Source organism: Nonomuraea sp. NPDC049152, assembly GCF_040648355.1.
GTDB lineage: Bacteria > Actinomycetota > Actinomycetes > Streptosporangiales > Streptosporangiaceae > Nonomuraea.
The window spans coordinates 1-55011 of record NZ_JBEZDO010000029.1; the positions used below are offsets into that span (position 1 = coordinate 1).

At 70.2% G+C, this 55011-nt stretch carries 57 protein-coding genes and 4 pseudogenes (1 of these 61 only partly in view); 27 read left to right on the forward strand and 34 right to left on the reverse strand.

Features of this window, described 5'->3' with window-relative positions:
• Positions 1-297: 297 nt before the first annotated feature.
• Positions 298-867 (forward strand): hypothetical protein, encoded by a 570-nt coding sequence (locus tag AB0B45_RS38525; protein WP_358141359.1) that lies wholly within the window; start codon positions 298-300, stop codon positions 865-867.
• 131 nt (positions 868-998) lie between these two features.
• Here AB0B45_RS38525 and AB0B45_RS38530 read toward each other — a convergent pair whose 3' ends face one another.
• A complete protein-coding gene (locus AB0B45_RS38530) occupies positions 999-1238 on the reverse strand; it encodes a prolyl oligopeptidase family serine peptidase (RefSeq protein ID WP_358141362.1) in 240 nt (79 codons plus the stop codon).
• Between the two features lie 169 nt (positions 1239-1407).
• Positions 1408-1539: pseudogene (locus tag AB0B45_RS38535) on the reverse strand (prolyl oligopeptidase family serine peptidase); the annotation flags it as partial.
• A gap of 170 nt (positions 1540-1709) precedes the next feature.
• On the opposite strand from AB0B45_RS38535, the gene AB0B45_RS38540 reads away from it, so the two are divergent.
• From AB0B45_RS38540 to AB0B45_RS38555, 4 genes are all read left to right on the forward strand, one after another.
• Entirely contained in the window at positions 1710-2147 is a 438-nt protein-coding gene (locus tag AB0B45_RS38540; protein ID WP_358141365.1) for a transcriptional regulator, read from the forward strand.
• 57 nt (positions 2148-2204) lie between these two features.
• Positions 2205-3095 carry an ABC transporter ATP-binding protein gene (locus AB0B45_RS38545; RefSeq protein ID WP_358141368.1) on the forward strand — a complete coding sequence of 297 codons (891 nt, stop codon included), beginning with the start codon at positions 2205-2207 and terminating at the stop codon, positions 3093-3095.
• Complete coding sequence (locus AB0B45_RS38550) at positions 3092-4678, forward strand: polyketide antibiotic transporter (RefSeq protein WP_358141370.1); 1587 nt, start codon at positions 3092-3094, stop codon at positions 4676-4678. The genes AB0B45_RS38545 and AB0B45_RS38550 overlap by 4 nt, the downstream gene beginning before the upstream one ends.
• Positions 4679-4874: 196 nt before the next feature.
• Positions 4875-6404, forward strand: a complete 1530-nt coding sequence (locus AB0B45_RS38555; protein WP_358141373.1) for an alpha/beta fold hydrolase — start codon at positions 4875-4877, stop codon at positions 6402-6404.
• 398 nt (positions 6405-6802) lie between these two features.
• Here AB0B45_RS38555 and AB0B45_RS38560 read toward each other — a convergent pair whose 3' ends face one another.
• The 3 genes from AB0B45_RS38560 to AB0B45_RS38570 are packed head-to-tail and all read right to left on the reverse strand — an operon-like array spanning position 6803 to position 9723.
• Positions 6803-9034 carry a helix-turn-helix transcriptional regulator gene (locus AB0B45_RS38560; protein WP_358141375.1) on the reverse strand — a complete coding sequence of 744 codons (2232 nt, stop codon included), beginning with the start codon at positions 9032-9034 and terminating at the stop codon, positions 6803-6805.
• Entirely contained in the window at positions 9021-9305 is a 285-nt protein-coding gene (locus AB0B45_RS38565; RefSeq protein ID WP_358141379.1) for a helix-turn-helix transcriptional regulator, read from the reverse strand. The genes AB0B45_RS38560 and AB0B45_RS38565 overlap by 14 nt, the downstream gene beginning before the upstream one ends.
• A 31-nt stretch (positions 9306-9336) precedes the next feature.
• Positions 9337-9723: a hypothetical protein gene (locus tag AB0B45_RS38570; RefSeq protein WP_358141382.1), complete on the reverse strand. Its 387-nt coding sequence runs from the start codon at positions 9721-9723 to the stop codon at positions 9337-9339.
• A 557-nt stretch (positions 9724-10280) separates the two neighbouring features.
• On the opposite strand from AB0B45_RS38570, the gene AB0B45_RS38575 reads away from it, so the two are divergent.
• Positions 10281-10523 (forward strand): hypothetical protein, encoded by a 243-nt coding sequence (locus tag AB0B45_RS38575; RefSeq protein ID WP_358141385.1) that lies wholly within the window; start codon positions 10281-10283, stop codon positions 10521-10523.
• Here AB0B45_RS38575 and AB0B45_RS38580 read toward each other — a convergent pair.
• The gene (locus AB0B45_RS38580) at positions 10505-10678 is read right to left on the reverse strand and encodes a hypothetical protein (RefSeq protein WP_358141388.1); all 174 of its coding nucleotides are present in this window, start codon (positions 10676-10678) and stop codon (positions 10505-10507) included. The genes AB0B45_RS38575 and AB0B45_RS38580 overlap by 19 nt on opposite strands.
• A gap of 313 nt (positions 10679-10991) precedes the next feature.
• Here AB0B45_RS38580 and rox point away from each other — a divergent pair, with 313 nt between their 5' ends.
• A complete protein-coding gene (gene rox / locus AB0B45_RS38585) occupies positions 10992-12416 on the forward strand; it encodes a rifampin monooxygenase (RefSeq protein WP_358141712.1) in 1425 nt (474 codons plus the stop codon).
• Here the strand turns inward: rox and AB0B45_RS38590 are convergent.
• Both AB0B45_RS38590 and AB0B45_RS38595 read right to left on the reverse strand, forming a co-directional pair.
• Positions 12324-13016 carry a hypothetical protein gene (locus AB0B45_RS38590; RefSeq protein WP_358141390.1) on the reverse strand — a complete coding sequence of 231 codons (693 nt, stop codon included), beginning with the start codon at positions 13014-13016 and terminating at the stop codon, positions 12324-12326. The two genes, rox and AB0B45_RS38590, sit on opposite strands and share 93 nt — an antisense overlap.
• Positions 13017-13084: 68 nt before the next feature.
• On the reverse strand, positions 13085-13345 hold the full coding sequence (locus tag AB0B45_RS38595) for a hypothetical protein (protein WP_358141393.1): 261 nt from the start codon (positions 13343-13345) through the stop codon (positions 13085-13087).
• Between the two features lie 342 nt (positions 13346-13687).
• On the opposite strand from AB0B45_RS38595, the gene AB0B45_RS38600 reads away from it, so the two are divergent.
• On the forward strand, positions 13688-14578 hold the full coding sequence (locus AB0B45_RS38600; protein WP_358141396.1) for a LysR family transcriptional regulator: 891 nt from the start codon (positions 13688-13690) through the stop codon (positions 14576-14578).
• 178 nt (positions 14579-14756) lie between these two features.
• Here AB0B45_RS38600 and AB0B45_RS38605 read toward each other — a convergent pair whose 3' ends face one another.
• On the reverse strand, positions 14757-15179 hold the full coding sequence (locus AB0B45_RS38605; protein ID WP_358141399.1) for a hypothetical protein: 423 nt from the start codon (positions 15177-15179) through the stop codon (positions 14757-14759).
• A 573-nt stretch (positions 15180-15752) separates the two neighbouring features.
• Here AB0B45_RS38605 and AB0B45_RS38610 point away from each other — a divergent pair.
• The 3 genes and pseudogenes from AB0B45_RS38610 to AB0B45_RS38620 form a co-directional block, all read left to right on the forward strand.
• Positions 15753-16706, forward strand: a complete 954-nt coding sequence (locus AB0B45_RS38610; protein WP_358141402.1) for an alpha/beta hydrolase — start codon at positions 15753-15755, stop codon at positions 16704-16706.
• The gene (locus tag AB0B45_RS38615) at positions 16699-17880 is read left to right on the forward strand and encodes an acyltransferase (protein ID WP_358141405.1); all 1182 of its coding nucleotides are present in this window, start codon (positions 16699-16701) and stop codon (positions 17878-17880) included. The genes AB0B45_RS38610 and AB0B45_RS38615 overlap by 8 nt, the downstream gene beginning before the upstream one ends.
• 381 nt (positions 17881-18261) lie before the next feature.
• Positions 18262-18471 (forward strand): annotated as a pseudogene (locus tag AB0B45_RS38620) (transposase); the annotation flags it as partial.
• A 43-nt stretch (positions 18472-18514) separates the two neighbouring features.
• On the opposite strand, the gene AB0B45_RS38625 reads toward AB0B45_RS38620, so the two are convergent.
• Positions 18515-18865, reverse strand: coding sequence for a hypothetical protein (locus tag AB0B45_RS38625; RefSeq protein ID WP_358141408.1), 351 nt, complete (start codon positions 18863-18865; stop codon positions 18515-18517).
• A gap of 91 nt (positions 18866-18956) precedes the next feature.
• On the opposite strand from AB0B45_RS38625, the gene AB0B45_RS38630 reads away from it, so the two are divergent.
• Positions 18957-19607, forward strand: coding sequence for a thymidine kinase (locus AB0B45_RS38630; RefSeq protein WP_358141411.1), 651 nt, complete (start codon positions 18957-18959; stop codon positions 19605-19607).
• 7 nt (positions 19608-19614) lie between these two features.
• On the opposite strand, the gene AB0B45_RS38635 is transcribed toward AB0B45_RS38630, so the two are convergent.
• From AB0B45_RS38635 to AB0B45_RS38650, 4 genes are all read right to left on the reverse strand, one after another.
• The gene (locus AB0B45_RS38635; RefSeq protein ID WP_358141414.1) at positions 19615-19893 is read right to left on the reverse strand and encodes a glycoside hydrolase family 95-like protein; all 279 of its coding nucleotides are present in this window, start codon (positions 19891-19893) and stop codon (positions 19615-19617) included.
• Positions 19894-20033: 140 nt separating this feature from the next.
• On the reverse strand, positions 20034-20204 hold the full coding sequence (locus AB0B45_RS38640; RefSeq protein WP_358141417.1) for a glycoside hydrolase N-terminal domain-containing protein: 171 nt from the start codon (positions 20202-20204) through the stop codon (positions 20034-20036).
• Positions 20205-20248: 44 nt separating this feature from the next.
• A complete protein-coding gene (locus tag AB0B45_RS38645) occupies positions 20249-20557 on the reverse strand; it encodes a glycoside hydrolase N-terminal domain-containing protein (RefSeq protein ID WP_358141420.1) in 309 nt (102 codons plus the stop codon).
• Positions 20558-20977: 420 nt separating this feature from the next.
• Positions 20978-21223, reverse strand: a complete 246-nt coding sequence (locus tag AB0B45_RS38650) for a metalloregulator ArsR/SmtB family transcription factor (RefSeq protein ID WP_358141714.1) — start codon at positions 21221-21223, stop codon at positions 20978-20980.
• Between the two features lie 228 nt (positions 21224-21451).
• On the opposite strand from AB0B45_RS38650, the gene AB0B45_RS38655 reads away from it, so the two are divergent.
• Positions 21452-21685 carry a helix-turn-helix transcriptional regulator gene (locus tag AB0B45_RS38655; RefSeq protein ID WP_358141423.1) on the forward strand — a complete coding sequence of 78 codons (234 nt, stop codon included), beginning with the start codon at positions 21452-21454 and terminating at the stop codon, positions 21683-21685.
• A gap of 64 nt (positions 21686-21749) precedes the next feature.
• On the opposite strand, the gene AB0B45_RS38660 is transcribed toward AB0B45_RS38655, so the two are convergent.
• Genes AB0B45_RS38660 through AB0B45_RS38670 form a run of 3 tightly spaced genes read right to left on the reverse strand, consistent with a single transcriptional unit; the run spans position 21750 to position 25006 of the window.
• Positions 21750-23264, reverse strand: a complete 1515-nt coding sequence (locus AB0B45_RS38660; protein ID WP_358141426.1) for an alpha/beta hydrolase — start codon at positions 23262-23264, stop codon at positions 21750-21752.
• Entirely contained in the window at positions 23261-24052 is a 792-nt protein-coding gene (locus AB0B45_RS38665) for a hypothetical protein (RefSeq protein WP_358141429.1), read from the reverse strand. Before AB0B45_RS38665 ends, AB0B45_RS38660 begins: the two co-directional genes overlap by 4 nt.
• A 27-nt stretch (positions 24053-24079) precedes the next feature.
• A complete protein-coding gene (locus AB0B45_RS38670; protein WP_358141432.1) occupies positions 24080-25006 on the reverse strand; it encodes an ABC transporter ATP-binding protein in 927 nt (308 codons plus the stop codon).
• Positions 25007-25254: 248 nt separating this feature from the next.
• Between AB0B45_RS38670 and AB0B45_RS38675 the strand changes: the two genes are divergently transcribed.
• Positions 25255-25761: an AAA family ATPase gene (locus tag AB0B45_RS38675; RefSeq protein WP_358141435.1), complete on the forward strand. Its 507-nt coding sequence runs from the start codon at positions 25255-25257 to the stop codon at positions 25759-25761.
• Positions 25762-25863: 102 nt separating this feature from the next.
• Here the strand turns inward: AB0B45_RS38675 and AB0B45_RS38680 are convergent, their stop codons facing one another.
• Both AB0B45_RS38680 and AB0B45_RS38685 read right to left on the reverse strand, forming a co-directional pair.
• The gene (locus AB0B45_RS38680) at positions 25864-26463 is read right to left on the reverse strand and encodes a DsbA family oxidoreductase (RefSeq protein ID WP_358141437.1); all 600 of its coding nucleotides are present in this window, start codon (positions 26461-26463) and stop codon (positions 25864-25866) included.
• A gap of 15 nt (positions 26464-26478) precedes the next feature.
• A complete protein-coding gene (locus tag AB0B45_RS38685; RefSeq protein ID WP_358141440.1) occupies positions 26479-27375 on the reverse strand; it encodes a hypothetical protein in 897 nt (298 codons plus the stop codon).
• A gap of 139 nt (positions 27376-27514) precedes the next feature.
• Between AB0B45_RS38685 and ureA the strand changes: the two genes are divergently transcribed.
• The 3 genes from ureA to AB0B45_RS38700 are packed head-to-tail and all read left to right on the forward strand — an operon-like array spanning position 27515 to position 30892.
• Positions 27515-28192, forward strand: coding sequence for an urease subunit gamma (gene ureA / locus AB0B45_RS38690; RefSeq protein ID WP_358141443.1), 678 nt, complete (start codon positions 27515-27517; stop codon positions 28190-28192).
• On the forward strand, positions 28192-29826 hold the full coding sequence (locus tag AB0B45_RS38695; RefSeq protein ID WP_358141446.1) for an urease subunit alpha: 1635 nt from the start codon (positions 28192-28194) through the stop codon (positions 29824-29826). Before ureA ends, AB0B45_RS38695 begins: the two co-directional genes overlap by 1 nt.
• Before the next feature lie 28 nt (positions 29827-29854).
• On the forward strand, positions 29855-30892 hold the full coding sequence (locus AB0B45_RS38700; RefSeq protein ID WP_358141449.1) for an agmatine deiminase family protein: 1038 nt from the start codon (positions 29855-29857) through the stop codon (positions 30890-30892).
• Between the two features lie 52 nt (positions 30893-30944).
• On the opposite strand, the gene AB0B45_RS38705 is transcribed toward AB0B45_RS38700, so the two are convergent.
• Positions 30945-31517 carry a TetR/AcrR family transcriptional regulator gene (locus AB0B45_RS38705; RefSeq protein ID WP_358141451.1) on the reverse strand — a complete coding sequence of 191 codons (573 nt, stop codon included), beginning with the start codon at positions 31515-31517 and terminating at the stop codon, positions 30945-30947.
• 70 nt (positions 31518-31587) lie between these two features.
• On the opposite strand from AB0B45_RS38705, the gene AB0B45_RS38710 reads away from it, so the two are divergent.
• A complete protein-coding gene (locus tag AB0B45_RS38710) occupies positions 31588-32076 on the forward strand; it encodes a GNAT family N-acetyltransferase (RefSeq protein WP_358141454.1) in 489 nt (162 codons plus the stop codon).
• 9 nt (positions 32077-32085) lie between these two features.
• On the opposite strand, the gene AB0B45_RS38715 is transcribed toward AB0B45_RS38710, so the two are convergent.
• Positions 32086-32889, reverse strand: coding sequence for a metalloregulator ArsR/SmtB family transcription factor (locus tag AB0B45_RS38715; RefSeq protein WP_358141456.1), 804 nt, complete (start codon positions 32887-32889; stop codon positions 32086-32088).
• 21 nt (positions 32890-32910) lie between these two features.
• Positions 32911-34398, reverse strand: a complete 1488-nt coding sequence (locus tag AB0B45_RS38720) for a PLP-dependent aminotransferase family protein (RefSeq protein WP_358141458.1) — start codon at positions 34396-34398, stop codon at positions 32911-32913.
• 28 nt (positions 34399-34426) lie between these two features.
• Between AB0B45_RS38720 and AB0B45_RS38725 the strand changes: the two genes are divergently transcribed.
• Both AB0B45_RS38725 and AB0B45_RS38730 read left to right on the forward strand, forming a co-directional pair.
• Positions 34427-35023, forward strand: coding sequence for a LysE family translocator (locus AB0B45_RS38725; protein WP_358141460.1), 597 nt, complete (start codon positions 34427-34429; stop codon positions 35021-35023).
• Between the two features lie 8 nt (positions 35024-35031).
• Positions 35032-35697 (forward strand): phenylalanine--tRNA ligase beta subunit-related protein, encoded by a 666-nt coding sequence (locus tag AB0B45_RS38730; RefSeq protein WP_358141463.1) that lies wholly within the window; start codon positions 35032-35034, stop codon positions 35695-35697.
• A 96-nt stretch (positions 35698-35793) separates the two neighbouring features.
• On the opposite strand, the gene AB0B45_RS38735 is transcribed toward AB0B45_RS38730, so the two are convergent.
• Positions 35794-36531: a carbon monoxide dehydrogenase subunit G gene (locus AB0B45_RS38735; protein ID WP_358141465.1), complete on the reverse strand. Its 738-nt coding sequence runs from the start codon at positions 36529-36531 to the stop codon at positions 35794-35796.
• A gap of 86 nt (positions 36532-36617) precedes the next feature.
• On the opposite strand from AB0B45_RS38735, the gene AB0B45_RS38740 reads away from it, so the two are divergent.
• The 3 genes from AB0B45_RS38740 to cydB all read left to right on the forward strand — a co-directional run bounded on the left by AB0B45_RS38740 (position 36618) and on the right by cydB (position 40018).
• Positions 36618-37487 (forward strand): polysaccharide deacetylase family protein, encoded by an 870-nt coding sequence (locus AB0B45_RS38740; protein ID WP_358141468.1) that lies wholly within the window; start codon positions 36618-36620, stop codon positions 37485-37487.
• A gap of 229 nt (positions 37488-37716) precedes the next feature.
• Complete coding sequence (locus AB0B45_RS38745; RefSeq protein ID WP_358141471.1) at positions 37717-39057, forward strand: cytochrome ubiquinol oxidase subunit I; 1341 nt, start codon at positions 37717-37719, stop codon at positions 39055-39057.
• A gap of 10 nt (positions 39058-39067) precedes the next feature.
• Positions 39068-40018: a cytochrome d ubiquinol oxidase subunit II gene (gene cydB, locus AB0B45_RS38750; RefSeq protein ID WP_358141474.1), complete on the forward strand. Its 951-nt coding sequence runs from the start codon at positions 39068-39070 to the stop codon at positions 40016-40018.
• On the opposite strand, the pseudogene AB0B45_RS38755 reads toward cydB, so the two are convergent.
• Together AB0B45_RS38755 and AB0B45_RS38760 are read right to left on the reverse strand one after the other, a co-directional pair.
• Positions 39962-40270 (reverse strand): annotated as a pseudogene (locus AB0B45_RS38755) (ABC transporter ATP-binding protein); the annotation flags it as partial. The gene cydB and the pseudogene AB0B45_RS38755 overlap by 57 nt on opposite strands.
• Positions 40271-40660: 390 nt before the next feature.
• Positions 40661-42376: a M4 family metallopeptidase gene (locus AB0B45_RS38760; protein WP_358141477.1), complete on the reverse strand. Its 1716-nt coding sequence runs from the start codon at positions 42374-42376 to the stop codon at positions 40661-40663.
• A gap of 103 nt (positions 42377-42479) precedes the next feature.
• Here AB0B45_RS38760 and AB0B45_RS38765 point away from each other — a divergent pair.
• Together AB0B45_RS38765 and AB0B45_RS38770 are read left to right on the forward strand one after the other, a co-directional pair.
• Positions 42480-42887, forward strand: a pseudogene (locus tag AB0B45_RS38765) (MFS transporter); the annotation flags it as partial.
• A 97-nt stretch (positions 42888-42984) separates the two neighbouring features.
• Positions 42985-43713, forward strand: a complete 729-nt coding sequence (locus AB0B45_RS38770; protein WP_358141480.1) for an MFS transporter — start codon at positions 42985-42987, stop codon at positions 43711-43713.
• On the opposite strand, the gene AB0B45_RS38775 is transcribed toward AB0B45_RS38770, so the two are convergent.
• The 9 genes from AB0B45_RS38775 to AB0B45_RS38815 form a co-directional block, all read right to left on the reverse strand.
• Positions 43703-44101 (reverse strand): hypothetical protein, encoded by a 399-nt coding sequence (locus AB0B45_RS38775; RefSeq protein ID WP_358141483.1) that lies wholly within the window; start codon positions 44099-44101, stop codon positions 43703-43705. The two genes, AB0B45_RS38770 and AB0B45_RS38775, sit on opposite strands and share 11 nt — an antisense overlap.
• 35 nt (positions 44102-44136) lie before the next feature.
• Positions 44137-45150 carry a leucine-rich repeat domain-containing protein gene (locus AB0B45_RS38780; RefSeq protein ID WP_358141486.1) on the reverse strand — a complete coding sequence of 338 codons (1014 nt, stop codon included), beginning with the start codon at positions 45148-45150 and terminating at the stop codon, positions 44137-44139.
• Entirely contained in the window at positions 45147-47504 is a 2358-nt protein-coding gene (gene cutA, locus AB0B45_RS38785) for an aerobic carbon-monoxide dehydrogenase large subunit (RefSeq protein WP_358141489.1), read from the reverse strand. Before cutA ends, AB0B45_RS38780 begins: the two co-directional genes overlap by 4 nt.
• Positions 47501-47983, reverse strand: coding sequence for a (2Fe-2S)-binding protein (locus tag AB0B45_RS38790; RefSeq protein WP_358141492.1), 483 nt, complete (start codon positions 47981-47983; stop codon positions 47501-47503). Before AB0B45_RS38790 ends, cutA begins: the two co-directional genes overlap by 4 nt.
• Positions 47973-48836 (reverse strand): xanthine dehydrogenase family protein subunit M, encoded by an 864-nt coding sequence (locus tag AB0B45_RS38795; protein ID WP_358141495.1) that lies wholly within the window; start codon positions 48834-48836, stop codon positions 47973-47975. Before AB0B45_RS38795 ends, AB0B45_RS38790 begins: the two co-directional genes overlap by 11 nt.
• Entirely contained in the window at positions 48833-50191 is a 1359-nt protein-coding gene (locus tag AB0B45_RS38800; protein ID WP_358141498.1) for a solute carrier family 23 protein, read from the reverse strand. Before AB0B45_RS38800 ends, AB0B45_RS38795 begins: the two co-directional genes overlap by 4 nt.
• Positions 50192-50397: 206 nt before the next feature.
• Entirely contained in the window at positions 50398-51708 is a 1311-nt protein-coding gene (locus AB0B45_RS38805; protein WP_358141502.1) for a solute carrier family 23 protein, read from the reverse strand.
• An 81-nt stretch (positions 51709-51789) separates the two neighbouring features.
• Positions 51790-51999 carry an RNA-binding S4 domain-containing protein gene (locus AB0B45_RS38810; protein ID WP_358141505.1) on the reverse strand — a complete coding sequence of 70 codons (210 nt, stop codon included), beginning with the start codon at positions 51997-51999 and terminating at the stop codon, positions 51790-51792.
• Positions 52000-52009: 10 nt separating this feature from the next.
• A complete protein-coding gene (locus AB0B45_RS38815; protein ID WP_358141508.1) occupies positions 52010-53590 on the reverse strand; it encodes a PucR family transcriptional regulator ligand-binding domain-containing protein in 1581 nt (526 codons plus the stop codon).
• A 110-nt stretch (positions 53591-53700) separates the two neighbouring features.
• Here AB0B45_RS38815 and AB0B45_RS38820 point away from each other — a divergent pair, with 110 nt between their 5' ends.
• Positions 53701-54564, forward strand: coding sequence for a DUF2877 domain-containing protein (locus AB0B45_RS38820; RefSeq protein WP_358141511.1), 864 nt, complete (start codon positions 53701-53703; stop codon positions 54562-54564).
• Positions 54561-55011, forward strand: the 5' portion of a protein-coding gene (locus tag AB0B45_RS38825; RefSeq protein ID WP_358141514.1) for an FdrA family protein. The gene runs 902 nt beyond the window's last position; the window shows 451 of its 1353 coding nt (coding positions 1-451); its start codon is at positions 54561-54563; the stop codon falls past the right edge of the window. The genes AB0B45_RS38820 and AB0B45_RS38825 overlap by 4 nt, the downstream gene beginning before the upstream one ends.

Here is a 55011-nt window from a genome sequence, read left to right on the forward strand (position 1 = left end):
ATGACCGTGGTCGGCGTCATCGCCCTCGCCTCCGGCGCCTACTCGATGTAAGACCACCCAAACCAGGGGTGCCGTCCGCTGGCCGAGGGCCGGATGCGTCGCTCCGGAGCGGGCCGCAAGCGCGCCGAGCAGGTCGACCCCGGGCTGCCCGCGGCGCTGGATGCGCTGGTGGAGCCGCCAAATAGCGCCGAAGAAATCGCGCCATATCAGCGAAGGTCACACTCCGGGGGATGCGCGGGCAAGAACTGTTCAGACCGTGGAGCGAACTTCTGCAGCTCCATGATCATCGAACAGAGCATGAAGAAGATCGTGGTTTTCACCGTACTGCCCATGCTGTCCGCCGCTTTCGTAGTCGCGGGAGCCGCAGGCCCCGCAGGCGCCACTGTTGGCAAGGACTCCTGCCCGACGCCCACCAAAGCCGACGTGGCTCGCGCCGCCGCGGACACGCTGGACAAGCCGGCCAGAGGCTCCGACGACGCCCTCAACGGAGTGCGCGTCAAATACATCCCGAAGGGCTTCATCGCCGGCCAGGTCGTAGTGGAGCCCAAAGAGTACGCCTACCAGTGGATGAGCGATGAGGACACCCCCGACAAGTACCGCAACCTGTGGGTGCGGATCATCTGCGACCCCTCGCTGGTGAAGCTCGCCGACCTGCGCAAGCCCTCCTTCGACTCGGGCGAGTTCGTCAAGTCGAAGAAGGGAAAGGTCGGCGGGCGTACGGTGCTCGTGCAGGTCCCGAACAAAGAGTTTCGCGCCTCCCGCGACGTCGCCTGGGTGGAGCGCAGGGGCGTCGTCGTCAGCGTGACGGTCTCCCAGCCGCTCTTCGCCGACCTCGGCAAGGTCGTCAAGGGGATCCAGGTCAAGTAGCCCGTCAGGGGCGGCCGCGCAGGCGCCTGCACGAGTCCACGGGCATGGCCGTGGACTCGTCGGGAGCCTGACGGACGCAACAACAGCGCCGACGAAACCCCAACCGTCAGCCAGAGCACGAGCGCCGGCGGTTATCGCGCTGACGCCGTTCCGTCAGGCGACTCGTGTCTCTTGAGTGGGTCACCTTGCCAGCGGTCGAACCATGCGCGCTCGAGCATGTCGAGCTGGTGGTTGCGCTCCAGAATCGGGTGGCCTTCTCTCGGGTAGGCGACGAACTCGTGCTCGACTCCGAACCGCCGCAGGGCGCGGTGAAAGTATGTCGCCTGGCTGAGCGGCACATTCGTGTCCTCCTCGCCGTGCAGGATCAACACCGGCGTCTGGATCTTCGAGGCGTAGGAGATCGGGCTGAGGCGGTCGTGCGGGTGTGGCCGGGTCCCTCCCAGCCGCAACTGCCGCTGAGGCCCGTTTCCAGGGTCCCCAACTCGCCGCTCGCGAGGAGTCGCTGATGCCGGCGCCCACCAACGCGGCCTTGAACCGGCCGGTCTGCCCGACGGCCCAGGCGGCGATGAACCCACCGTGGTTCCAGCCCCCGATCCCGAGCCGATCCGGATCCGCGATGCCCTCGGCGATCAGCCGGTCGATCCCGCTGAGGACGTCCGTCCATTCTGTCATCGCCTCGATCGCGAGACTTGCGTTGCTAGTTGTTTCAGTCAATACTGAACTGATTGGCAACCGAGGAGTCTGAGCAATGCGCAGCAGATTGGTGGTCGAGGGGTTCGACCGGTATCTTCGCAGGGCCCCGCTCGTCACACCCACCCCAGCACCCACCTTGGACTGATCACATGCCGGAAGATCCGAAGCGCATGCGCGAATGGGTGGAGCGGGTGGCCACCTTCGTGTCCGAGGAGTGGGGGCTCGCCCCGATCACCGGCCGCATCATGGGCTGGCTGATGGCCTGCGACCCACCGGCGCAGACGGCGGGCGAGATCGCCGACGCGATCGGCGCCAGCCGCGCCTCCCTCACCACGAACATGCAGCTTCTGACGTCGATCCGGCTCGTACGGCGCTTCCGCAAACCAGGTGAGCGAACGGTCTACTACCAGATCGAGGACGACGCCTGGGAGAAGGTCATCAGGCAGAAGCTCCAGGCCTTCGCCGCCTTCGACCAGCTCGCCGACGAAGGCCTGGCGCTCGGCTGGGACGACGACGCCAAGACCAGGCGCATCCGTTCGGCCAAGAACTCCATCTCCTGGCTGAACGACCACCTCAAGCAGGGCTGACCTCCCGCGCCACCGCGACGCGGTGATCAAGCATGCCCGCATTCGGGACGGAATGTCATGAATGACGCCATCTCAGCCTCAGGGCTGACCAAATCCTACGGCGCGACCCGCGCCCTCGACGGGCTCGACCTGTCCGTGCGCACCGGAGAGGTGCACGGCTTCCTCGGCCCGAACGGCGCGGGCAAGTCCACCACGATCCGCATCCTGTTAGGCCTGGTCAGAGCCGACTCCGGCAGCATGCGCCTGCTCGGCGGCGACCCGTGGCGGCAGGCCGTCGAGCTGCACAGGCGCCTGGCCTACGTGCCGGGTGACGTAACGCTCTGGCCCACGCTCACGGGAGGCGAGGTGATCGACCTGCTCGGGCAATCCAGGGGCGGGCTCGACCCGCGCCGCCGCGCCGAGCTGCTCGACCGCTTCGAGCTCGACCCGCGCAAGAAGAGCCGCGTCTACTCCAAGGGCAACAGGCAGAAGGTCGCCCTGGTCGCCGCGCTCGCCTCCAGGACCGAGCTGCTCGTGCTCGACGAGCCCAGCTCGGGCCTCGACCCGCTCATGGAGGCCGCCTTCCGCGACAGCGTGCGGGAGGAGCACCGGGCGGGCCGTACGGTGCTGCTGTCGAGCCACATCCTGTCCGAGGTCGAGGCACTGTGCGACCGGGTCAGCATCATCCGCGCGGGCCGCGTCGTCGAGTCGGGCGCCCTGTCCGGCCTGCGGCATCGCACCCGCACGTCCATCGACGCCGAGCTCGCGGGGCCGGCCACCCCGCTGGAGGGGGTGCGTGGGGTGCACGATCTGCGGGTCGAGAACGGCCGCGTCACCTGCCAGGTCGATGCCGGCGCGCTCGACTCGGTGCTCGCGCTCGTCGCGAAGATCGGCGTGCGAGGGCTGACCTGCAGGCCGCCCACACTGGAGGAGCTGTTCCTGCGCCACTACACCGAGGCGGCCCGATGACCGGCACAGGGCTGCTCGTACGGCTGGCCGTACGAGCCGAGCGCGTGATCGTCGCCTCGTGGACGCTGCTGATCGTCGCGCTGTGCGCGGGCACCGTCTCCTACGTGCACCGCTTCTTCCCGACGCCCGAGGCGCTGCGCGCCTACGCGGACGTGATCGACGCCAACCCCGTCTTCCTCGGTCTCGGCGGGCCCGTCTCCCAGCCGAGCGTCGGCGCGATGGCCGCGTGGCGCGCGGGCGGCCTGCCGTACCTGCTGGCCGGCTGGATGGCCGTGTCCCTGGTCATCAGGCGCACCAGGGCGGAGGAGGACACGGGCCGGATGGAGCTGCTGCTCGCGGGAGCGCTCGGCAGGTACGCGCCGGTCACGGCCGCGCTGCTGACCGCCTGCGGCGCCTGCCTGCTTGTGGGCGCCGCCTCCGCGGCCTTTCTGATCGCCGCCGCCGGCCTGGGTGCGCCTGGCTCGCTGGCCTATGGCGCCGCGATCGCCGTCGCGGGCTGCGTGTTCGCCGCCGTCGCGGCGCTGACGGCCCAGCTCGCGCAGAACGCCCGCACCGCCAGGGCTCTCGCGCTCACCGCGCTCGGCCTGTCGTACGTGCTGCGCTACGTCGGCGACGCTTCGGGGCACTCGTGGCTGGTGTGGCTCTCGCCGCTCGGCTGGAGCCACCTGGTCCGGCCGTACGGCGATAGCGCCCCGTGGCCGCTCGCGTTCTCGGCCCTGGCGACCGCGCTGGTGCTGGCCGCCGCCTACCGCCTGGTCGCCCGCCGTGACCTCGGCGAAGGCCTGCTCCCGGTACGGCAGGGCCCCGCCGAAGGCCCCTCCCTGCGCGGCCCTTTCGCTCTGGCCTGGCGCCTGCAGCGCGGGCTGCTGGCCAGGTGGCTGGTGGGCGTGGTCGCCGCGGCCACGTTGTTCGCCGGGCTGAGCGGCGTCGCCCCACGGCTGGCCGAACAGCCGGGGAACGTGCTCTCCGCGTTCATCCAGCGGTACGGCGGGCCGTCGGGTGATCCCGTCGACGCCTACCTGTGGATCATCCTGCTCTTCCTCGGGTACACCACGGCCCTGTATCCCGTGCTGGCCATGCTGCGCCTGCACGCCGAGGAGACGACGGGGCTCGCCGAGGCGCTGCTGGCCACCGCGACGAGCAGGCTGCGCTGGGCGACGGGCCACCTGGCCTTCGCGCTCGGCGGCACGGTCCTGCTCATGGGCGCGGGCGGCCTGGTCACCGGGCTCATCGCCGGCTCACTCCTGGACGCGCCCGTCCTGCCCCGCGTCATGGCCGGAGCGCTGGGACAGGTCGCGGCCGCGTGGGTCGTCGGCGCGGTGGCCGCGGTCGCGGTGTGCGCCCTTCCCCGGATCTCGGTCGCGGTGTCGTGGGCGGCGTGGGCGCTCGTGTTCGTGGTCGGCGACCTGTGCGGGCCGCTGATCGGGCTGTGGGGATGGGGGCGGATGCAGCCGTTCCACTACGTGCCGAACACCGTCGCGGGGGCGAGGTTCGCCGCGGCCCCGCTGCTGACGCTGCTCGCGCTGACGGCTCTGCTCGTGGCGCTCGCCCTCGCCAGGCTCCGCACCAGGGACCTCAACTGACCGCCTGCCTTCCGCCTACCTGGCGGAAGGCGATCGCCACGCCCCACCGGGCTCCTTAACGTCACTGGCCGTTCGGTTGCTGCTCAAGCCCCGAGTAGGACCAGGATCCCAGATCGCCTCTGTAGGAACGGTTCCCAGGTAGGAAGAGAGAGATTGTCCGTGCCGCAACACTGGGATCATGATCACGATTCGCGCAATGAAGCTGAGCAAGCGCCACGGCGGCATACGCGGGAGGAGCAGGCGGCTGGTCATCGCCGTGGTGGTGGCGGCGCTGGCGGTGATGTCGCCGACGGCATCGGCCGCCAGCGACGATGGGGGGCTGACGTGGCGAGCGTGCGAGGGTGAGGGCACGCCCGCGGGCCTGCAATGTGCCGCGATCGAGGTGCCCGTGGACTGGGCGCAACCGGACGGGCGGAAGATCACACTGGACCTGGCCCGGCTGCCGGCCACCGAGCCGGCAGGCCGGATCGGCAGCGTCCTGAGCATTTCGGGCGGTTACGGGATCGAGGACCTGAGCCGGGGCGCGGCGAACCTCACCGAGCTACGACGCAGGTTCGATCTCATCGGCTTCAACATCCGAACCACCGTGTGGATCACGCAGATGCCCGAGGCATGCAAGCAGCCGGGAGCGATTCTGCACGACCCGCGCAGCAAGAAGCAGTACACCGCGCAGGCCGCGGCGATGACCAAGGCGCTCACCACGTGTCAGCAGGCCGACGCGACGGGGCTGTTCACGCACCTGGACGCCCTGTCGATCGCCCGGGACGTGGAGGCGATCCGCCAAGCGCTGGGTGAGCAGCGGCTGAGCTTCACGGCCCACTCCCTCGGCGGGGTCGCTGCAGCCGCGTACGCCCGGCTGTTCCCGCAGCGCATCCGGGCCATGTACGTCGACAGCGTGGGCAATCAGACCAAGGGCTGGCCCGCTCACCATCTGCAACTCCTGCCCGTCTCGCAACGGATGATCACCAGGTTCGCCGAGTGGTGCGCGGACACCCCCGCCTGCGCGCTGCACGGCCAAGACGCCGAGGCGGTATGGCGCAGGCTTCTGCGGGCCGCCGATCGCCATCCGATTCCGGTCACCTCGCCACAATACGGCACTGGGAAGCTGACCGGCTGGCTGCTGGGAGCCCTGGTCCCCCGCGATCCGGGGCCGCAGAACGCCGACTGGCTGACCTTCGCGACCTCCGTCGACAAGGCCCGGCGCGGAGACGGTTCGGGTTTCGCCGACGCGGCGTTGTTCATCGCACGGCACTCGGCGACCCCCGGCGCACTGGCGATGAGCTGCGGAGATGAGCGCGGGTACACCAGCTACGCCCAGCTTGAGGACTTCCGCCGGAAAGCGCGCAAGATCGCACCCGAGTACGCAGGAGCGGAGATCAGCTTGCTGGGATGCACGGGCTGGCCGCTGCCGGTGGCCAACCCGGCCCGCCCACTGCCCACCCGCGACCTGCCGCCCCTGCTGGGGGTCGGCACCACATGGGGCGGCTACCCCCTAACCAAGAGCTTCACCAGCATGATCCCGGGATCGGTGACCATCGCCTACGACGGGCCCGGACACGTCACCTACCTGTCAGGCAAGAAATGCCCGATCCGGCACGCCACCACCTACCTGACCGACCTGACTCTGCCCAAGCCGGGCACCACCTGCCCAGCCGAAGAGCCACCCGCCGAGCACGGCGGCGTCGGCACAAACAAGCGCGACGAGGCGATCACCCCGGCCTGGTGAGCGGGCCGCTGCACCTGACTACTCCACGCTCTGTCACCGAGATCATCGAGAGTGAGCCAGAGCCCATTCTCGCCGCGCTCAACAAGAGACCCCGGGCTCTGTGCCGAGTTCTAGGCAGCGGCCGCCGCTCTGAGAACCAGGGTTTCCCTCTGAACATGACACTGCCCCGCCACAGGTGTGCTGCCAGGCGGGGCATCAGCGTGCAGTGCGGCCGACGCGCTCCGGCTCGTATCCGTGGAGGGGTGTGTTGCCATGCGCAACGATCGCCTACAGGATCTTGATCAACTGCAGAGGGCCGTCAGGCCTTTCCTGCACGTAGAACATCCGCCGCTTCTGGTGACCGTCTCCAACCAGTCGTTCACCTGGATGGCACGGTTGATCGGTCGTGTAGCGCGCGATCAGGGCCCGGGTCGCATCGTTTCTGCTCTGCTCAGCAGCACACGGAACTTGTCACCTAGCTGTCGATTCTCGCAATGGGCACGCAGAAATGCGACGACCTTCTCCGAGGGCGTTTCGTCCGACTCGTTGGCGAGGAGGTGATAGAGCTCAAGGATGATCACGTGAGCGCGTAGGTCGTCAACGGCGCCAACGGGCGCGATGCTCGCGCCCTTGTCCGCTGCCTCAGCCAGTACTTCGGCCAGGCTGGGGGTGGTGCTGAGGCAGTTATTCAGGTGAAGCATCAGCGATGGTCGACTGCCAGCGATCCAGGCAGTCGCTGCCTGATCGCCGTGGCTCGCGAGGTGGCGCAACGGTTCGTGAAGGAGAACGTCCGATAGCTCGGCTGGATGAGAGTCTTGCTCAAGGTAGTGCTGCAGCAGGTAGTCGGCGACTACGTAGCCGTCGACCTGTCCCATGGTCTCGCCTGAGGTGATCGGGCTCATAAGGGCGGCAGCCCCGTGCAGGGGTGTGGTGGCGTAGGCCAGGGCGAACTCGAACCAGTCAGGTGGCGCGCTGGCACGCTGCCGCTCATCGCAGTACCTGGGTGCGGCTGCCCGAAGCAGATCGGGCTTGAGAGGGAGGTCCGCTCCGAGGCGGGTGGCATCGATCGCGGCCTTCAAGACAGCTGCAGCGTACGGGCCGGCACTGCGCCAGCGCTCCAGCATCTGCGGCGCGGCCGCGATCATCTGGGGTAGGCCGCAGTCGCTGTATGGCAGGGCCGCTGCGATCTGCGGGTCGGTAGCCTGGGCGGCGCGGGCGCGCTTCTGTTCGGCCTCGCTGAAGGTAGCGCTCAAATGGACGACATCGGCGAGTTCGAGCACCTTTCGCGCCGCCTCGACCGCGCGTGGCCGCCCGGAGTGGGCGGGGGTGATGTAGTCGGCGTAGTAGCTGGGCCAGATGGTGGCCATGACGACGGCGCCAGCTTCCAGGAGGGCGCGGATCGTGCCCTCACCCACCGGGGCCGGCCCCTGGAGATAGTGCTGCAGTTCGTCCAGCCACACCACCATCTGAGAGGGAGACTGAGAGGCCACATGGCGAAGGTGGTCGGCATCGCGCGGATGAAGCAGTCGCCAGGTCGGGAGCACGTCTCGTATCGCCTCGTAGGCACTGCGGCTCTTACCTGCTGAGGAGTGGCCGACGAGTACCACCATCCCGCCTTGATCGGCGGCGCGCGTTACCAGGTTCCGCAGTCCTGTGGGACCGCGGTCGCTGTCGCGCTCGATGTAGACGGGCTGGCGGCCGTCTGCGCCGGGAACGTCGATCGCGGCGTGCACGCCAAGGCGGCGCGGGTCCGCGTCGGCGACACGGAGCATCCCGGCGGCCTGGGGCCGGGAGGCGAGGGCGCGTTCACGCGCGGCCTGCCAGGCGCGTCGTTGTGCGCGAGGGACATCGCAGGCCCGCAGGTACAGATCCAGGGTTTCGGCCGTGGACCGGCCGGTCCGGGAAAGATCGCTGATGGTGCTGGGCGGCAACCGATCAGGCCGTACCGCGCGATCCATCATGGCGTAGGAGCGCCCCGCACGGAGCGCGTCCAATGCGTCCGCCAGTTCCGCCGGGGTGGCGATGTCTGCGGGATCAACCCCGGGCGGGGGCGAGACTTCAAAGCGGCTGGATTCTGCAGGACGCCATAGGCGACGTTGAGCCTCCTGCCACTCGCCCCACTGCTCGGGCGCAACCTCGCAGACGCGGAGAAAGATCTCGAGAGTGCGCGGGCCGACCGCTGCCCTTCCACTGAGCACCCGAGCGATCGAGCTCGGCGACATTGCCCCCTGACTGTTGTTGCTCAACTCCCTGATGGAGCGGGTTCCTGCCAGCTTCTTCAACGCGGCCGTGAACTCCGCCCGAGTAGAGATCGAAGCGGGATCGACCGTCGAGGTCGGTTCGACCTCGCGCTGCGGTGCGGTGTCGTCTTGTCCCGCCTCTTCGAAGAAGACCTGCGACTGTCGTGCGTGTTGCCATTGCGCATGCCATCGTTCGAGTGATCCACCACACGCGAGCACGTAGGCGTTGGTAACCTCCCAACTGGGCAGCCTGTCCCCGCTGGCTGCGGTGGCCATGACGGAGATGGCGTAATCGGATCTTTCCGCCATTTCCCGGTAGGACAGCCCGGCTTCGGCGCGGAGCGCTCGCAGGGCGAGCGCGAAGTCTGCGGTTGGGCTGCCGGGCTCGATGGGCTTTTCAGGCCGGGCCATGGCCAGCCCCCTTCCATGCAGCTGATGCGTGAAGCCATTGAGCGCGCCAGTATTCGGGGTGCCCTCCGCAGACGTGCACATAAGCCTTCGTGACGTTCCAGGTGGGCAGCATTTCTCCGCTAGCTGCGGTGGACAGCACCGAGACGCAGTAGTGCGTCCTTTCGGCCATCTGCCGGTAGGACAGCCCGGCGTGGGCGCGCAACGCCCGTAGGCCGATCGCGAAGGTCGCGATCGGCCCTTGGGGGTTGACGGGTCGTTCTGGTCGTGGCACGGCGGCTACCGTTCGCCCGCGATTCGGGTGATCAGTAGACGAGCCGGGGAAGCCGGAAGCCGAAGCCTGCGTACCGACGCGCGATCTCCCCCGCGCCAAGCGTCCCGCCCAGCACCGCCGCGGTGGTGAGGATGGGCGGGTAGTTCTGCCACAGCAAGACCGTGGTCGTGACGCAGATGACGACGATGACCAGGATGCGCACCACGGGCGCATCCTGGGGAGCGGTGAGGCGGCGGGCGATCTCGATACCGCCCACCATGGCCGCGATCGTGACCGTCGCGACCGACGGCCAGGCCATGCCCACGGCCAACAGGGCGCCGACCAACATGAGGGTGATAATGAAGACGATGAAGCGCTGCACGCCGTCCTCGGTCGACGACCGGAGGGTACGGTGAACTGAAACTTCGGACGCGGCCACGTGGCCTCCTTGTCTAGCCCGGAAAGAGAATGGCTTCGACTGGAGGTCCGTGTCGCCTGGTCGATCGGGGGATCGCTCAGTTGGCGCGCGATGCGGGCTCGTTGCCGAAGTCTGGACGCAATCCTCGTTCGCCTCAGGATTCCCGTCCAGACCTATGGCGCATTTCAAAACAACACGCTCACTGAGACCCGGCCTTGCGAGTGTGACAGATGGCCCGAACAACTCCAGGGTGTTCAGGGAATGCGACGCACAAGCTCTTCGAACAATCCCACCAAGCTCGCATGTTTCCGCAGGTCAAAGGCCGCTTCGCCTGGACGGTGAGCCGTTCGGCAATCCGGGTTTGTCCGAATCCGGTGCCGAACAGCTCCGCCATCGAGTGTCATGACCACACGAGAACGAAGGGGTTGATGCCCGTTCTCGTCTGACGCAGTCTGCTAGCCCGGACCCGCGGTCGGAATGAGAAGGTCTCCTGTTGGCGCGGGAGGCCTTCTGCCGTTTCAGACGCTTTCCCACCCTTTAACTATTTTGTTCGGTTTATTGCCTTCTGAGTGTTTTGCGTGTTCGCGTTCTGGACGCGCTCAGCTTCTCCTATCGCGGTCGCGGCGGGCGGCGGCGCGCTTGCGGGCGCTGTCGACCTGGCGGCGCTGGGTTTCGGTCAACTCGGCCATGACGGCAACCTCACGGGTGCCCGGCTTGGCGTCCACTTCGCGCTCAAACGCGGAAGTCGATTCATTCGGGTCGTCTTGCTGTGCGCCGTCATCGCGCTGGTCGTCAAGCTCGCCTACGACCAGTTCGCGTAGTGGCCACGAGCGAACCTCATCAGGGCAGCGCCTTCCGAGATCCGGTCCGCCTCGGGGGCGGCCAGGATCAGACCGTCGACCGTGACCGGGATCAGCCGGGCCGCCACGCCGGATTCGCCCTGCAACCGCACGGGCCCGTTTGGCGTCGTGATCACGTGGCTGGGAAAGGATTGGACGGGATGACGCTCGGGCTTGTAACTTGCAGTTGACCTTGACATCGCCCGAGGAGGTGAGACCCATGAACGCTGTATCGATGTGGGTGCTCCCCCTTACCGTCACGGTCGGGCGATTGACGTAGGTGTCGCCGGGAGCGCCTCGACAACAAGGCACTCCCGAAAGGCAACACCTATGCACTCTCAGCAGTTCACCGCCGAGCCGTCGTCGAACGGTACGGTCGAGCGCGACTTCACCGTGGGCGACGTCCCCGAACTCTGGTCGCCGGCCTCCGGCGCCGATCGCGCGCCCCTCATGTTCGACGTGATCATCGCCGGGTGCGGGCCGACTGGTGCGATGCTGGCCGCCGAACTGCGGCTGCACGATGTGCGGGTACTCGTTGTGGAGAAGGAAACCGAGCCCGTGTCGTTCGTCCGCATAGTCGGTCTGCATATCCGCAGTATCGAGCTGATGGCGATGCGCGGACTGCTCGAGCGCATTCTCGAACACGGAAGAAAGCGTCCGGTCGGCGGTATCTTCGCCGCCATCACCAAACCCGCGCCCGAGGGCCTGGATTCCGCGCACGCCTATCTGCTGGGCATCCCGCAGCCGGCCATCGTTCACCTGCTCGAAGAACATGCGATCGAACTGGGCGCGCAGGTCCGGCGCGGTTGTGCGGTCGCCGGTTTCGAGCAGGACGACGAGGGCGTGACCGTCGAGCTGTCCGACGGGAAACAGCTGCGTTCGCGCTACCTCATCGGCTGTGACGGCGCGCGCAGTACGGTGCGCAAACTGCTCAGCGTCGGCTTCCCCGGCGAGCCCTCACGGACCGACACGCTCATGGGCGAGATGAAAGTGGGTGTACCGCAGGAGGAGATCGCCGCCAAGGTAACCGAAATGAGCGAGACCCATAAGCGATTCTGGCTCAGACCCTTCGGCGAAGGGGTCTATAGCGTCGTAGTCCCCGCCGCGGGAGTCAGCGACCGCGCGGAACCGCCCACCCTCGAAGATTTCAAACAACAGTTGCGCACCATCGCCGGAACCGATTTCGGCGTGCACTCCCCGCGCTGGTTGTCCCGCTTCGGGGATGCCACCCGGCTGGCCGAACGTTATCGCGTCGGGCGGGTGCTACTGGCCGGCGATGCGGCGCACATCCATCCACCCATCGGCGGTCAGGGCCTCAACCTGGGCGTTCAGGACGCATTCAACCTCGGCTGGAAACTGGCCGCACAGATCCGCGGCTGGGCGCCGGAAACACTGCTGGACACCTACCAGGCCGAACGTCATCCGGTCGCCGAAGACGTGCTGGACAACACCCGCGCCCAGATGGAACTGCTGTCCACCGAACCGGGCCCGCAGGCCGTGCGCCGGCTGCTCACCGAACTGATGGACTTCGACGAGGTGAACCGCCATCTGATCGAGAAGATCACCGCGATCGGCATCCGCTACGACTTCGGCGAAGGCCCCGACCTGCTCGGCCGCCGCCTGCACGACATCGACGTGAAACAGGGCCACCTCTACAGTCTGCTGCATCGCGGCCGCGGCCTGCTGCTGGACCGCACCGAACGCCTGACCGTCGGCGGCTGGTCCGACCGGGTCGATTACCTCGCGGATCCCACTGCGGTACTGGATGTTCCGTGCGTCCTGCTACGCCCCGACGGCCACGTCGCCTGGATCGGCGACGATCAGCAGGACCTGGACGACCACCTCTCCCGCTGGTTCGGCAAGCCCGCCAACTGATTTCGCCTGAGCAACCGAAAAGGCCCGTGAGGATGATCGGAACGGCCAGTAGCGACTGACCATCGGAAGGCTGGAGGCAGCATCAGCCGTGGTGCTCTGGCGCCAGGGTCGGCCTGCGAGGAGGGTCAGCCTCCGAGTGACGACCGGAAGACGGCGGAAGAGCACCGCGGGGTGGATCGGCGCAGGCGTCCGCGCGTTCGTATAACGGTCGTCGGTGGCCAGGTCGGCGCCGGCCTCGCAGAGCTGCCACACGTACTCGCCGTAGAGACGGTCGAGCTCGTCGGAGACGAACAGCCGACGGTAACCGCTCTTGGCCCGGACCTCATGCGCGTGCTCACGTGGAACGACCTCGAGGAACGGCGTGTCGCCACAGCCGGTGTGCCAGTCCCGGTGCTGCAGCCGCTGCACCTCGGCCTTGAGCGCGGACAGGTTGCGCGGCTCGGGCAGCTTGTCGAGCTTGGGCACCGACACCCACGGCTTGCCGTTGCGGGTGACGATCTTCACGCCGCCGGTGGCGCCCTCGGCCAGGTCGGTGTTCAGCCGGTCCAGGGAGCCCGTCAGGCGTTCCTTGAGGCCGGCGACGAACTCGGCGGCGTCCATCGGCTTGGACAGGGAAGTAGTGGACGTCCCGGTTGGCCTCGAAGCCGCCCGGCAGATCCTCATCCGGGTCACGCCACCGGCCCGCGCCCTGCACATAGATCTCCCGGCGGCGCAGCGCCTCCCGCAGCGCGATCAGCACGTTCGTCAGGATGCTCGATCGCGGCGTTCACCATCTTGGAGAAGATCCCGCGCTTACCCTTCACCGCGGTCAGCTCGCCGATCAGCTCCTTCTCCACCTTCCGCTCCGCCCGAGCGTTGATCTTGTGGATCAGGCCGACCAGCAACTCCACCAGGCCGTCGACCAGCTCGGCCTGGCGCGTCCAGCACAACGCCGCCAGCAGCGTGTACCGGATCGGCTCCGGCGATCAGTGCCGTGGAGCGGCTTTGACGCACTAGGGCGGCATGCGCGGGAGCGGGTCGGGGAACCCGCTGTGGGCAATGATGACGGCAGGGCGGGCCCGGCCCGGGCCGACACGGCACCTCAAGGAGCCCCGGCGACGCAGGCCGCCGGCGGTCAATCTGCGGACCGATCTGGACAGGCACGCAATCTGGCTGCGCCCGATGACCTGGCCTGACACCTCCAAAAGCACCCCTCCCACAGAGGCGTCCATTTTGCGGCGAATAGTCCGCCTATGACACTCTTCTCCTCCGATTGACGAGAGGGGGACAGCGTGGAGCTGCGTGATATCGAGATCTTCCTGACACTGGCCGAGCTGCTGCACTTCGGCCGGACCGCCGAGCGGCTCCACGTGTCGGTGGCCAGGGTGAGTCAGGCGATCAAGAAGCAGGAACGCGGCATCGGCACCGCGCTGTTTCATCGCGACAGCCGTAACGTCCGCCTGACACTCGCCGGGGAGCAGCTCCGCCGCGATCTGGCCCCGATCTACCAGGGGCTCAAGGACAGCATGGATCGCGCCAGGCTGGCCGCCCAGGGCAAGACCGACGTGCTGCGCATCGGCACGTTCGGCGCAAACGCCCAGGATCTCCGGTACGTCTGGGAGTCCTTCCGCGCCCGCCACCCGCAGTTCGGACTCCAGGTGCGTTTCCGCAACTTCCTGCGTCCTTTCGACTCGCTGCACAGCGGGGAGCTCGACATCCTGGTGAGCTGGCTGCCCGTGGAGGAGCCTGGCCTCACCGTCGGCCCCGTCCTGTTCACCGAGCCCAGGGTGCTCGCGGTGGCTCATGACCACGAACTTGCCGGGCGCGGCCCGGTCTCCGTCGAGGTGCTCGCTGACCGCGGCGTATCCGGGGGCGCCGAGGCGGTCCCCGACTACTGGGAAAACTCCTTCACCCCCTTCTCCACCCCCACCGGCCGCAAGGTCGAACGGCTGGTGGATGTGGCGATCGTGGAAGACATGTTCGGGGTCGTCGCCTCGGGCGAGGCCGTCCAGCTCCTGGCCGCGCACGCCAGCCGTTACCACATCCGGCCCGACATCGCCTACCTGCCCATCCCCGACGCACCCCGCCTGCACTGGGCGCTCGTCTGGCGCAGCGAGGGCGAGCGGGAGGCCATCCGAGCCCTCGCCCGGCTGGTCCGCGACCTGGGCCCGACGGAGTTGTAGTCGACCGCGAGCCTGATGTGAACCTCCAGTAAGGGGAGATGCCCCAAGGCCGACCGGGCCGACAGGCAGGTCGCCAAGGGAATCCGCCTGATCAGCGAGCCCACCGGCGCCGCCAGCGCCGCGCCGATGATCGCGCGGCTTCGTGCGGGACGGCGCGCGTGCCGTCCCGCACAAGGACCTACACGTTGCAGTAAAAGTTAACCGGCCCCTCCTCCTGCATCTTGCTGTGGAAATCTCCGCCGACACTGACGTCCACGCGGAGCTCGGCTCCCTTCTTCCCCCACACCAACACGAACGCGCAGGTATTCGGCTCCACTGTGAAGCTCTTGCTGAAGGGAAGGCGGGTGTTGACCGCCTGCATCGCATTGATCATGGTCGTCGGGCTCTCTGCGTCCTTCGCGGCCATGACGCCGTAGCCGAGGGCGACCTCTCCGACGGCAGGGCCGGAGAGCTGGGTCAGGGTGAACACGGCCTCGACATCCGCCCTGTGTGCGGCAGTCGAGGGGACGGTCTGGTCGTGGTTGTGGGTCAGCTTGCTGTAGGGATTGGCCGCGCCGGTGGTGGCGGCCATCGCGCCGGATGTGAGAGCGAGCGCGAGCATCGCTGCAGCGGTGAGCCTGCGACCCTTGCCGGTCGCGGCGTGAATCTCGCGTCCGTCGCGCCTGGCGGAAGCATGTCTGCCGACAGGCACTCGAGAACATGCGAATTAGCACGTTTTATAGCTGAATCGGCTTATTCATCCCTTTCGGGTGGCTTGCGGGCGGGACAGAAGACGGACGCCGACGCCGGCAGCCAGGGCAGACTGACCAGCGGCACGGGCCGGCGGCACTTCGGCGATCGATCGCCCACCCCGCTCATGCCCTGGGGCGGTCAAGATTCCGGGATATCCAGTCATACGCGTTGAGCCGTTCAAGACCATGAAGCCCTCTCCTCGCGTCGCGGCGGCCCGCCACCGGCAGGTCGGCGCCTCCACCCGAATCGAGGTCGAGCCTCAGCACAGAACACCCCTGACACCAGAGCCCTTGATTTACCGCGCATTCCGCGCGCATGTCTGGTGACCTGCAAGGACGCCGTGGGTCCATGGCAGGAGGCGTGCAAGGGACACCGCTTCCACTGATGGTCACGGCCCGGAGATCCCCTCCGGGCGACACACATCAGGAAGGACCGGTAGCCCATGGTGTCTCGACTGCGCCGCACCCTGCTCGCCGCACTGGTCACCGCCTCGGTCGTAGTGCCGATCTGCGGCGCGGCTCGCTCGGCGGCTGTCGTGGCACCCGTTCCCGCCCCTCTCGCGCCGGTCCGCGGCGCGACGCCCGCCGTACTCGCGGAACGCTACGCCGCCAACCGTGACGCCATTCGAGCGGCCGAGCGCATGGCCGCCGCCCACGGCCACCGGGGCAGGGCCACCGTGCTGCGCGCCCTGGGAGATCCGAGCCGGCAGTTCCTGTCCTTCGACGGACGGGATGGCGGCCGCACCGCCGAGGTGTTCGGCGACCTGTCTCGCGCCGAGCTGATCGCGGTGCTCGTCCCCGGCTCGGACACCAATCTCGACACCTACGAGCGCTTCCAGGCCGGCGCAGTGGCGCTCGAACGCCAGCTAGGCGGCCGGGCCGCCGTCATCGCCTGGCTCGGATACGAGACACCGGGCACGGTAAGCCTGCAGACCATGACACCGACGCGGGCCGATGCCGCCGCCCCCCGGCTGCGGCGCTTCGTGCGGGAGCTGGGCGCGTTCAAGCCGGGTTCCCGCATCTCACTGCTGTGCCACTCCTACGGCTCCGTGGTCTGCGCCAGGGCAGCGTCCGGGCTGGAGATAGCGGACATCGTCCTGTACGGCAGCCCCGGCGTCGGCGATGACGACGTCGCCGGGTTGCGCACGCGGGCCACCGTCTGGGCCGGCCGGGGCGCGGCGGACTGGATCGCCGACGTGCCTCACGTCCGGTTCCGGCTTCCCGACGCCACCGTGGGGTTCGGGGTGGATCCGGTTTCGCCGGAGTTCGGGGCCAGGGTCTTTCCCGCGGGCGACGGCGGGCACAGCGACTACCTGAAGCCCGGGTCCGTGTCCCTGGACAGCGTGGCGCGGATCGTCTCGGGGCAGCTCCCGCCCGCGGAGGATCGTCGTGCGTGACCTGGATTCGAGCGGCCGCCTGCCGCGACACCGCATGCGCGAGCTGGTCCGGCTGGTGGATGCCGCGACCCCGCCCGGCCGGGACCGGGCCGTCGACGCGTTGCGCGCCTTCGCCATCCTCGGCGTCGTGCTCGGCCACTGGCTGGTGACCGCGCTCGTGGCCGACAGCGGCTCCGTGCGAGGCGCCAGCCCGCTCCAGTACCTGCCCCATCTGGCTCCCCTGTCGTGGGTGCTGCAGACCCTGGCCGTCTTCTTTCTGGTGGGCGGTCAGGTGGCGGCGAGGAGCCATGCCTCCGCCCGCGCCCGGGGCGAGCCGTACCTGCGATGGCTGGCGGGCCGGCTGGCCCGGCTGTTCAGGCCGGTCGTCGCCGTGCTGGCGGTGTGGTCCGTGGCGGCGGTCGCGATGCTCGTGTCCGGGGTCGGCGTGGAGACGGTACGCACGCTGGGGTTGCTGGTCCTGTCCCCGCTGTGGTTCCTGCTGGTCTTCGCCGTTCTGACGGCGGCGACCCCGCTGGTCGCCAGGCTGCATCCGCTGTGGCCGCTCGCCGTCGTCATCCTCGTCGATCTGGTCCGGTACGGCATGGGCGGGCCTGGCCAGGTCGGCTGGATCAACGTGCTGGCCGGCTGGCTGGTGCCGTACTGCCTGGGCGCGGCGTGGGCCAGAGGCCGGCTGCTTGGCCGCAGGACCGGATGGGCGCTGCTGGCGGGCGGGGCGGCCGCCACTGCCGCGCTCGTGCTGTGGGCCGGCTACCCGGCCGCCATGGTGGGAGTGCCGGGCGCGGCCGTCTCCAACCTGAACCCGCCCACCCTCGCGGCCGTCGCCTTCGGTCTCGCCCAGTGCGGGGCGGCGCTGCTGATGCTCGGCCCGCTGCGGCGGCTGCTGCGGCGCCCCGCTGTCTGGGCAGCCGTGGCGCTGGTGAACATGTCGGCGATGACGATCTTCCTCTGGCACCAGACGGCGATGATCGCGGTCACCGCCGGGGGCATGGCCGTCAGCGGGATGCTGCCTGGACTGCACACCCTCCCCGATGGCCCGGGGTGGCTGCTGGCCCGGATGGGATGGGTGCCAGTGTTCGGGGCGGCGCTGTTGGTGTGCTGCACCGCATTCAGGACGGGTGAGCAGGGCCGGCCGGGTAGGCAAGGCCGCGGCACCCGGCCATCGGCCCGGCAATAGTCCATGCCGTGACGAGACTCGGCAAGGCAGGTGCGGGGCGGCCTCCTACGTCTTGGGGGCCGGGACTCTTCCGACGCCCTGGACGAGGCGGCCGGCCGCTATCTGGCCGACCTCGCAGCGGCCTGGCCGCCCGGCGACCGCGGCCCGGTAGGGCCGGCCGTGGACGGCAAGACCCTGCGCGGCAGCCGCACCAGCGACGGCACTGTCCATCTCCTGGCGGCGACACTGCACCAGGGGCAGTTCGTCATCGCGCAGAAGCAGGTCGAGGCCAAGAGCAGCGAGATCCCCGCCTTCACCCCGCTCATCAGCGGACTCGAGCTCACGAACGTGGTCGTCACCGCCGACGCCCTACACATCCAGACCGGCCACGCTCTGCAGGTCGTCGCCGTCGTCTACGTGGATCCCGCGTACACCTCGCAGGGCTGCTCGCACTGCGGGCACGTGGACAAACGCAACCGGCCCGGCCAGGAAGCCTTCGTCTGTACGTCGTGCGGCTTCGCTGAGCACGCCGACGTCAACGCGGCCCGCAACATCGCCTCACGCGGTGTTGCGGGCTGGGCAGTGAGTCACGCTGCCGACGACGCGGCCTGAACCGTCGAATCCATCGACGGAGAGGAGCTGCGAGCTCGGTCGTTCACGGCCGAGAAGCTGACCGTCTCCTGCTCCCCAGGACGTCGTCGATCACCTTGGGGGCGTTCTCGGTGCCGACGTAGGCGGCCAGCCGTACGGCGAGCTCGTGCGCCTTGTGCAGCTCCATCTCCACGCGCGCCTTGCCCGACTGCCCGGCCTGGATGCCGAAGTAGGCGCCGATGATGGTGCCGATCACGCCGCACACCCCGGCGAACATCGTCGCGAACTCCTTGGTGGCGAACACCGCGGCGCCGAACGCGACGAGGATCACGATGATGCCGGTCAGCACGACGAAGAATCCGTAGCGCCAGCGCGCGGCGTCGGCCTGGGCCGCGGTCAGGTCGTCAGTGGTCATCAGTGCCTCCAGCGCGGCCGGATTGTCCGTGGCCAAGGTCGCCTCCTGTGACAGATGGGAGCAGTAGTGATGACCAGTAAGCTAGCGGCCTGTGACCGAATTGTCCGCGCTCTCTCCCGTCCCCTCCGCCGCTCGCGACGCCGTGCTGAAGTTCTACTTCGGCCCCATGGACTGCGGGAAGTCCACGCTCGCGCTGCAGATGAACTACAACCACGGGCGGCAGGGCAGGCGCGGGCTCGTGCTGACCAAGCACGACAGGTCCGGCGGGGCGAAGGTCACCAGCAGGATAGGGCTCGGCCTCGACGCGATCGAGGTGGACGACTCGCTCGACCTGGTCGCGCTGGTCGGCGCGCACGACAGGATCGACTACCTGATCTGCGACGAGGCCTGCTTCTACACCGTCGAGCAGATCGAGCAGCTTGCCGACCTGGTCGACGAGCACGGGGTGGACGTCTACGCCTTCGGCCTGGCCTCGGACTTCAGGTCGCAGATGTTCCCCGCCGCGCAGCGCCTGTTCGAGCTGGCCGACGAGGTGTGCAGGCTGCAGGTGGAGGTGCTTTGCTGGTGCGGGCGTCCAGGACTGCTGAACGCCCGCGTGGTCGGCGGCGCCATGGCGCGCAGAGGCGAGCAGGTGGTGATCGGCGACACCGACGCCTCCCCCGTCCGCTACCAGGTGCTCTGCCGCAGGCACCACCGCTCGGGGCAGCTGGCGACGCCCCTCCCGAGCCTGACGGCCTCCTGACCGGCCCCTACCCGCCCACCTGAACGCGGTAGGGCTTGCCCTGCCTGGTCGGCAGCGTCAGCGTGTCACCCTCGGCCTTGTACGGCACCGGCCTGCCGTCCGCCGTGGTCACCGTGACCCGCCCGCCGAAGGCCGCGTTGCGCAGCTTCACCACGCCGCCCTTGCCGGCGGTGAGCCGCACCTCGCGCGGCTGGCCCGACGCCCAGGTGATCCCCACGGTGTGGCCGCCGCGGGCGCGCAGCCCTTCGACGGCGCCGTCCCGCCGGGCCGCGGGCAGCGCTGGCACGACATCTCCCGCGCCGTCGCCGGTCGGGAGCGCGGGCATGGCGCCGCCGAGGTCGGGTGTGACTCTGCCGAACAGCTCGGCGTGGTCGGCCTCGTGCGCGGCCAGCAGGTTCCTGTACCCCTTGGCCGCGGCGGCGTCGATCAGGCGGGTGACCCTGGCGTGCGGGTCCGCCCCCTTGTAGGTGGGATAGTCGTCGGCGTAGGGACGGCGATCTTCGAGGTGAAGGCGACGCTGCCCGGCTTGTCGGCGCCGAGCCTGGCGACCACGACGCCCGCGGGGGCGGAGGCGAAGTACTCGCGGGTGTGGCGCACCTCGCCGGCCTTGAAGGTGACACCGGCGACGGCGCGGGAGATGTTCAGAGCGCGCCGGGCCGCGGCGCCTCCCAGTTGCCGAAGTTGTAGTCGGAGACGCCGGGGCCGCCCGTCCACAGCGTCTTGTCGTTGAACTGCAACCGCTCAGCCTGGACCCCGCCGAACACGGTGGCGCCCATGGGGCCGTTGCCGATCGGAAGCGAGCGGGTCTCCCAGCCCTGGTCGCCGTCGGGCGCGGCCTCGTCGTACCAGAGCGTGTACGGCTCGGCGGGCGTGGGCTCCGCGGCGGACGTCGGGGCGGAAGCCATTCCCAGTACCAGCATGAATGGGACCACCAGGAATCGTCGGTTCATCGATCGCACCTACACCTCGGATGTGTTCGCCGTTGGGAGATCGGAGGTCTTGCGGGCGGTGCGGGCTGGGCGACGAGGCGGGAGGAGAGCCGCGCATAAGTGGGTCGACGTGGCGGGGACCAGCGGCATGGAGGCTCCTACGTGACCACATACATCGGATGTATTTCCAGATCTTAACGCGAGGATGCCGTGTTGACCAGATCTGATCACTCTGTGATCCGATCTTTACAGATGAGATCACTCCGAGTCAGCTAAACTTGAAGAGACCGGCTCGGTGGTGGAGGCCGGCGGTTGCGGTGGTGGCCGTGCCCAACTCCCCGTTGAGGGCCACCACCGTCCCCTGTTCGGCTCTGCGCCTGACGCTCACATTCACGCGCGTTCACATCAGCACGAAGAGTGACGATCTTGTTGCACTCTGCTTCAGCCTGCTGGCCGACCCAGGACGGTGTGGGCGACGGCCAGATCCAGCAGCATCCGCACGTGGGCGTCGTCGAGCCGGTAGTAGGCGATGCGCCCCGCCCGCCGTACCGAGACCACCCGGTGGGCGCGGAGCAGGCGCAGCGCGTGGGAGGCCGCCGACTCGCTCAGCTGGGCCACGACCGCCAGGTCGCACACGCAGAGCTCGCCTTCCAGCAGGGCCATCAGCGGCCGCAGCCGAGCACACAGCGGCCGTCCACCCCGAACGGGACACCAGGTGACCGCAAGCCATCTGAAAGTGACTTACAACCAGCAACGGCTACAAACCTCACTTAGCACTACAAATCGGAAGGCAAGCGGCTCCGATGGGCCGGATTCCCTTCCGTCACGGGCGATCCGGTCACACCGACGGAAGCCCGCGGCCCCGACGCGGGCCGTACGACCTCGAAAGTCACAGAGATCACCGGAAGTGATCAGATGGTCCCGTTCGTTCTGCCCGGCGACGCCGACGAGCTCGCCGAACCCGCCCTCGCTCCCCGCGAGGCGGAGACCCTGCGCCACATCGCCGCCGGGTGCACCTACTCCCAGGCCGCTCGGCGCATGGGAGTCAGCCTGCACACCATCGACACCTACCTGCGCAGGGTCAGGCTCAAGTTCGGGATCACCAGCAAGGCGGAGCTCACCCGGCTGGCCGTCGCGCTGGGGCTGTGAACCCGCGTGAACGGCCCCTCGGACCACGCTGTCCGAGGGGCCGCCTGCCGTGGGGTCGCCTCCCTCAGCGGCACCACGCTCCCTTCAGGGGCGGGCGGCCGTCGATGAGGTAGGTGTCGACCGCGTCGTTGACGCACGCGCTGCCGCGCTTGTCGTAGGCGCCGTGGCCGTCGCCGTCGTAGGTCAGCAGCACGCCTGAGGACAGCTGGCCTGCCAGCCCCCTCGACCACGCGTACGGCGTGGCCGGATCCCTGAGGGCGCCCACGACCAGGATCGGGGCCGCTCCCTCGGCGCGGATGGCGTGCGGCCTGCCGACCGGCTTGACCGGCCAGTACGCGCACGTCAGCTCCCCCCAGGCCGCCCTCTCCCCGAAGATCGGAGCCTCCTTGCGGATGGCGGGCAGCCGCGCCTCGACCTGTTCGGCCGAGGTCATGGCCGGCGGGCCGTCCAGGCAGACGATCGCCGCCATGGCCGCCGCGAAGTTGTCGTCGGGCCCGCCCGGGGTCCCGGCGATCTTCAGCAGGCCCGCGCCCTTGCCCTCCGCGGCCTGCTGGAAGGCGGTCCGTAGGGAGGGCCACGCGTGCTTGCTGTACAGGGCCCCGGAGATGATGGCGACGGCGGTCTCCTTGTCGACCGTCGCCGCGCCGTCACCGGGCAGCGGTCTGTGGTCCATGCGCTCCAGCAGCTCGGCCAGACGCCGCCTGGCGGCCTTCGGATCGGTTCCCAGCGGGCAGTCTGGGCGTTTCGCGCAGTCGGCGAGGAAGGAGTCGAGGCCCACTTCGAACCCGCGGGACTGGGTGACGAACCCGCCCGTCGGCCAGCCCCTGGGGTCGACCGCGGCGTCGAGGACCAGCCTGCCCACCCTCCCGGGGAACCACTCGGCGTAGACGGCGCCGAGGTAGGTGCCGTAGGAGAAGCCGAGATAGTGGAGCTTGGCGTCGCCGAGCACACCGCGCAGCACATCCATGTCCCTGGCCGCCTCGACGGTCGAGACGTGGGCGAGCAGCTTGCCCGACCCCGCCTGGCAGCGGGCACCGAACTGCTTGAGGCCGTCGGCGTAGTCTCCGGCCGTGGCCCTGACGCGCGCCCGCGGGTTCCCCACGCCACGGACGTACGGGCTCGCCCCCGACGACGCGCAGTTGATCGCCGCGCTCCTGCCGACCCCCCTCGGGTCGAACCCCACGACGTCGTAGCGGGCTCGCAACCGCGCGGTGAGGACCTCGTCGGAGACGCGGGCGAACTCCACCCCCGAAGCGCCCGGCCCGCCCGGGTTGAGCAGGAGGGAGCCGATCCGCCGTCTCTGGTCGGCGGTCCGCTTCCTGATGACGGCCAGCGTGATCGTCTCCCCCGCCGGGTCGGCGTAGTCGAGCGGGACCTGCAGGCGACCGCACTCGAGTCCGCCGTCGCACTTCTTCCAGCCGATCCGCTGCTCGTAGAAGGGACGCAGCGCCCCGGCGTCCGCGGGGACGGAGGCGGGCCTGACGTCCGTCTCCCCCGCACCGCATCCCGCGGCCAGCACGCCCAGTAGGACGGTGCCGACCGTGAGCAGGCCCAGCCGGGCGCGCCCGGGCGCCGTCACGCGTCCCGCCGGCGCATCAGGAAGATCGCCAGGCCGAACAGGGCGGCCGTCCACGCGCAGTAGACCGCGAACCAGCCCCAGGGAGCGGTGGCCGTCATGTCGGCGATCCGCACTCCCGCCACACGCGGCATGGCCTGGATCACCGTCTCGACCCCAGGCACCAGGGACATGACTCCTGGCAGGAAGTAGAACAGGCCGAGCATGGCGAAGACGGCGCCCGCCGTGTGGCGAGTGATCGCGCCGACGGCCATCGCGAGGACCGCCAGCACCGTGAGGTAGGCGGACAGCCCCAGCAGGGAGCGCAGCACCCCCGGGTCGGTAGGACTGCCGAGCACCTCGCCCGTGGTCAGCTGGACGGCGAACGAGATCGCCGTCACGGCCAGCGAGGTCACCAGGGTCGCCGCGGCGAACACCACCATCTTGGCCGCCAGCATGCGCCCGCGCCACGGAACGCTCATGAGCGAGATCTTGATCATCCCCGAGCGGTACTCGCCGGTGATGGCCAGGATGCCCAGCACCATGATCGCGATCTCGCCGAGCTCGACCCCCATCTGGACCACGGCCACCGCCTGGCCCATGGTGCTCGTCGCGCTGCCGAAAGGCGAGACGACCGACACGACCGCGACGACGACGCTGGTGCCGACGGCGAGCATCGCGAAGATCGCGAGACACCAGCGGACCGATCTCACCGAGCGGAACTTGGTCCATTCGGCGAGAAGCACGTTGCCGAACCCGCCCTTCGCCGGCGCCATGCCGACCGCAGGCGCCGCGAGAGTTTCAACTGCCATGATCTTCCCCCGTCAGATCGCTGCCGGTCAGGCGCCGGCCATGGACATGGGCGCACCGGCCCGGAACTCGACGCTGTCCCGCGTCAGCTTCATGAACACGGCTTCCAGCGAGTCGTTGCGTGTCCAGAGCTCGTGCACCGCCACCCCGGCCGTCAGCGCGAGATCGCCGACGCGGGAGGAGGAGAGTCCGATGACGGTGAGGGATCCGTCGGGTTCCGCGGCGACCCGCCCTCCGGCGGATTCCAGGACGGGACGCAGGATCGTCGCGTGCGGCGCGCGCACGTGGACCGCCCCGAGCGAGTTGCCTGCCACGAACGCCGTCATGGCCTCGTCGGCGATGAGCCGCCCCTGGCCGATCACGACGACGTGATCGGCGGTGCCCTGCATCTCGTTCATGAGATGGCTGGAGACGAAGACCGCCCGCCCCTGAGCGGCGAACGACCTCATGAGGGTGCGGATCCACAGGATGCCCTCGGGGTCCAGGCCGTTCATCGGCTCGTCGAGCACGAGGATGCCAGGGTCCCCGAGCAGCGCGGCCCCGATGCCCAGCCGCTGCTTCATCCCGAGGGAGAACTTGCCGACGCGCTTGCCCGCCACTGCGGAGAGCCCCACCAGCTCGATCACCTCCGCCACCCTGGCGTGGCCGATGCCGTTGCTCTGCGCCAGGCACAGCAGGTGGTCGCGGGCGGACCGGCCCGGGTGCGCGGCCTCGGCGTCCAGCAGCGCGCCGATCTCCCGCAGCGGATGGCGCAGCTTCCTGTACGGCCGGCCGTTGACGGTGACGGAGCCCGACGTCGGGCGATCCAACCCCATGATCATGCGCATGGTCGTCGACTTGCCTGAGCCGTTGGGCCCGAGGAAGCCGGTGATGGTGCCAGGTCGCACCGTGACGGACAGGTCATCCACTGCCAGGGTTCCACCGAACCGCTTGGTCAGCCCTCGTGTCTGGATCATCCGATTTCTCCGCGGTCTCGTGTCCTGCTGCCTTCCTCACCGCCCGCGAGCGGGGAGGGGATTCGCAGCGCTTCAGCGGGTCGTGCGGCTCACCCGCGTGTGGAGGCCCGCCTTCACCTGTCCGGGCCCTGCGTTCCAGTAAGCGGGACAGGATGACTCGCGTCATGTCACTGACATTCGCGGCTTGACAGAGTCGAATGATCTTGATAAGAGCGACGGACGATCTCCACCGGCGAGCAGGGGGCACCATGACCGAGCGGACGCAAGCACCGCTGTCCCTCCTGGCGGGCGCGCCTGGCGCGGGCAAGACGACCCTGCTGCCGCACCTGCTGCGGGCCGCCGGCGGGCTGGTCGTCATGGACATGGACGAGCTGCTCGAGAACGGCTCGCTGATCGGCGTGCCCATCGCCGACCCGGAGGCCGCGCCGATCTGGCCCGCCTACGACCGGATGTGGCAGCGCATCGTGACCATGGTCAGGCGAGCAGGGCATCCGGTGCTCCTGCTGTGCCCGGTCCCCGACCCGGAGGAGCTCGTCCCGGGCGGCCGCTGGGAGGTCCCGGTCCGCTGGGCGCTCCTGGACTGCCCCGATGAGGTGCGCCGCCACCGGCTGCGGGAGCGCGGCTCGCCCCCCCGAGTGGATCGAGGACGCGATGGCCGACGCCGCCCAGGGCCGCACCCTCCTCCCCGCGGTCTTCCCCGGCGACAGAGAGGACGTCGTCGGGCTCGCGGCACGGGTCGTCACGTGGGCCCGTGACGGCGCGGCTCCGAGCGTCGCCCTGCCCTGAGCGCGTGCGCCGTCAGCGGGCGTGCGCCGAGCTCCGCACCCTCAGCGGGCCGTGCGCCGAGCTCCGCGCCGTCAGCGGGCCGTGCGCTGGGCGACCTCCTCCAGCGCGGCGAGGAAGGTGTCCTCCGGCTGTGCGCCCGACACGCCGAACTGCTCCTCGAACAGGAAGAACGGGACCCCGGTGATCCCGAGGCCGCGCGCCCTGTCGAGCTGTTCCCTGACCTCCGGAGCGGCCTCGCCGGTGTCCGTGACGCCTACCTCGGCGGCGAGCTTGGCCAGGACGTCGGCGTCGCCGATGTTGAGCCCGTCGGTGAAGTGCGCCTCGAACAGCCGGTTCGCCATCTCCTCGGCCAGACCCTGGCGAGAGGCCAGCTCGATCAGCCGGTGCGCCTCGAACGAGTTCGCGCTGATCGCGTGGTCGAAGTGGAGCTCCAGGCCCTCCTGGGCGCCGACGGCCGCGACCTGCCGGGTCATCTGCGCCGCGTTGCCGCCGAACTTGCGGTCCAGCGCCTCCAGCAGCGGCTCACCCGTGGCGGGGGCGTCCGGGTTGAGCTCGAAGGGGCGGTGAATCACCTCCACCTCGCCCGCGAAGCGCGCCACGGCCCTGGCGAAGCGCTTGTACCCGATGTAGCACCAAGGACAGACGACGTCGGAAAAAATTTCAACTTTCACGAAAAGTCGTAACAGTCAGTCGGACGCTAGTTCTTCCAGCCTGTGGGGAAGATAACCCGAGTCGTCCACCAGGGCCGAGGCGCCGCGCCACCAGCCGAACCACTCGGCGCTGCGCCACATCCAGTCGACCCGCTCGATCGCGGCCACCACGTCGCCCACGCTCGTCCACGACTCGCCCAGCTGTTCGGGGGTGGCGCCGTGGCGTAGCGCCCAGTCGCGCAGGATGCGCACCGCGTCGTCGGCCACGGGCCGTGCGTAGGGGTCGGGGTCCTCGGCGGGCAGCCGGTGCGGCCCGAGCCCCGCGGCCACTCCCCAGCTCCACTGCGCCTCGGCCGGCTTGGAGTAGCGCAGCGAGGAGAAGTCGAGGTTGGAGCCCAGCTCGCCGTCCGGCCGCCTGGTCACCACCGCGTCGAGCCTGCCGCCCGCGTCGAAGTGGACGACGAGCCGCTCGCCTGGGCCGGCCCCGGCGGGAAGCAGGATGCGGTCCTCGGCCTGCCACGAGTTCAGGTCCACCTCGGACACCGGGCGTCCCCAGAGCGCGTCGGCCGCGTCGTCGGCGATCCAGGCGGCCAGCATCTCCAGCACCGTCAAGTCGGTCCACGGCTCGACCGCCGCGGCGGTGTGCAGCACCTCGACGGGCGCGGGCAGCTTGCCGCCCCGCTCGGCCTCCCACCACTCGCCGCCCAGTTCCCGCACGCCGACCACGAGCGCGGCGAGTGAGGAGAGCTCAGCCGAACGCCTGGTCAGCGAGGCGCCGAGGGCCAGCTCAAGACATCGGGAGGTGCGATCCTCGCCGAGCGTGGCGCGCGCCTCGGCGATCAACGCGGCCGCCGTCGGCCGCTCCTCTCCGAGCAGGTTGTTGATGACTCGTCGTGCCTCGGTCCTTGCGTCTTCAGCGTGTGCCTCCCGCATAGCAGCCACGCTACGCCGGGAGATCCTTTTCCAACAGCTTGTACGGCGAACCTGTATGACGATACGGTCACCCGCGTCAGCGGTTCCCACCTGCGGATGTTCCACTGGTTGCCATCGGCACCGAACGAAGGAGGCACTGGTGCGCTTGACGCCGACCGAGCGGGACCGGCTCCTGCTCTTCACCGCCGCGCAGCTCGCCCGCGCCAGGCGGGCCCGCGGCCTGCGCCTGAACGTCCCCGAGGCGACCGCGCTCATCGCCGACACGGTGTGCGAGGCGGCCAGGGACGGAGCCAGGCTGGCCGAGGCCATCGCGGCGGGCAGGGCGGTGCTCGGCCCCGACGACGTGCTGCCGGGAGTGGCCGACATCGTCACCCAGGTGACGGTCGAGGCGGTCTTCGACGACGGCAGCAGGCTCGCGGTGGTCACCGACCCGGTGGGCGGCGGTTCGCTCGGCGACGCCGCGCCGGGAGCGGTCGTGTCGAGGTCCACGTGGGAGCAGCCGTCCTCACCGGTGCTCGTCGAGGTGCTCAACACCGCCGAGGTGCCGATCTCCGTCACCTCTCACTTCCATTTCTTCGAGGTCAACCCGCGCCTTCGCTTCCCCAGGCAGGAGGCGTACGGCATGCGGCTCAACGTGCCCGCGGGCGCGACAGTGCGCTTCGACCCGGGCATGACGGTGAATGTGGAGCTGGTCCCGATCGGCGGCGGCCGTACCGCGATCGGGTTCGCGGGCCTGGTGGACGGGCCGCTGGACGCGCCGGGCGCGAAGGAGGAGGCGCTGCGCAGAGCGCGCGCCTGCGGATACGAGGGGGCATAGTGCACGACTACATCGGGGTGCACGGGCCGCGCGAGGGCGACCTGGTACGGCTCGGCGACACGGGCCTGGTCGTCCAGGTGGAGCACGACTCGCAGGAGCCGGGAGAGGAGTTCCTCGCCGGGTTCGCCAAGACCGCGCGCGACGGCCTGCACCTGAAGGCCGCCTCCATCCGCGAGACCTGCGACCTGGTGATCAGCAACGTGTTGGTGATCGACGCGCTGCTCGGGGTCAGGAAGGTCTCGATCGGGGTGCGCCAGGGGCGCATCCACGCGATCGGCCGCGCCGGCAACCCCGACACGCTCGACGGCGTGGACGTGGTGGTGGGCACCGGCACCACGATCGTCTCGGGCGAGGGGCTGATCGCCACGGCGGGCGCGATCGACACGCACGTCCACCTGATGTCGCCGCGGATCATGGAGGCGTCGCTGGCGTCGGGCGTGACCACGATCATCGGGCAGGAGTTCGGCCCCGTCTGGGGAGTGGGCGTCAACTCGCCCTGGGCGCTGCGCAACGCCTTCGCCGCCTTCGACGCCTGGCCGGTCAACATCGGCTTCCTGGCGCGCGGCTCGTCGTCGGTGGCCGACCCGCTGGTGGAGGCGCTGGCCGAGGGCGGGGCCTGCGGGTTCAAGGTGCACGAGGACATGGGCGCGCACACCAGGGCGCTCGACACCGCGCTGCGGGTGGCCGAGGAGCACGACGTGCAGGTGGCGCTGCACACCGACGGGCTGAACGAGTGCCTGTCGGTCGAGGACACGCTCGCCGTGCTGGAGGGCAGGACCATCCATGCCTTCCACATCGAGGGCTGCGGTGGCGGCCACGTCCCCAACGTGCTGCGCATGGCGGGCGTCGCCAACGTGATCGGCTCGTCGACCAACCCCACGCTGCCGTTCGGGCGCGACGCGCTCGGCGAGCACTACGACATGATCGTGGCCGCCCACGGGCTCAAGCCCGATCTGCCCAGCGACCAGATCATCGCCCGCGAGCGGATCAGGGCGGGCACGATGGGCGCCGAGAACGTGCTGCACGACCTGGGCGTCATCGGCATCACCTCCTCCGACGCGCAGGGCATGGGCCGCGCGGGCGAGACGGTCCGCCGTACCTTCCAGCTGGCCTCGAGGTTCTCGACGGGCGAGCCGGACAACGAGCGTGTGCTGCGCTACATGGCCAAGCTGACGATCAACCCGGCGATCGCGCACGGCCTGTCGCACGAGGTCGGCTCGATCAGCGTCGGCAAGCTGGCCGACATCGTGCTGTGGAACCCCGCCTCGTTCGGCGCGAAGCCGTGGCTGGTGCTCAAGGCGGGCTTTCCCGCGTGGGGCGTGACCGGCGACCCGAACGCCTCCATCGACGTCTGCCAGCCCCTGGTGTACGGCCCGCAGTTCGGCGGGCACGGCGCCACCCCCGCCGAGCTGTCGGTCGCCTTCGTCAGCGGGGTGTCGCAGGCCCTGCCGACCAGGCGCCGCCAGGTGCCGGTCCGCGGCACGCGCGGGATCGGGCCCGCCTCGATGGTGCGCAACGACCGCCTCGGCGAAGTCAGGGTCGACCCGCGCACCGGGCAGGTCACGCTCGACGACCAGCCCATAGGCACGGAGCCGGCCTCGTCGGTGCCGCTCAGCCGCCTCTACTTCCTCTGACGAACCGCCGAAGACAGAAGGACTCGCCATGACACCTGCCGCCGCCGGCTTCCGGATGCCCGCCGAGTGGGAGCCGCACGCCCGCACCTGGATGGCCTTCCCGACCGCCAACCCGACCTTCACCGACCTGGAGGCCGCACGCAGGGCGTGGGGCCAGGTGGCCGACACGATCGCCAGATACGAGCCCGTCGTGATGGTCGCCAACACCGGTGAGAGCGCCGACGCCCGCTACTACCTCGACCCCGGCATCACCGTGGTCGAGCGGCCCATCGACGACGCGTGGCTGCGCGACAGCGGTCCCACCTTCCTGGTGGACGGCAAGGGCGGGCTCGCCACGGCGAACTGGGTGTTCAACGGCTGGGGCCAGCAGAGCTACGCCCGCTGGGAGAACGACTCCAAGGTGGGCGCGCACGTCTCGGGGATGGCCGACGCGGTGCCGTACACCTCGTCGATGGTCAACGAGGGCGGCGGCATCCACGTGGACGGCGAGGGGACGGTGCTGCTGACCGAGACCGTCCAGCTCGACCCCTTCCGCAACCCCGGCTGGACGCGCGAGCGGGTCGAGGCCGAGCTGAAGGCGTTCGTCGGCGCGGAGAAGTGCCTGTGGATGCCGCGCGGGCTCACCGCCGACTACGGCCTGTACGGCACGCGCGGCCACATCGACGTCTTCGCCGCCTTCGTCCGCCCCGGCCTGGTCGTCGCGCACAGCCAGCCCGACCCCTCGCACCCCGACCACGAGGTCTGCCGCGAGAACATCGCCCTGCTGCGCTCGTTCACCGACGCCCGCGGACGCGCGCTCGAGGTCGTCGAGGTGCCCGCGCCCACGGTGACGGAGGTGGACGGCGAGCCCGTCGACTACTCCTACATCAACCACTACCTCGCCAACGACGCGGTCGTGCTGTGCGCCTTCGACGACCCGCGCGACGCGGAGGCCGCCGCGCTGTTCGCCAAGCTCTTCCCCTCGCGGACGGTCGAGCTGGTGGATGCGAGGGAGATCTTCGCGGGCGGCGGCGGCATCCACTGCATCACGCAGCAGCAGCCTGCCGTCTCGGGCGTGCACGGATAGCGGGGCCGGTCGCGGCGGCGACCTTGGGGACGGGGCGCGGGCCGAGAGCGGGTCACCGCGACACGGCCAGCAGCCTGCGCAGCGCCCCTGTCAGCACCTCGGGGTCCTTCAGCGCGGGATCGGCCAGCGCCGAGGGCATCCCGAGCCCGTCGAGCAGGGCGAGCACCTGGCTGGCCAGCCGTACGGGATCGTCGCCGGCCTCGAAGCTGCCGTCGGCGATCCCGTCGGCGATCACCTCGGCCAGCAGGCCGCGCCACGCCGCGTAGTCGCGCAGGAACTCCCCCCGCCACTCCACGTCCCGCAGCGCCCACCGCCACGACTCCACCCACACCCGCCAGCCGCCGCCCTCCTCGCCCGCGATGTGCTCGGCGATGTGCACGATCCGCTCCCACGGCGAGCCCTCCAGGCCTTGCCTGACCGCCTCCAGGTCGGTGGTCGCGGCGTGACGGAAGGCGGCGACGAGCAGGTCCTCGCGGTTGCCGAAGTAGTACTGCAGCGTGCTGATCGGCACTCCCGAGACCTCGGCGACGTCGGCGAACCTGGTCGCCTCCGCCCCGCGCTCGGCGATCACCCGCGCGGCGCCCTCGAGCACGTCCTGCCTACGCCGCCCGGCCCGTCTGCCCATGTCCCCCTATCTATCACGAGCCCGTCGGCCACGAGCCCGCTGCCGAAGGCCGAAGCGGGACAATGGGCGCGTGACCGATGACCGGATCCTCCTGACCCCGCTGACCGTGGCGGACGCCGACGAGATGGTGGACGTCCTGAGCGGCGACGATCTGTACGCCTTCATCGGCGGCGCGGCCCCCACGCTGGAGGGGCTGCGCGCCCGCTACGCGCGGCAGGTCGTCGGCCGCTCCCCCGACGGGCTGACGGAATGGCACAACTGGATCATCCGCCGCGGCTGCGACGGGCAGGCGGTCGGGTACGTGCAGGCGACGATCACCGAAGGGGGCCGCAGGGCCGAGATCGCCTGGGTGGTCGGCGTCGGCTGGCAGCGGAGGGGATACGCCACCGAAGCGGCACAGGCCATGATCGACTGGCTCCTCGCCAGGGACGTCGGCTCCGTCGTGGCGCACATCCACCCCGGAAACGCCGCCTCCGCCGCCGTCGCCACGAAGGCGGGGCTCACGCCCACCGACCGGTTCGAGGACGGCGAGCGGCTGTGGGTACTGAAGCGGGGATGACCGGCCAGGTCACTGGTCGGCGACGAGCTTGCCGCCCTCCAGGAACGTCTTCAGCGCCGAGAGGATCATGATCCAGCCGCCGCTGGTGCCCTCGAGCATCTTGCTGTCGGGGCTGTCGAAGCCGTCGTGGATGATCGTCAGCTTGATGCCCATCATCGGGATCTCGGCGGGCTCGATCTCGAAGGTCACCCTCGACCGCTCCTTGACGGCCTCGGCGAACGCCTCGTCGGACTCGAACAGCTCGCGGTGTATGGGCTGGAGCGTGTGCCAGGTGAACGACAGCCGCTTGCCCGGCTCCGCCTCGAGGACCCGCTGACCCAGTTCCTCGAACTCCCCGTCGGGGGAGGACTTCCAGCGCACGGGCGAGCCGATCTCCCAGGTGGACTCGGGGCCCATGCCGCCCATGTAGACCTTGATGAGCTCGGGGTCGGTGAGGGCCTGGTAGAGCTTCTCCGCGGTGGTCTGGATGTAGGTCACGTAGACGAACTCGGGCTTGGTGTTCATGGGTGGCGCCTCCAGCGATTGCTTCAGTTGGGCCAGTGCGGACAGCCGCCCTCGTTCGTAGCGGCCGATCCAGCGGTCGGCGATGTCGTGGATGGGCACGGGGTTGAGGTAGTGCAGCTTCTCCCTGCCATGCCGCACGGTGCTGATCAGGTTGGCGGCCTCCAGCACCGTCAGGTGCTTGCTCACCGCCTGCCTGCTCATGCCGAGCCCCTCGGTCAGCTCCAGCAGCGTCTGCCCGTTGCGCGCGTTGAGCCGGTCGAGCAGGCTCCTGCGGCTCGCGTCGGCCAGGGCTTTGAACACCGCGTCCACACTCGCAGAATAGGCAACCATTTAGTTGCCTGTCCAGCCGCGCAGGAGGTTGCCGAGGATCGCCACACCCTCGCCGATCTCCGCGGGCGTCCGCGCGGCGTATCCCATGACCAGCCCCCGCGGGCCGGGGCGCTGGGTGTGCCACGACAGCGGCTGGACCTTCACGCCGCGGGCCAGCGCGGCCGCGGCCAGGTCGGTGTCGGCGGGCCCCGCCGCGTAGGTGACCATCAGGTGCAGCCCGGCGGCCGCCCCGTGCGCCACCGCCCCCGGCAGGCGCTCGGCGATCGCCTGGACCATGGCGTCCCTGCGCCGCCTGTGACGGGTGCGCAGCAGGCGCAGGTGGCGCTCCATCGCGCCGCTCTCCATGAGCGCGGCGAGGACCAACTGCGGCAGTACGGCGTTGCCGAGGTCGGCGAAGCGCTTGGCGTCGACGAGCGCGTCCCTGTACCGCGAGGGCGCGAGCAGCCAGCCCACGCGCAGCGCGGGAGCGAGCAGCTTGGAGACGCTGCCCGCGTAGAAGACCCGCTCGGCCAGCATCGAGCGGACGGCGGGCACGGGCGAGCGGTCGTAGCGGTGCTCGGCGTCGTAGTCGTCCTCGACGATCAGCCCGCCGTCCTTCGCCCAGTCCAGCAGCGCGCGGCGGCGCCGGCCGCCGAGGACCACGCCGGTCGGGAACTGGTGGGCGGGGGTCAGCAGGACGGCGGGCGCGCCGAGCACGCGTAGTTCGTCCACCCGTACGCCCTCCGCGTCGACGGTGACGGGCGGGGTGCGCACGCCCGCCTCGTTCAGGTGCTGCCGGGCTCCGAGCGAGCCAGGCTCCTCCACCGCCATCTCGTCGACGCCCTCCCTGCCCAGCACGTGGGCCAGCAGGCCGAGCGCCTGAGCGGTCCCCGACACGATGAGCACCTCGCCGGGATCGGCCCTGATCCCCCTGTTGCGCGCCAGCCAGTGGACCACAGCGGTGCGCAGGGCGAGCGCTCCCCTGGGGTCGCCGTAGCCGAGGTCGGCGGCCGCCAGGCCGGTGAGCACCGAGCGTTCGGCTCTGAGCCATGCCGTACGGGGGAAGGCGGCCAGGTCGGGCAGGCCGGGTGACAGGTCGATGCGGGCCGGTGCGGCGCGCAGCGCGTCGAAGACGTCGGCCACGGGCTCGGCCGCGAACAGCGCCCCCGGCGTGGTCCCGCGGGGCGGCCCGAGCGGCTGGGGCGGCGTCGCGGGCACGGCGACGACGACCGTTCCCGCCCTCCCACGGCCGGCCACGTGGCCCTCCTCCCGCAACCGCTGGTAGGCCTCGGTGACCACACCGCGCGAGACGCCCAGCTCCCCCGCCAGCACCCGTGTCGCGGGTAGCCTGCCGCCCACCGGCAGGCTGCCGTCGGCCATGGCGAGCCTGAGCCGCCCGGCCAGCCAGTCGGACAGGCCGCCCGCGGGCGCGTCGCCCGCGTCCAGTTGAAGGAAGTCGGACCCGACGGTTATGGACCTGCGAGAAGCGCCCTGATTGGACCTGTTCATAAGGCCATTATCGCGTCAGTGTGGACGAGTGAGTATCGCGTTCTTCCTGACCACGCTGGTCGTGGTCGCCACTCCTGGCACCGGCGTCGTCTACACGCTCTCGGCGGGGCTGTCGCGCGGGCGCTCGGCGAGCGTCGTGGCCGCGTTCGGCTGCACGCTCGGCATCGTCCCGCATCTGGTGGCGACGATCACCGGGCTCGCCACGCTGCTGCATGCCAGCCCCGTGGCCTTCCAGGTGCTGAAATATCTAGGGGTGGCCTACCTGCTGTTCATGGCGTGGGCCGCGCTGCGCGACAAGGGCTCGGTGGCCGTGGACGAGGACGCCGCGCCCCGCTCGGCGACCCGCATGATCGTCTCCGGCATCCTGATCAACATACTCAACCCGAAGCTGACCATGTTCTTCCTCGCCTTCCTGCCGCAGTTCGCCGACACCGGCCAGGAGATGCTGTGGCTCGGCGTGGTGTTCATGCTGCTCACCTTCGTCGTCTTCGCCGCGTACGGCGTGTGCGCCGCGTCGGTGCGCGACCAGGTCACCTCCCGGCCCAGCGTGATGGCCTGGATGGGGCGGATCTTCGCCGCCTCCTTCGTCGCCCTCGGCGTCCGCCTCGCCCTCACCGACCTCTAGGAGCCCTCATGGACTTCCAGCATTCGCCCCTGATCCGGTCGGACTTCCCCGAGCTCGCGGCGGGTGTGCTGCTCGCGGAGGGGATCACCGCCGACGCCGCTCCCGACCTGGACAGGTTCGCCGCCGTCGCCAAGGAGCGGCTCGCGGCAGGCACGGAGGCGGACTTTCCCGAGATCCAGGCGTGGCGGCGGGCGTTCTCGAAGATGGGGCTGAAGCCGACGCAGTACCGGTGCGCGTCCGAGTCGCTGTTGCGGCGCTTCAGGAAGGAGGGGTCGCTGCCGCGCATCCACCCGCTGATCGACCTGTGCAACGCGATCTCGCTGGCCTACGCGATCCCCGTGGCGGTCTTCGACCGCGCCCGCGTCGCCGGGAGCATGGAGGTCCGTCACGCGGCAGGCGACGAGACCTATCTGACCTTCGGCGGCGAGGTCGAGCGGCCCGACCCCGGTGAGGTGATCTTCGCCGACGCCGAAGGGCGCGCGCACGCCCGCCGCTGGTCGAACAGGCAGAGCGGCCACTCGGCCGTCAGGGACTCGACGAGCGCCGTCCTGATCGTCGCCGAGGCGATGCACGCGACGGCGCGCGCCGACGTCGAGGCGCTCACGGCGGCGCTGGCCGAGGAGCTGTCGCGCACCTGGTCGGCCCGCCCCGAGACCTCGATCAGGAGCAGCTGACCCCGGGGAGTCCGGCAGCCCGGACGTCCGGGCGGCGAGGGCCCGGCCTGCGCGGGCGGGAGCCGCGGGTCCGGCCGACAGCGGGGGGACGCGCGGCTACCGGCGGCCCGCCCTGCCGAGCACCCAACCGATCGCGGCGCTGCCCAGGGCGATGCCCGCACCCATGCCGAAGGCGGCCAGCATGACCCACGGGCGGGTCTGGGCGTGCTCCTTCGTGGGGCGCGGCCGTTCGAAGACCGGTCCCGCCGTCTCCGATGCCGCCCGCTGGACGACGGGCTCGGCCGGGCCGCGGTCCTGGACGGCGGCCGAACGCAGGGGGCCCGCCTGAGCGGGAACGGCGGGCGCGTGCCCGCTCGACCCCGCCGCTCCCGCCAGAGCGGCGGCCTGGGCGGGGACCCCCGAGACCAGGTGGGACTCCACGGCGCTGAAGAAGTCGCCCGCCGTGCGCTTGGCGACCGAGCCGAGCATCCGCTGCCCCACCCCGCCGATCATCCCGCCGACCACGGCCTCGGCGTCGTAGTCGATGCGCGTCCCGCCCTCGATCTCGGCCAGCCGTACCTCCACGGTGGCCTCGACCGTGCCGGGCGCGCCCTGCCCCCGCGCCCTCAGCACGAAGCGTTCGGGCGGCGACGGCTCCGACAGCGCCACCTCGCCCTGATACAGACCCTTGATCGAGGCGACGCCCGCGCTGACCGTCATTCGGTAGGTGCCGGGGCCCGTCTCCTCCAGGCGCTCACAGCCCGGGATGGTGCGCACCAGCACCGCCGGGTCCTGGAGCGCGTCCCACACACGATCTCTGCCGATGCCGAGCACCGCACTGCCTGTGACCTTCACAAAGGCCACTCTAGGCAGCGGCAGGCCCCTTCCTCATGGCAACTCACGCCGAGAATGGTCCATGATCCATGGCAGGATGGGGTTCCATGGTCAGGGGGCGATTCGGGGGAACGCGCCTGGCGCGCGTGTCGGCGGGCATGATGGCGGCCACACTGGTCGCGGGTTGTGCGGCAGGGCAGGCGAGGCCGCCGTCCTCCGCGGCGCCGTCCTCCGCGCCGCCCGTCACGGCCGGACCGCGGCAGCGGGCGGACCCGCCCGGCGTCCTTCCCCGGCCCGGCGAGGTGCGGCCGATCCCCTCCGACGGCTCCGGCCTGCCGGTGATCAGCTCGATCCCCACCAGGCGCAAGGTGGTGTTCCTGACCATCGACGACGGCTGGGAGCAGGACCCCGGCTTCCTCAGGCAGGTGCGCGAGCAGCGCATCCCGATCACCGCCTTCGTCATGCGTGACGCGGTGGAGGCGTTGGGCGCGCCCGACCCCGCGGGCGGCGTCGGCAAGTACGTCGGCCGCGGCAAATGGGGCTACTTCCGGCAGTTACGCGACGCGGGCGTGCCGATCGAGAACCACACGCTCACCCATCCCAACCTCCGCACGCTCGGCTACGAGGCGCAGAAGGCCGAGATCTGCGGCTCGTCCAAGCTGATCCGCAAGCAGATCGGCACGCGCCCGACGCTGTTCAGGCCACCGTTCGGCAACTACGGCGCCGACACCCAGCGGGCCGCCAAGGCGTGCGGCATCGAGGCGCTGCTGCTGTGGACGGCCACCGTGCAGCCGGGCGGGAAGATCGCCTACCAGGTGCCCGACAAGCGGCTGCGCCCTGGCGACATCCTGCTGCTGCACTTCAGACCCGACCTGGCCAGAGACTTCACGATCCTGGTCGACAAGATCAGGCGCAGGGGTTACGAGCTCGGCAACCTGGATGCCTACCTGAAGGCGGCTGTCCGCCGGGCGAAGTAGGGGCGAATCAGCCGCGCGGGTGACGCACGGCGGCCCTCCCACCGGCGATCGTTGACCTCGGAGGGGGAACTCCGGGGAGCACTCAAGGGGTGCGAGGTGTGCGGCCTCGCACCCCTTGAGCATGTCTGTGACGAAGATCGCAGCGTATCCCCGTCGCTTTGCTCTACAGCTCGTAGTACTACTTTTAGTAGAACTACAACTCGTAGAGCTCCAAGCCCGTGAGGGGAAGATGGACGCGCTTGATCTGGCACGGTGGCAGTTCGGGGTCACCACCGTGTACCACTTTCTGTTCGTACCGTTGACGATCGGTCTCGGCGTCTTCGTCGCCGGACTCCAGACCGCCTGGCACCGCACAGGCAAGGAGCACTATCTGCGCCTGACGAAGTTCTTCGGGAAGCTCTTTCTGATCAACTTCGCGATGGGCGTGGTGACGGGCATCGTGCAGGAGTTCCAGTTCGGCATGAACTGGAGCGAGTACTCCGTGTTCGTGGGCGACGTCTTCGGCGCTCCGCTGGCGCTGGAGGCGCTGCTCGCCTTCTTCATGGAGTCGACGTTCCTGGGACTGTGGATCTTCGGTTGGGACAAACTGCCGAAGCGGGTCCATCTGGCCACCATCTGGGCGGCGGTGATCGGCTCGAACATCTCCGCCTACTTCATCCTCGCCGCCAACGCGTGGATGAAGCACCCCGTCGGCTACGAGGTGGTGGACGGCAAGGCGCGGATGACCGACCTGTGGGCGGTGCTGACCAACTCCACCGCGCTCGCCCAGGTGCCGCACGTGATCGCGGCCAGCTTCATCGTGGCGGGCGGCTTCGTGCTGGCGGTCAGCGGCTACCGGCTGCTCAAGGGCGACATCACCTTCAGGAGCCCGCTGCGCGGCGCGCTCGTCATGACAGCGATCGCCGGGGCCGTCGTGGCCGGCACGGGCGACATGTCGGCCAAGCTGATGTACGAGCAGCAGCCGATGAAGCTGGCCGCCGCCGAGGGCCTGACCCACGACACCAAGGGCGCGCCCTTCCACGTGCTGCCGGGCGTCGAGATCCCCAAGCTGCTCAGCTTCCTGTCGGCCAACGACTTCGAGGCCACCGTCCAGGGCACCGAGGACGTCCAGCGCCGACTGGAGCAGCGGTTCGGCCCCGGCGACTACCGGCCTGACCAGCAGGTCGTCTTCTGGTCCTACCGGGTGATGCTCAGCTTCGGACTGTCGACCGTGGGCCTGTCGGTGCTCGGCCTGTGGCTGACCCGCAGGCGCAGGCAGGTACCGCCGTGGTACGCCAGGGCGCTGCTGCTGGCGCTCCCGCTGCCGCTGCTCGCGATCATCGCAGGGTGGCTGCTCAGCGAGATCGGGCGGCAGCCGTGGACGGTGGCGGGCGAACTGCTCACCGCCTCCAGCGTCTCGCCGGGGGTGTCTCTGGCCGAGGTGGCCACCTCGCTGACGCTGTTCACCCTCGTGTACGGCGTGCTGGCGGTGGCCGAGGCCGTCCTGCTGGTCAGGAGCGTCAAGAAGGGTCCCGAACAGCTTCCCGCGCCGGCCCCCGAGCGGGTGCGCGAGCCCTCGCTCATGTACTGAGGAGAGCACAGTGATCGATATCTGGTTCGTCATCATCGCCTTCCTCTGGACCGGCTACTTCGTCCTCGAGGGCTTCGACTTCGGGGTCGGCATGCTGTCGCCGTTCCTCGGCGGGAACGAGGGGCAGCGCAAGCAGATCCTGCAGACCATCGGCCCCGTGTGGGACGGCAACGAGGTCTGGCTGATCACCGCGGTGGGCGCGATGTTCGCCGCCTTCCCCGCCTGGTACGCCGGCTTCCTCAGCTCCTTCTACCTGCCGCTCACGCTGGTGCTGGCCGGGCTGATCGTGCGCGGCGTGGCGCTGGAGTGGCGCGGCAAGCTGGAGCACGCCTCCGACCGGGCATGGGCCGACGTGGGCATCCTGGTCGGCAGCGCGCTGCCCGCCTTCCTGTGGGGCGCCGTCTTCGCCGACGTGCTGCTGGACAGCGGCGTCGCCGCCCTGGTGGGCGGCGCGTTCTCGCTGGCGGTCACCCTGCTGCACGGCGCGGTGTTCCTGGCGCTCAGGACCGAGGGCCAGGTACGGCGGCGCGCCCGCGCCGCCGCGATGGGCGCCGTCTTCGCCGTCATCCCGCTGGCGATCGTCGCCCTGCCCGCCATCCCCGGCGAAGGCGACCTCTCCGTGTGGGTCGCCGCGGGCGGCGCGATGGCGCTGCTGGCCGCGGGCGGCTCGCTGATCTGGCGGCGCAGGGAGGGCTGGGCGTTCGCCGCCACGGCCGGGGCGATCGTCCTGACCTCGGCCGCGCTGTTCGGGATGCTGGCGGCCAGGCCGCTGCCCGGGCTGACGCTGGCCGAGGCCGCCTCGGGCCCGTACACGCTCAACGTGCTGACCTGGATCGGCCTGGCCATCCTGCCCTTCGTGCTGGGCTACCAGGGCTGGACGTACTGGGTGTTCAGGAAGCGGATCTCAGCCCCTGGCGGCGCCGCCCAGGTAGAGGGCGCCCAGGCGGGGATCGGCCACTAGGTCGCGCGCGGACCCGGAGATGTGGACCGTGCCGAGGTCGAGCACGCAGCCGACGTCGGCCATCTCCAGGGCCCTTCGCGCGTTCTGCTCGACGAGCAGGACGGCGACGCCGGTGCGGCGCATCAGGTCGATCTGGTCGAAGACGGTCTGGATGGTCCTGGGGTCCAGGCTCATCGAAGGCTCGTCGAGCAGCACCGCCTTGGGCTCCAGCATCAGCGCGCGGGCGAACTCCACCTGCTTCTGCTGCCCGCCCGAACAGCAGGCCCGCGATGCTCCCCCACCGCTCGCCGACGACGGGGAAGAGCTCCTTCACCCGCTCGGCACGCCGGTTCAGCAGCGCGTGGTCGCGCACGGTGAAGCCACCGAGCAGGACGTTCTCGGCGACGGTCATCTCGCGGAAGACGCTGTGGCCCTGCAGCACGTGCTCCAGGCCCCTGGTCAGCAGGTCCTGCGGCGAGCGGCCCGTGACGTCCTCGCCCGACAGGACGACCGTGCCCGAGCGGGGGCCAGCAGGCCGCTGGCCACCTTGAGCACGGTGGACTTGCCCGGGCGCAGTACCGGCTCGCCACGCTGAAGCTCCCCTGACCGCACGCCCGGCGGGTCGCCCCGGGGCCCTGGCTGCCCCGGAGCGACCCTGGCCCGCTACTCGATGCCAACCGCCGCGTACGCCGCCGTGATCGCGGTCAGCACGGGCTCGAGCTGCCTGGGGCTTCCGGCGAGGTACACCTTCGCCACGTCCCGCAGCGCCACGGGCACGTCGGCGAAGTCGGCGAGCCTGCTCAGCCGCACCATCGCCAGGTAGACGAGCACGAGCCAGTCCCTGGCGTCCAGGACCGGCGTCCCCTCGGGCGTGGTGGAGGTGAGCAGCAGGTGCGCGGCCTTGTTGGGGATGCCGCTGTTGGTGTGGACGCCGCCGTTGTCGGCCCTGGTGCGCACGAAGTCGCGCATGTGTGCCGGCTGGCCGAAGGCCGCGGGGTCGCTGAGCGAGCGCAGCCCCTCGCCCGTCGGGCGCCAGCCGGCCCCGAGCTCCCAGGTCCAGGTGTCGGTCCGCTCCTGTGCCGCGGCCTCGTACCAGTTCTTGATCGCGATCCCGAAGACGTCGGCGAAGGACTCGTTGAGCGCCCCCGCCTGGTCCTGATACACCAGGCCGCTGGAGCTCTCGATGACGCCGTGGGTGAGCTCGTGCCCGATCACGTCGAGGAAGCGGGCGGTGCTCACCAGGACTCCCGCCGGGTTGCGCATCTGGCCGTACCACATGCGGCCCTTCCACCAGGCGGCGTTGCGCCACTCGGGCCCCTCACCGACCGTGCAGTTGATGACCGAGGTGAGCGCCATCCCCTGGTCGTCGATGCTGTCGCGGCTGAGGACGCTCCGGTAGAAGTCGAAGACCCTTGTCGCGTTGGCGTGGGCGGAGACCGCGCCCTTGAACTTCTCCCCCAGGTCGGGGTCGGCCGCCTGGACGGGGTCGGGTAACGGCGGGTTCTCGTTGAGGTCGGCCAGGGCCAGGTCGTGGGTGACGATGTTCCTGAGCTTGTCGCGCAGGGCGAAGGCGCCGGCCAGCTTGTCGCCCCAGATGCGGTCGACGAGCGTGCCGTTCTCGTCGAAGCCGCGCAGTTTGGTCGGGATGTCGACCGTGGGCGTGACGCCGAAGTGGTAGAGGATCGTGCCGTCCTCGGCGTCCACCAGGTAGTCGACCTGCGGGTCGAGGTCGCGGGGCGAGGGGTCCTCCATGCCGTGCCCGTTGACGCCCGCCCGGCCGTCGGGGGAGGTCCTGGCCTCGGGCAGGACGGCGGGCAGCCCGTGCAGATGCCAGGCCAGGTGCCACGTGCCCGCCTCGTCGAGGTAGTAGGTGAGGCTGGGCGGCGCCGTACCGGCCTCTTCGAGAGCGGCGCCGGTGGCCTCGGCCACGCGGGCCAGCGCGGCCGACGGGTCGATGGCGGGAGCGCCGGGCGCGCCGAGGACCTCGGTGAGCCGCGCGTCCATGGCGACGAGCTCCCTGGCCTGGTCGAGTTCGACGAGCACGTCGCTGCCGAAGATCGGGATCCGCGCGTGGGTCTGGTCGAAGCGCACGAGCGTGGTGCCCGAGGCGGGCGTCTGGCGAGAGGACCTGAGCGCCAGATCGGGCACCCTGGCGGGCGACTCCGTTGCCAGCGCGGCCCTGAAGCCCGGGGCGGAGGCGTCCTCGGCGAGCTTGTGGTCGAGGTAGAACCTGGCGGCGGCCTCGTTGGAGGTGAAGCGTGGCGCGACGGCCTCGAGCCCCGGCGCGACGCCGGTGAACGCGCCCGGCGGCCTGGGCCTGCCCCCTGCGTCGGGGTCGTCGGCGATGTGGTAGCGCATCCGGTCGAAATGCCGGCTCATGGCGCTCCCCCCTACGTGAGTTGAAGACTTGTGGCGTCATCGTGAGCCGCCGGGGCGGCTTTGTCATGAGTAGGGGCAGACCAGGTCTGGTTTGATATGGCGAATGGGTCTCTTACGGCATCGCGGCTTCGTGCTCCTGTTCGGCGCGGACACCATCAGTCAGGTCGGCACGCAGGTCAGCATGGTGGCCCTGCCGCTGGTGGCGGTCGTGGCGTTGCACGCCTCGCCGTTCGAGACGGGCCTGCTGGTCGCGGCCGAGACCGCCGCTTTCCTGCTCATCGGGCTGCCGGCGGGGGTGTGGGTGGACAGGCGGCCCCGCCGCCCGATCCTGATCATCGGCGACCTGGCGCGGGCCTTCCTGCTGGCCTCGGTGCCGGTCGCCTGGTGGCTGGGCGTGCTGTCGATGCCGCAGCTCTACGTGGTTGGCCTGTGCGTCAGCGTGGCCACCGTCTTCTTCGACGTCGCCTACCAGAGCTACCTGCCGTCGCTGGTCGAACGCGAGCAGATCGTGGAGGGCAACGCCAAGCTGGAGATCGTCCGCTCGGGCGCGCAGGTGGCCGGTCCTGGCGCGGCGGGCTGGCTGGCTGGTCCAGCTCGTCACGGCGCCGGTGGCGATCGTGGTCGACGCGATCAGTTTCCTGCTGTCGGGTCTGCTGCTGGCGGGCATCAGGTCCGACAGGGACGTCCCCGCCCGCGACGAGCGGCGCGGCCTGGTCAGGGAGATCGGCGAGGGTCTGGCGTTCGTGCTGCGGCACCCGATCCTGCGCATGATCGCCGCCTGCACGGCCAGCGCCAACCTGGCCAACGCCATGAACAACGCGCTCTCCGTGCTCTTCCTCATCAACGTCGTCGGCATCACGCCGGGGGTGATGGGGTTGCTGTTCTCGGTCGCGGGCGTCGGCGGTCTGGTGGGCGCCGCGCTGGTCGGCCCGATGTCGAGGTGGGCCGGCTCGGCCAGGACGATCTGGCTGTCGAGTCTGCTCACGACGCCGTTCATCCTGCTGGTGCCGTTGGCCGCGCAGGGCTGGCGGCTCGGCCTGTACGCCTTCGCCTGGTTCGTGGTGAGCGTGGGCATCGTCGTCTACAACGTGTCGCAGGTCAGCTTCCGACAGGCGATCACCCCCGACCATCTGCTGGGCAGGATGAACGCGACGATGCGGTTCATCGTGTGGGGCACGCTGCCACTGGGCGCGCTCATCGGCGGCGTCCTCGGCGAGCACCTGGGTGTGCTGCCCGCCGTGTGGATCGCCTGCGCGCTGACGCCGCTGTCGGTGATCCCGCTGCTGCTGTCGCCGCTGCGGAGGATGCGCGATCTGCCCGAGCCGGTCAGCCCTTGACCCTGTGGTCCTTCAGGTGCAGGTCGCCGCCGAGCCTGCGCTGCACGCGCTCCAGCACGGCCCTGCTGGACAGGGCGGTCCACAGCGGGCCGACCAGGTGCGGGTTGTACTCGGGCGCGGTGTCCATCCACGCGTCCTTGCCCTCCTGGGTGGTGAACGTGGTGAGGAAGAACTCGCCGTCGCCGGTCTCGCAGTGTCCCTGCCTGAGGTCGCCGGCGTCGATCTGGATGTGAGGCGTGCACCCGGCCTTGGCGGCCAGTTGCTCGACGGTCAGCGACTGGGCGGCGGCCACGTACCCGCCGCCACCGTTGCCACCGTTGCCGCCGCCGTCTCCTGGTGAGCAGGCCGCGAGCACCAGCACGAAAGCCGCTATGCGGAGATAAGTCATCACGTCTGGAGGTACGCGCCCCTCCTCGTCGGAGTTCAGCGCAGCACCACGCAGCCGCGCGCCTCCAGTGCCCGCAGGACGGCGTCGCCGCCGTCGAGCTTGTTCCACCGCAGATCCAGCTTCTCCAGCGCGGGCAGCTCGGCTAACTGGGACGGGACCGTCCGCAGCCTGTTGCCGCGCAGGTCGAGGTGCCTCAGCCCGGCCAGGCTCCCGATCCGGCCCGGCACCTCCGTCAGGTGGTTGTTGCGCAGGTCGAGCAGGCGCAGCGCGTCGGGCAGCGGCGGCAGCCTGGTCAGCCGGTTGCCCTGCAGGTGCAGCTCGCGCAGCTCGGTCAGGCCGCCGACGGTCTCGGGCAGCGTGGTCAGCCTGTTGTTGTAGAGCCGCAGCTCCTTCAGCGCCGCCATCCCGCCGATCGAGTCGGGCAGCTCGGTGAGCTCGTTGTCGGTCAGGTTGAGGTAGGCCAGGCCGCTCAGCTTCCCCAGCGACTCGGGCACCGAGGTGAAGGCGTTGTCGCTGAGATAGAGGTAGTCGGTCAGGTGCAGCTCGCCGATCGCAGGAGGGATCTCCCGCAGGGCGTTGTGGCCCAGGTCGAGCATCCGCAGGCGGGACAGGCCGCCGATCGCGTCCGGCACCGAGGTCAGCCGGTTCTCGGCCAGGTTGAGCGACTCCAGCCCCTCCAGCCTCCACACCGTGTCGGGCACCCGCGTCAGCCGGTTGCCGCCCGCCGCCAGGTGTCTCAGCGGGCCGAGGTCGGTGGGCAGGTCCTCCAGGGCGTTGCCGTACACGAAGAGGCTCTCCAGGTACGGCGGGCACGCGGGCAGCTCGGCGAGCCTGTTGCCGTCGAGGTGCAGCGCCCTGAGCGAGGGCGGCAGCGCGGGCAGCGAGGTGAGCAGGTTGCCGTCGAGACGCAGCTCCTCCAGCCGGGCCAGCTCACCCACCCGGGCGGGCAGCTCGGTCAGCCGGTTCCAGGCCAGGTCGATCAGACGGACGTCGTCGGCCACGACGGGCAGCTCGGTCAGGCCCGCCGACGGCGCTCGAAGCTCGCTCACCCTCCGGATCTTAGATGGAACAGCTCCGACGGCGAGATCGGCATCCTGTCGATCGCCAGGCCCTCCGCGTCCTCGATCGCGCCGGCGATCACCGCGGCCACCGGGATGACGCCCGCCTCGCCCGCGCCCTTGATGCCGAGCGGGTTGAGCGGCGAGGGCGTCTCCAGGTGGTCGGTCTCGATGCGCGGGACCTCCGTGGCGTACGGCATGAGGAAGTCCATGAACGAGGCGTTGAGCAGCTGGCCGTGCGAGTCGTAGACCATCCGCTCGTACAGCGCCCCGCCCACGCCCTGGGCGACGCCGCCGTGGATCTGCCCCTCGACGATCATCGGGTTGATGAGCTTGCCGCAGTCGTGGACGACGGCGTAGCGCAGGATGCGGATCTCGGCGGTGTCCTTGTCGGTCTCGACGATCGCGGCGTGCATGCCGGCGGCGAAGGTGGAGCGCAGCGGCGAGTAGTAGTCGCGGCCCTCCAGCCCCGGCTCGTCGCCCTCGGCGACGGGCGGTTTGTCGTAGGAGGCGCCGCCGCCGGAGAACTGGGTCGCCTTGGCGGTCTCGGCGTCGAAGGAGTAGCGCAGCGGGTTGGACAGGACCGCCACCGTGGACAGCGGGATGGAGGCGGCCGGCGCGCCGACCACGTGGACGAGCCCGTCGGTGATCTCCAGGTCGCCCGGATCGGCCTCCAGGGCCTCCGCCGCGATCCGCAGCGCCTTCTCCCGCACCTTCCTGCAGGCCAGGGCGATCGCGTTACCGCTGACGACGGCGGCGCGCGAGGCGAAGGTGCCCACGGCGTACCCGAACCTGCGGGTGTCGCCGGTGACGACGGAGACCCGCTCGATCGGCACGCCGAGCTCGGTGGCCGCGATCTGGGCGAACACCGTCTCGTGGCCCTGGCCCTGCGAGGTGAGCCCCGTGGACACGTGCACCCGCCCATCGGAGGTGATCTGCACGTGCCCGCCCTCGTAGGGACCCACTCCCGTGCCCTCGACGTAGCAGCCGACGCCGATGCCGATTCCCGGCCGCTTCTCGAAGGTGTCCCAGCCGATGAGCCGCTTCAGCAGGGCGAGCATCGCCGGGTAGTCGCCGCTGTCATAGATCAGCGGCCGGCCGTCCTGGAAGATCATGCCCTGGTCGTAGGGGAAGTCCTCGGGCTGGATGAAGTTGGCGGCCCGCACCTCGGTGCGGTCCTTGCCGAGATACTGGGCGATCTTGTCCATCGTCCGCTCCATGCAGAACACGCCCTGCGGGCGGCCCGCGCCCCGATACGGCGTGACCTGCACGGTGTTGGTGTAGATCGAGGTGAACTCGACCCGGTACGCGCCGATCTTGTAGGGGCCGAGCAGCTGCGTCGAGGTGACGATCGGCACGATGATCCCGTACGGCGTGTACGCGCCGTGGTCGTGCATGATCGTCACGTCCAGGCCGAGGACGTGGCCCTCGTCGTCGAAGCCGACCCGCACGTACTGCACCTGGCCGCGCTCGTGCGCGGAGGAGATGAAGTGCTCGCGCCTGTCCTCGGTCCATTTCAGCTCGCGGCCGAGCAGCATCGCCGCCCACGGCACCAGGATCTCCTCGGGCCACGGGTGCACGATCTTCACGCCGAACCCGCCGCCGACGTCGGGCGCGATCACCTCGACGTGCGGGAGCGGCAGGTCGAGCTTGGCGGCGATGGCCATCCTGACGCTGGTGGAGGTCTGGGTGGAGGAGTAGACGCGCAGGTCGGTGCCGTCCCATCTGGCGTGCACGCCGCGCCCCTCCAGCGGCGTGCACGCGCTGCGCTCGATGTCGAGCCTGAAGGCCAGCGTGTGGGGGGCGGTCTCGATGGCCTCGCGGGCGTTCTCCCCGGCCCTGGACGGCACCTCCTGCACCAGGTGCGCGCCGACGTTTCCCGGCACGTCGTCGTGGACGAGCGCGGCGCCGTGGGCGGCCTCCTCGATGCCGACGACCGCCTTGAGCAGTTCGTAGTGGACGTGGATGCGCGCGCAGGCGTCCTCGGCGAGGTAGCGGTCCTCGGCGACGACCATGACGACGGGCTCGCCGACGTGCCTGACGAACTCCTTGGCCAGGGCGTAGGCCGTGCGGCCGTGGGTGAGCGCGGGGTGCGGGATGAGCAGCGGGAGCGGCTCGGCGACGCGACCTGGCAGGTCCTCCCACGTGTAGACGGCGACCAGCCCTTCGACGTCGAGCGCGCCGGAGACGTCGATGTCGAGGATGCGGGCGTGCGCGTGCGGGGAGCGGACGAACGCCACGGCCAGCGCGTCGCGACCGAGGTCGTCGAGGAAGCGGCCCTGCCCGGTGAGCAGGCGGGGGTCCTCCTTGCGCTGGACCCGCTCGCCGAACAGCCGCGTCGTCATCGGCCCTCCTCCTCCGCGATCAGCTCGGCCGCCCGGTGGACGGACTTGATGATGTTCTGGTAGCCCGTGCATCTGCACAGGTTCCCCGAGATCCCTTCCAGGACCTCCTCGTCGGTGGGCGCGGGGTTGTCCCTCAGCAGCGCGGTGGCCGTGCAGAGGAAGCCGGGGGTGCAGAAGCCGCACTGCAGCCCGTGGCACTCGGCGAAGGCCCGCTGCACGGGCGACATCCCTTCGGGTCCCGCCAGGCCCTCGACGGTGGTGATCTCCCTGCCGTCGACGGTCACCGCGAACGTCAGGCACGAGCGCACGGGCTCGCCGTCGAGCAGCACCGTGCAGCAGCCGCAGACGCCGTGCTCGCAGCCCACATGGGTGCCGGTCAGCCCGAGGTCGTGGCGCAGGCAGTCGCACAGCAGCCGTCGCGCGGGCACGTCGACCCGCTGGGCGACGCCGTTGACGATCAGCGTGATCTCATGCCGCATTTCTCGCCGCCTCTGTCAGCGCCCGCATGGCCAGCACCCCTACCAGGTGCCTGCGGTACTCGGCGGTCGCGTGGATGTCCGCCTCCGGTTCGGTCCTGTCCTGTACGGCCCGCGCCACGCCCGCCCAGTCGACGGTCGAGGCGGGCCTGTGCTCGCACTCCTGGCTCACGTCGGCCACGATCGGGACGTGCCCGACGCCGATGCACGCCACCTTCGCGCTCGCCACCCGCAGGTCCTCGTCGAGCCGGACGAGCGCGGCGACGCCCGCCAGCGCGTAGTCGCCGTGGCGCCTGGCCACCTCGGCGAAGGCGGTGCCCGTCCGCTCGGGCAGCGCGGGGAAGTAGGCCGAGACGGCCAGCTCGCCGGGCTCCAGCGCCGACTCCAGCGGCCCGGTGAAGAACTCGCTCGCGGGCACGTCGCGCATGACGTCGAGGCGGGCCAGCCGGATGGTGCCGTCGAGCAGCGCCAGCACGGCGGGCAGTTCGGCGGCGGGGTCGGCGTGCACGAGGCTGCCGACGACGGTGCCGCGGTTGCGGATCACCGGGTGAGCCACCAGCTTGAGCGCCTGGCGCAGCAGCGGCTGCGCCCGCGCGACCTCGGCCGAGCGCTCCACCTGGGAGTGGCGGGCCAGTGCGCCGACGCGCACGCCCGCCCCCTCGGCCCCGAAGGGTTCGAGGGCTTCGATCCTGTTGATGTCGATCAGCTGCTCGGGCGCGGCCAGGCGCATGTTGAGCAGCGGGATCAGGCTCTGGCCTCCGGCCAGCACCTTGCCGTGCGCCCCTGCCTCGGCGAGGGCCTCGATGGCCTCGCCGAGGTCGCGGGGCGCGTGGTAGACGAACGGGGCGGGTTTCACCCGGTGCGCTCCCTCACTGCCTGCGTCCTGGAGCCGGCGATCACGCGCAGCAGGTGGTAGCCGCCCACCACCACGATGGTGCCGAGCGCGATGCCCTCCAGGGTGAAGTCGCTGCTGATCACGTGCTTGACCGGTCCGATCGCCATGATGATGCCCGCGCCGATCGGGACCATGTTGACGGGGTCGGAGAAGTCCACCCTGTTCTCGATCCAGATCTTCGCGCCGAGAAGGCCGATCATGCCGTACAGGATGACGGTGACGCCGCCGAGCACGCCACCGGGCGTGGCGGCGACCAGCGCGCCGAACTTCGGGCAGAGCCCGAACAGGATCGCGATGACGCCCGCGATGTAGTAGGCGGCCGTCGAGTAGACGCGGGTGGCCGCCATGACGCCGATGTTCTCGGCGTAGGTGGTGGTGGGCGAGCCGCCGACCGCACTCGTGATCATCGTGCCGATGCCGTCGGCGGCGACCGCGCGGCCCATGTAGGGGTCGACGTCGGTGCCCGTCATCTCGCCCACCGCCTTGACGTGGCCGATGTTCTCGGCGATCAGCGCGATGACCGCGGGCAGCACGAGCAGGGCGGCGGAGAACCTGATGTCGGGCAGGTGCATGTTCGGCAGCCCGATCCACTCGGCCTGCGCGACCGCGCCGAGGTTCACCCGCGGATGTGTGTCGATCTTGCCGGCGGCCGCGTTGAGGGCGGTGATGTTCCCGAAGACCTTGTCGGCCGCCCAGGACAGCACGAACCCCGCCACCAGCCCGATGAGGATGCCGACCCGGCCGATGAACCCCTTGAACGCCACGATCGCCACGAACGTGATCAACATCGTGACCAGCGCCATCCACTGGTCCTGCGGCCAGTAGACGTCGGCGACCACGAAGGCGAGGCCGAAGCCGATCAGCATGACCACCGCGCCGGTGACGACCGGCGGGAAGATCTTGTTGATGATCTGCACGCCCAGCACGTGGATCGCGACACCCGCCAGGAACAGCACGAACCCGGCGACGAGGATGGCGCCCGTCACGATGGCGTCGACGCCCGCCGTGTCACCGCCGAACAGAGCCCTGATCGCCAGCACGCCGCCGACGAAGGAGGCGCTGGTGCCGAGATAGCTGGGGATCTTTCCCTTGACGATCAGCAGGAACAGGATCGTCGCGACGCCGGACATCATGATCGCGACATTCGGATCGAGGCCCATGACCAGCGGGAACACGAACGTCGCACCGAACATCGCGATCACGTGCTGCGCGCCGAACCCCACCATGCGAGGCCAGGAGAGTCGCTCGTCAGGCTTGACGACCTCTCCGGGGGCCAGATGTTTGCCGTCTCCGTGTTTCGTCCAACCCAAAACCATGAGAGCCCCTCTGTTCGCGCTCCATCGGTTCGGTGGCCGCCCCGCAGGCCGTTGCGGGCACATTAGGACGTCTCCGGCGGGCGTTCACCGGCATGATCTGCCAACTTTCTTCATCCCGTACGGCAAGCCGGGTCGTGCGCCGTCTGTGACCAACCGATACCGCACGCCGTACCCTTCCGCGAGGACGCCCACCCCCACCAGGGCTGTCAGTTCCTGTTGACGGCGCGCAGCCCGTGGTAGCCCGCCAGCAGGACGATCGTGCCGAGGGCGATGCCGCTGAGCGCGAAGGTGCCGGTCAGGGGGAACGCCACGGGCCCGATGGCGCAGATGATGCCCGCGCCGACCGGCACCAGGTTGACGGGGTCGTTCAGGTCGACCTTGTTCTCGATCCAGATCTTGGCCCCGAGCAGGCCGATCATGCCGTACAGGATCGTCGTCACGCCGCCGAGCACGCCGCCGGGCGTGGCCGCCACCAGCGCGCCGAACTTGGGGCACAGCCCGAACAGGATCGCGATCACGGCCGCCACGTAGTAGGCGGCCGTTGAGTAGACGCGAGTGGCCGCCATGACGCCGATGTTCTCGGCGTAGGTGGTGGTCGCGGGGCCGCCGACCGCGGTCGAGACGACCGTGCCGACGCCGTCGGCCATGACCGCCCGCCCCATGTACCCGTCGACGTCGGCGCCCGTCATCTCGCCGACCGCCTTGACGTGGCCGACGTTCTCCGCGATCAGCGCGATGACCACGGGCAGCACCAGCACGATGGCCGACACCTCGAACACCGGGCCGTGCAGCGTCGGCAGCCCGATCCAGTCGGCCTGGGCGACCGCGTCGAAGCTCACCCTGAAGTGCTCGGTGACCTTGCCGTCGCCACCCTGCGAGGTGATCGGCCCGCCCGTCCTGTCCCACACCCAGGACAGGACGAACCCGAAGACCAGGCCGAGCAGCACGCCGATCCGGCCGAGGAAGCCGCGGAGGACGCCGATGAACACGAACGTCGCGAGCATCGTGATGAGCGCCACCCACGGGTCCTGCGGCCAGTAGACGTCGGCCGCCACGTAGGCCATGCCGAACCCGATCAGCATGACGACCCCGCCGGTGACGATCGGCGGGAAGACCCTGTGGATGATCTGCACGCCCAGCAGGTGGATCACCAGTCCGGCCAGCGCGAGCACGACGCCGACCGCCAGCAGCGCCCCTGTCACGGTGCCGTCGCCGCCGCCCGCGGCCCTGATCGCCACGACCGCGCCGACGAACGACGCGCTCGACCCGACGTAGCTGGGGATCCTCCCCTTCACGATCAGCAGGAAGATGATCGTCGCGACACCCGACATCATCACGGCCAGGTTCGCGTCCAACCCCATCAGCAGGGGGAAGACGAACGTAGCGCCGAACATCGCGATCACGTGCTGCGCGCCGAATCCCACCATGCGCGGCCACGTCAGCCGCTCGTCGGGCTTGACCACCTCGCCGGGCGCCGGCGACTTCCCTTCGCCGTGCAGCTTCCATCCCAGCGCCATCGGACCACTTCCCAACCTGCGGTTATGTCTCCTACTTGATGTCGGAGAGAACCTTAGAGGCTGGGCCGGCGCGGCCTTTCATCAGGCAACGTGGATAGTGAACCCGTCGCCGCTGACAACCTGGCCGGACCTGATCTTGCAGGTCTTGCGGAGCTCGACCTCCCCGTCGACCAGCACCATCCCCTCGGCGATCAGGTGCTTGGCCATGCCGCCCGTCTCGGTGACGCCGCAGTACTTCAGCAGGTCGCACAGCGGGATGTAGTCGGAGTTGAGCTCGAAGTCCAGGTCCACGCAGGACAGCCTAGATGCCCCGCATGCGCAGCACGTGCAGGGCCAGGGTCAGGTTGAGCCGCAGGTGGGGGTCCTCGGTGAAGTTGCCGAGGAGCCGTTCGAGCTTGCCGATGCGGTAGCGCAGCGTGTTGTAGTGGAAGTGCAGCCTTCTGGCCGTCTCCGCGACGTTCAGGTTCGTCTCCAGCAGCACCTGCAGCGTCCTGCGCAGGTCGGCGTTCTCGGTGTCGTCGTCGGTGGCCAGCGGCCCGAGCGTCTCGCGCACGAAGGCGTGCAGCTCCGCGGTGTCGTTGACCAGCGACAGCAGCCGGTAGACGCCGAGCTGGTCGAAGTGCGCGACCGCGCCGGGCCCGTGCAGCTGGCGGCCGACCCTGGCCGCCTTCAGCGCCTGGCCGTAGGCCTCCGGCAGGCCGTCGGCGCCCGGGCAGGTGCGGCTGGTTCCGGTGGAGAAGGTGCCGACGGACAAGGCGTCGGCGAAGGCCCCGGCCGCGTCGCGGGCCACCTTCGCACTGTCGACGCCTGCGTCGACGACGGCGACCACCTCGTGGGAGAAGCCCGCGACCGCGCCGCGCTGGTCGTGGCGGCGCATGGCGGAGGTCCACGAGGCGACCAGGCGGTCCTGCGCGGTGCGCTCGTCGCACTCGGGATCGAGCTCGGCGACCAGGACGGTGACGGGGCGTTCGAGGTCCCAGCCGAAGGCGCGCGACCTGTTGGCGATGCGCTCGGCCGAGCCCGCCCTGCCGGTCAGCACGTCGCGCAGGAAGTCGGCGCGGTACTTGCTCTCGACCGCGTTGACCGCGTCCTGCCTGGTGATGACGAGCGCGGCGACCGTGGCGGCGCGTTCGAGGATGCCGATGTCGCTGTCGCGGATCGTGCCGGAAGGGCTGTGGGCGAGGATCCTGCCGTGGTGGTGGCCGCCCGCGACGACGGGGACGGAGGCGAAGTTCCCCGTACGGCCTGCCGTACCGGACAGCCTGCGCAGGGCGGCGACGTGCTCGGGCGGGCCCGCTGAGGCCAGCACCCTGCCCGCGACGTCGACGGCGGCGACGGCCACGTCCAGCAGGCCTGCGACCTCGGTGGTGACCTCGCCGAGCCCGCCTCCCGCCAGCACCACCTGGACCAGCGCCCGGTGCGCCTCCTCCGCGCGGACGAGCACGGCCGCCTGCCTGTTGAGGATGTCGGTGAGCACCTGGTTGAGGATGTCGTCGAAGCCGACGTCGTTGGGCAGCAGGATCAGCGGGAAGCCGAGCCTGTCGGCCTGGGCGACCATCTCGGCGGGCAGCTCGTCGACGTAGCGGCCCAGCTTGATAGCGAGCGCGGCCAGGCCGCGCTCGTCGAGGTCGGCGACCAGGCGGTCGAGCGACTGCGGGGTGTTGCGCAGCGGGTAGCCGGTGGTGAGCAGCAGCTCGTGCGGCTTTACCCAGGCGAGGACGTCGGGGACCTCCATGACGTTGAGCCGCTGGACGATCCGGTCGAGACCGGACTCCCCCGCGATCAGTGTGGCCTTCGCGAGCGTGGAGACGCCCAGCACCTCGCCCACCGAAACGCCGTGGATGATCGTTCCGGTGCTGGCCAGGCGGACAGGGGGCTCCATGAGGCGATTGTGACTGATGAACCGCTGTGTCAGGAAGAGCCAACCTTTTGACCGACTGTTGGCACTTTTCTCCGTACGGAGGTGTGAGAGCCCGCTCTAGCGTCGGGTGCATGACGCTCGGCACGCAGAGAAGGGTCCAGCCGCGTATCCACCTCACGGGAGCGGCGAGCGCGGCCGTCCGCCCGGTGCTGGAGTCGGCCAGGGTGCCGGCGAGAGTGCTGGCGACGGTGTCCGTGGGCGTATATCTGGAGGTGCGGACCCAGCTGGAGCCTTCGGTGATCGCGATGATCACCGGCGAGGCGACCAGGCTGCCCAACTCGGTGCTGCTGGCGGGCGAGCTGCCGCGGGTGAACGTGGGCGACGAGGCCGCCGTGGGCGACGGTGTCATCGAGATCGGCCGCTACCGGGTGAAGGCGCGCCGCTGGTGGGATCCCGCTCCCGCGCTGCCTCCCGTGGATCTGGAACGGCTGGCCCGCGCCGTGCCCGCGATGTCGCCGCAGACGTCCAGGAGACCGGGCCTCGAAGGCAACGGCGCCATCTCCCTGCTGGCGGCCGGATGCGCGGAGGCGTCGCTGGCGCGCGCCGTGACCGCCGCCGAGCAACTGGTGGGGCTCGGGCCTGGCCTGACCCCGAGCGGCGACGACGTGCTCGCGGGCCTGCTGGTGGCGCTGCGCCACCTGGGCTCGGCCGCGCGGGTCGAGCGGGCGGTGTGGCTGGCCGACTGGCTGGCCGCCGCCGTCACCTTCGACGCGGGCACGCGCACCACCCCGATCTCCGCGACGCTCCTGCACTGCGCGGCCAGAGGCGAGGCGAGCCCCGAGGTGGCGGGCGTGCTGCGCGGCATCGTCGGCGCGCAGGCGATCGAGCCCGCGCTGAGACGGCTGCTGCAACTGGGCCACACCTCCGGCGCCGATCTGGCCCAGGGCCTGCGCATCGGCCTCGACTCGGTGCTCGCCCTCGGAGCGGGCTCATGAACTCGCTGGTCAAACTGGTTCCCGGCGTCTACCACGACTCGGTGAGCCTGATGCGGGTCAGCCAGGCGCTGTCGGCGATGCCTGGCGTGGACGTGGCCGTCATCGCGATGGCCACCCCGCTCAACCTCGACCTGGCCAGGGAGCTGGGTTTCGAGCCGCCCGCCGCCGCGCCCGCGGGGGCGGAGCTGCTGGTGGCGGTGCGGGCTCAGGACGTGGCGGCCGCGACGGGCGAGCTCGACCGCCTGCTCGGTGAGCTGTCGAGCCGCACGTCCGCGGAGGCGTCCGATTTCCCCGCGCGCACGACCCGCTCGGCGGCCAGGGCGGGCGAGGCGAACCTGGTGCTGGTCTCGGTGCCGGGCGAGCACGCCTTCGCCGAGGCGCTCGACGCGGTCGAGGCGGGCCTGCCCGTGATGATCTTCAGCGACAACGTGCCGGTGGAGCAGGAGG

Coding starts and splice junctions, on each gene's coding strand:
- AB0B45_RS38815 (WP_358141508.1), bottom strand. CDS start 53,590: ATGGAGCCCCCTGTCCGCCTGGCCAGCACCGGAACGATCATCCACGGC.
- AB0B45_RS38625 (WP_358141408.1), bottom strand. CDS start 18,865: ATGACCACTGACGACCTGACCGCGGCCCAGGCCGACGCCGCGCGCTGG.
- AB0B45_RS38740 (WP_358141468.1), top strand. CDS start 36,618: ATGGTCAGGGGGCGATTCGGGGGAACGCGCCTGGCGCGCGTGTCGGCG.
- AB0B45_RS38670 (WP_358141432.1), bottom strand. CDS start 25,006: ATGATCCAGACACGAGGGCTGACCAAGCGGTTCGGTGGAACCCTGGCA.
- AB0B45_RS38605 (WP_358141399.1), bottom strand. CDS start 15,179: ATGCTCGCGCTCGCTCTCACATCCGGCGCGATGGCCGCCACCACCGGC.
- AB0B45_RS38820 (WP_358141511.1), top strand. CDS start 53,701: ATGACGCTCGGCACGCAGAGAAGGGTCCAGCCGCGTATCCACCTCACG.
- AB0B45_RS38705 (WP_358141451.1), bottom strand. CDS start 31,517: ATGGGCAGACGGGCCGGGCGGCGTAGGCAGGACGTGCTCGAGGGCGCC.
- AB0B45_RS38700 (WP_358141449.1), top strand. CDS start 29,855: ATGACACCTGCCGCCGCCGGCTTCCGGATGCCCGCCGAGTGGGAGCCG.
- AB0B45_RS38790 (WP_358141492.1), bottom strand. CDS start 47,983: ATGCGGCATGAGATCACGCTGATCGTCAACGGCGTCGCCCAGCGGGTC.
- AB0B45_RS38800 (WP_358141498.1), bottom strand. CDS start 50,191: ATGGTTTTGGGTTGGACGAAACACGGAGACGGCAAACATCTGGCCCCC.
- AB0B45_RS38645 (WP_358141420.1), bottom strand. CDS start 20,557: ATGAACCGACGATTCCTGGTGGTCCCATTCATGCTGGTACTGGGAATG.
- AB0B45_RS38805 (WP_358141502.1), bottom strand. CDS start 51,708: ATGGCGCTGGGATGGAAGCTGCACGGCGAAGGGAAGTCGCCGGCGCCC.
- AB0B45_RS38675 (WP_358141435.1), top strand. CDS start 25,255: ATGACCGAGCGGACGCAAGCACCGCTGTCCCTCCTGGCGGGCGCGCCT.
- AB0B45_RS38540 (WP_358141365.1), top strand. CDS start 1,710: ATGCCGGAAGATCCGAAGCGCATGCGCGAATGGGTGGAGCGGGTGGCC.
- AB0B45_RS38545 (WP_358141368.1), top strand. CDS start 2,205: ATGAATGACGCCATCTCAGCCTCAGGGCTGACCAAATCCTACGGCGCG.
- cutA (WP_358141489.1), bottom strand. CDS start 47,504: ATGACGACGCGGCTGTTCGGCGAGCGGGTCCAGCGCAAGGAGGACCCC.
- AB0B45_RS38720 (WP_358141458.1), bottom strand. CDS start 34,398: ATGAACAGGTCCAATCAGGGCGCTTCTCGCAGGTCCATAACCGTCGGG.
- AB0B45_RS38610 (WP_358141402.1), top strand. CDS start 15,753: ATGGTGTCTCGACTGCGCCGCACCCTGCTCGCCGCACTGGTCACCGCC.
- AB0B45_RS38655 (WP_358141423.1), top strand. CDS start 21,452: ATGGTCCCGTTCGTTCTGCCCGGCGACGCCGACGAGCTCGCCGAACCC.
- rox (WP_358141712.1), top strand. CDS start 10,992: ATGTTCGACGTGATCATCGCCGGGTGCGGGCCGACTGGTGCGATGCTG.
- AB0B45_RS38730 (WP_358141463.1), top strand. CDS start 35,032: ATGGACTTCCAGCATTCGCCCCTGATCCGGTCGGACTTCCCCGAGCTC.
- AB0B45_RS38685 (WP_358141440.1), bottom strand. CDS start 27,375: ATGCGGGAGGCACACGCTGAAGACGCAAGGACCGAGGCACGACGAGTC.
- AB0B45_RS38525 (WP_358141359.1), top strand. CDS start 298: ATGAAGAAGATCGTGGTTTTCACCGTACTGCCCATGCTGTCCGCCGCT.
- AB0B45_RS38760 (WP_358141477.1), bottom strand. CDS start 42,376: ATGAGCCGGCATTTCGACCGGATGCGCTACCACATCGCCGACGACCCC.
- AB0B45_RS38555 (WP_358141373.1), top strand. CDS start 4,875: ATGAAGCTGAGCAAGCGCCACGGCGGCATACGCGGGAGGAGCAGGCGG.
- AB0B45_RS38560 (WP_358141375.1), bottom strand. CDS start 9,034: ATGGCCCGGCCTGAAAAGCCCATCGAGCCCGGCAGCCCAACCGCAGAC.
- AB0B45_RS38550 (WP_358141370.1), top strand. CDS start 3,092: ATGACCGGCACAGGGCTGCTCGTACGGCTGGCCGTACGAGCCGAGCGC.
- AB0B45_RS38745 (WP_358141471.1), top strand. CDS start 37,717: ATGGACGCGCTTGATCTGGCACGGTGGCAGTTCGGGGTCACCACCGTG.
- AB0B45_RS38590 (WP_358141390.1), bottom strand. CDS start 13,016: ATGGACGCCGCCGAGTTCGTCGCCGGCCTCAAGGAACGCCTGACGGGC.
- AB0B45_RS38775 (WP_358141483.1), bottom strand. CDS start 44,101: ATGACTTATCTCCGCATAGCGGCTTTCGTGCTGGTGCTCGCGGCCTGC.
- AB0B45_RS38665 (WP_358141429.1), bottom strand. CDS start 24,052: ATGGCAGTTGAAACTCTCGCGGCGCCTGCGGTCGGCATGGCGCCGGCG.